This is a genomic window from Streptomyces sp. NPDC002057 (assembly GCF_040296665.1).
Classification (GTDB): Bacteria; Actinomycetota; Actinomycetes; order Streptomycetales; family Streptomycetaceae; genus Streptomyces.
In genome coordinates this window covers 1-56,835 of the sequence record NZ_JBEOXR010000058.1, presented here as the reverse complement: position 1 = coordinate 56,835, position 56,835 = coordinate 1, and the positions used below count along the sequence as shown (strand labels likewise).

The 56,835-nt window shown below is 73.0% G+C and carries 52 protein-coding genes, 1 tRNA gene and 1 riboswitch (1 of these 54 only partly in view); of the genes, 33 read left to right on the top strand and 20 right to left on the bottom strand.

Features of this window, described 5'->3' with window-relative positions:
* Positions 1–146, bottom strand: partial view of a VOC family protein gene (locus ABT129_RS32225; RefSeq protein WP_351908685.1) — the 5' end (the start) only. It extends 289 nt beyond the left edge of the window; the window shows 146 of its 435 coding nt (coding positions 1–146); it begins with the start codon at positions 144–146; its stop codon lies beyond the left edge, outside the window.
* Positions 147–277: 131 nt separating this feature from the next.
* Between ABT129_RS32225 and ABT129_RS32220 the strand changes: the two genes are divergently transcribed.
* Both ABT129_RS32220 and ABT129_RS32215 read left to right on the top strand, forming a co-directional pair.
* On the top strand, positions 278–892 hold the full coding sequence (locus ABT129_RS32220) for a TetR/AcrR family transcriptional regulator (protein ID WP_351908683.1): 615 nt from the start codon (positions 278–280) through the stop codon (positions 890–892).
* 33 nt (positions 893–925) lie between these two features.
* Positions 926–1,435: a GNAT family N-acetyltransferase gene (locus ABT129_RS32215; protein WP_351908681.1), complete on the top strand. Its 510-nt coding sequence runs from the start codon at positions 926–928 to the stop codon at positions 1,433–1,435.
* Here ABT129_RS32215 and ABT129_RS32210 read toward each other — a convergent pair.
* The gene (locus ABT129_RS32210; protein WP_351908679.1) at positions 1,343–3,856 is read right to left on the bottom strand and encodes a YfhO family protein; all 2,514 of its coding nucleotides are present in this window, start codon (positions 3,854–3,856) and stop codon (positions 1,343–1,345) included. The genes ABT129_RS32215 and ABT129_RS32210 overlap by 93 nt on opposite strands.
* Before the next feature lie 125 nt (positions 3,857–3,981).
* On the opposite strand from ABT129_RS32210, the gene ABT129_RS32205 reads away from it, so the two are divergent.
* The 3 genes from ABT129_RS32205 to ABT129_RS32195 all read left to right on the top strand — a co-directional run bounded on the left by ABT129_RS32205 (position 3,982) and on the right by ABT129_RS32195 (position 6,744).
* On the top strand, positions 3,982–5,034 hold the full coding sequence (locus tag ABT129_RS32205; RefSeq protein ID WP_351908677.1) for a glycosyltransferase family 2 protein: 1,053 nt from the start codon (positions 3,982–3,984) through the stop codon (positions 5,032–5,034).
* A gap of 80 nt (positions 5,035–5,114) precedes the next feature.
* On the top strand, positions 5,115–5,759 hold the full coding sequence (locus tag ABT129_RS32200; RefSeq protein ID WP_351908675.1) for a SurA N-terminal domain-containing protein: 645 nt from the start codon (positions 5,115–5,117) through the stop codon (positions 5,757–5,759).
* 19 nt (positions 5,760–5,778) lie between these two features.
* Entirely contained in the window at positions 5,779–6,744 is a 966-nt protein-coding gene (locus tag ABT129_RS32195) for a nucleoside triphosphate pyrophosphohydrolase (RefSeq protein WP_351908673.1), read from the top strand.
* A gap of 12 nt (positions 6,745–6,756) precedes the next feature.
* Here ABT129_RS32195 and ABT129_RS32190 read toward each other — a convergent pair whose 3' ends face one another.
* Positions 6,757–7,956, bottom strand: coding sequence for a globin domain-containing protein (locus ABT129_RS32190; RefSeq protein WP_351908671.1), 1,200 nt, complete (start codon positions 7,954–7,956; stop codon positions 6,757–6,759).
* 109 nt (positions 7,957–8,065) lie between these two features.
* Here ABT129_RS32190 and ABT129_RS32185 point away from each other — a divergent pair, with 109 nt between their 5' ends.
* From ABT129_RS32185 to ABT129_RS32145, 9 genes are all read left to right on the top strand, one after another.
* Complete coding sequence (locus tag ABT129_RS32185; RefSeq protein ID WP_351908669.1) at positions 8,066–9,349, top strand: cytochrome P450 family protein; 1,284 nt, start codon at positions 8,066–8,068, stop codon at positions 9,347–9,349.
* Between the two features lie 134 nt (positions 9,350–9,483).
* Positions 9,484–10,581, top strand: a complete 1,098-nt coding sequence (locus ABT129_RS32180; protein WP_351908667.1) for a transglycosylase family protein — start codon at positions 9,484–9,486, stop codon at positions 10,579–10,581.
* Positions 10,582–10,839: 258 nt separating this feature from the next.
* Positions 10,840–11,014: riboswitch (cyclic di-AMP (ydaO/yuaA leader) on the top strand.
* Positions 11,015–11,017: 3 nt separating this feature from the next.
* Entirely contained in the window at positions 11,018–11,743 is a 726-nt protein-coding gene (locus ABT129_RS32175) for a transglycosylase family protein (protein ID WP_351908665.1), read from the top strand.
* 311 nt (positions 11,744–12,054) lie between these two features.
* Positions 12,055–13,341, top strand: a complete 1,287-nt coding sequence (gene eno / locus ABT129_RS32170) for a phosphopyruvate hydratase (protein WP_351908663.1) — start codon at positions 12,055–12,057, stop codon at positions 13,339–13,341.
* 90 nt (positions 13,342–13,431) lie between these two features.
* A complete protein-coding gene (locus tag ABT129_RS32165; protein WP_351908661.1) occupies positions 13,432–13,902 on the top strand; it encodes an FtsB family cell division protein in 471 nt (156 codons plus the stop codon).
* A 36-nt stretch (positions 13,903–13,938) separates the two neighbouring features.
* Entirely contained in the window at positions 13,939–14,478 is a 540-nt protein-coding gene (locus tag ABT129_RS32160; RefSeq protein ID WP_351908659.1) for a DUF501 domain-containing protein, read from the top strand.
* Positions 14,475–15,389, top strand: a complete 915-nt coding sequence (locus ABT129_RS32155) for a Ppx/GppA phosphatase family protein (RefSeq protein WP_351908657.1) — start codon at positions 14,475–14,477, stop codon at positions 15,387–15,389. The genes ABT129_RS32160 and ABT129_RS32155 overlap by 4 nt, the downstream gene beginning before the upstream one ends.
* A gap of 369 nt (positions 15,390–15,758) precedes the next feature.
* Complete coding sequence (locus ABT129_RS32150; protein ID WP_351908655.1) at positions 15,759–17,138, top strand: NAD(P)/FAD-dependent oxidoreductase; 1,380 nt, start codon at positions 15,759–15,761, stop codon at positions 17,136–17,138.
* A gap of 180 nt (positions 17,139–17,318) precedes the next feature.
* Positions 17,319–18,629: a class I SAM-dependent methyltransferase gene (locus ABT129_RS32145; RefSeq protein WP_351908653.1), complete on the top strand. Its 1,311-nt coding sequence runs from the start codon at positions 17,319–17,321 to the stop codon at positions 18,627–18,629.
* Between the two features lie 59 nt (positions 18,630–18,688).
* Here ABT129_RS32145 and ABT129_RS32140 read toward each other — a convergent pair whose 3' ends face one another.
* Both ABT129_RS32140 and ABT129_RS32135 read right to left on the bottom strand, forming a co-directional pair.
* Complete coding sequence (locus ABT129_RS32140) at positions 18,689–21,220, bottom strand: ABC transporter permease (RefSeq protein ID WP_351908651.1); 2,532 nt, start codon at positions 21,218–21,220, stop codon at positions 18,689–18,691.
* 59 nt (positions 21,221–21,279) lie between these two features.
* Positions 21,280–22,050 carry an ABC transporter ATP-binding protein gene (locus tag ABT129_RS32135; RefSeq protein ID WP_351908649.1) on the bottom strand — a complete coding sequence of 257 codons (771 nt, stop codon included), beginning with the start codon at positions 22,048–22,050 and terminating at the stop codon, positions 21,280–21,282.
* 374 nt (positions 22,051–22,424) lie between these two features.
* Here ABT129_RS32135 and ABT129_RS32130 point away from each other — a divergent pair.
* The 3 genes from ABT129_RS32130 (at position 22,425) to ABT129_RS32120 (ending at position 24,131) form a co-directional block, all read left to right on the top strand.
* Positions 22,425–22,509, top strand: a tRNA-Leu gene (locus ABT129_RS32130).
* Positions 22,510–22,697: 188 nt separating this feature from the next.
* Positions 22,698–23,600 (top strand): Bax inhibitor-1/YccA family protein, encoded by a 903-nt coding sequence (locus ABT129_RS32125; RefSeq protein WP_351908647.1) that lies wholly within the window; start codon positions 22,698–22,700, stop codon positions 23,598–23,600.
* Between the two features lie 201 nt (positions 23,601–23,801).
* Positions 23,802–24,131 (top strand): hypothetical protein, encoded by a 330-nt coding sequence (locus tag ABT129_RS32120; protein WP_351908645.1) that lies wholly within the window; start codon positions 23,802–23,804, stop codon positions 24,129–24,131.
* Positions 24,132–24,147: 16 nt separating this feature from the next.
* On the opposite strand, the gene ABT129_RS32115 is transcribed toward ABT129_RS32120, so the two are convergent.
* From ABT129_RS32115 to ABT129_RS32105, 3 genes are all read right to left on the bottom strand, one after another.
* A complete protein-coding gene (locus ABT129_RS32115; RefSeq protein WP_351908643.1) occupies positions 24,148–25,002 on the bottom strand; it encodes a hypothetical protein in 855 nt (284 codons plus the stop codon).
* A gap of 297 nt (positions 25,003–25,299) precedes the next feature.
* The gene (locus ABT129_RS32110; RefSeq protein ID WP_351908641.1) at positions 25,300–26,520 is read right to left on the bottom strand and encodes an acetyl-CoA C-acetyltransferase; all 1,221 of its coding nucleotides are present in this window, start codon (positions 26,518–26,520) and stop codon (positions 25,300–25,302) included.
* 111 nt (positions 26,521–26,631) lie between these two features.
* A complete protein-coding gene (locus tag ABT129_RS32105; protein WP_351908639.1) occupies positions 26,632–27,669 on the bottom strand; it encodes an SGNH/GDSL hydrolase family protein in 1,038 nt (345 codons plus the stop codon).
* 104 nt (positions 27,670–27,773) lie between these two features.
* On the opposite strand from ABT129_RS32105, the gene ABT129_RS32100 reads away from it, so the two are divergent.
* Together ABT129_RS32100 and ABT129_RS32095 are read left to right on the top strand one after the other, a co-directional pair.
* Complete coding sequence (locus ABT129_RS32100) at positions 27,774–29,162, top strand: cystathionine beta-synthase (RefSeq protein ID WP_351908637.1); 1,389 nt, start codon at positions 27,774–27,776, stop codon at positions 29,160–29,162.
* A gap of 446 nt (positions 29,163–29,608) precedes the next feature.
* Positions 29,609–30,454, top strand: coding sequence for a MurR/RpiR family transcriptional regulator (locus tag ABT129_RS32095; RefSeq protein WP_351908635.1), 846 nt, complete (start codon positions 29,609–29,611; stop codon positions 30,452–30,454).
* Positions 30,455–30,517: 63 nt separating this feature from the next.
* Here the strand turns inward: ABT129_RS32095 and ABT129_RS32090 are convergent, their stop codons facing one another.
* From ABT129_RS32090 to ABT129_RS32065, 6 genes are all read right to left on the bottom strand, one after another.
* Complete coding sequence (locus ABT129_RS32090) at positions 30,518–30,889, bottom strand: hypothetical protein (RefSeq protein ID WP_351908633.1); 372 nt, start codon at positions 30,887–30,889, stop codon at positions 30,518–30,520.
* 40 nt (positions 30,890–30,929) lie between these two features.
* Positions 30,930–31,322 (bottom strand): roadblock/LC7 domain-containing protein, encoded by a 393-nt coding sequence (locus tag ABT129_RS32085; RefSeq protein WP_351908631.1) that lies wholly within the window; start codon positions 31,320–31,322, stop codon positions 30,930–30,932.
* Between the two features lie 41 nt (positions 31,323–31,363).
* On the bottom strand, positions 31,364–32,131 hold the full coding sequence (locus tag ABT129_RS32080; protein ID WP_351908629.1) for a transcriptional regulator: 768 nt from the start codon (positions 32,129–32,131) through the stop codon (positions 31,364–31,366).
* Positions 32,128–32,526: a roadblock/LC7 domain-containing protein gene (locus tag ABT129_RS32075; RefSeq protein WP_351908627.1), complete on the bottom strand. Its 399-nt coding sequence runs from the start codon at positions 32,524–32,526 to the stop codon at positions 32,128–32,130. Before ABT129_RS32075 ends, ABT129_RS32080 begins: the two co-directional genes overlap by 4 nt.
* A 251-nt stretch (positions 32,527–32,777) precedes the next feature.
* Positions 32,778–33,257 carry an SRPBCC family protein gene (locus ABT129_RS32070; RefSeq protein WP_351908625.1) on the bottom strand — a complete coding sequence of 160 codons (480 nt, stop codon included), beginning with the start codon at positions 33,255–33,257 and terminating at the stop codon, positions 32,778–32,780.
* A gap of 98 nt (positions 33,258–33,355) precedes the next feature.
* Positions 33,356–34,687 carry a type III PLP-dependent enzyme domain-containing protein gene (locus ABT129_RS32065; protein WP_351908623.1) on the bottom strand — a complete coding sequence of 444 codons (1,332 nt, stop codon included), beginning with the start codon at positions 34,685–34,687 and terminating at the stop codon, positions 33,356–33,358.
* A gap of 95 nt (positions 34,688–34,782) precedes the next feature.
* Between ABT129_RS32065 and hutU the strand changes: the two genes are divergently transcribed.
* From hutU to ABT129_RS32040, 5 genes are all read left to right on the top strand, one after another.
* Positions 34,783–36,459: a urocanate hydratase gene (gene hutU / locus ABT129_RS32060; RefSeq protein ID WP_351908621.1), complete on the top strand. Its 1,677-nt coding sequence runs from the start codon at positions 34,783–34,785 to the stop codon at positions 36,457–36,459.
* A gap of 17 nt (positions 36,460–36,476) precedes the next feature.
* Positions 36,477–37,673, top strand: coding sequence for an allantoate amidohydrolase (locus ABT129_RS32055; protein WP_351908696.1), 1,197 nt, complete (start codon positions 36,477–36,479; stop codon positions 37,671–37,673).
* A complete protein-coding gene (locus ABT129_RS32050) occupies positions 37,664–39,004 on the top strand; it encodes a formimidoylglutamate deiminase (protein WP_351908619.1) in 1,341 nt (446 codons plus the stop codon). The genes ABT129_RS32055 and ABT129_RS32050 overlap by 10 nt, the downstream gene beginning before the upstream one ends.
* A 17-nt stretch (positions 39,005–39,021) precedes the next feature.
* On the top strand, positions 39,022–40,269 hold the full coding sequence (gene hutI, locus ABT129_RS32045; protein WP_351908617.1) for an imidazolonepropionase: 1,248 nt from the start codon (positions 39,022–39,024) through the stop codon (positions 40,267–40,269).
* Between the two features lie 80 nt (positions 40,270–40,349).
* Positions 40,350–41,135, top strand: coding sequence for a hypothetical protein (locus ABT129_RS32040; protein WP_351908615.1), 786 nt, complete (start codon positions 40,350–40,352; stop codon positions 41,133–41,135).
* Here the strand turns inward: ABT129_RS32040 and ABT129_RS32035 are convergent.
* The 3 genes from ABT129_RS32035 to ABT129_RS32025 all read right to left on the bottom strand — a co-directional run bounded on the left by ABT129_RS32035 (position 41,132) and on the right by ABT129_RS32025 (position 42,629).
* Entirely contained in the window at positions 41,132–41,482 is a 351-nt protein-coding gene (locus tag ABT129_RS32035) for a VOC family protein (protein WP_351908613.1), read from the bottom strand. The genes ABT129_RS32040 and ABT129_RS32035 overlap by 4 nt on opposite strands.
* A complete protein-coding gene (locus tag ABT129_RS32030) occupies positions 41,479–41,862 on the bottom strand; it encodes a hypothetical protein (protein ID WP_351908611.1) in 384 nt (127 codons plus the stop codon). The genes ABT129_RS32035 and ABT129_RS32030 overlap by 4 nt, the downstream gene beginning before the upstream one ends.
* Positions 41,863–41,957: 95 nt before the next feature.
* A complete protein-coding gene (locus tag ABT129_RS32025) occupies positions 41,958–42,629 on the bottom strand; it encodes a phosphotransferase (RefSeq protein ID WP_351908609.1) in 672 nt (223 codons plus the stop codon).
* Between the two features lie 169 nt (positions 42,630–42,798).
* Between ABT129_RS32025 and ABT129_RS32020 the strand changes: the two genes are divergently transcribed.
* From ABT129_RS32020 to ABT129_RS31995, 6 genes are all read left to right on the top strand, one after another.
* Positions 42,799–43,875, top strand: coding sequence for a GNAT family N-acetyltransferase (locus ABT129_RS32020; RefSeq protein ID WP_351908694.1), 1,077 nt, complete (start codon positions 42,799–42,801; stop codon positions 43,873–43,875).
* A gap of 342 nt (positions 43,876–44,217) precedes the next feature.
* Positions 44,218–45,648 (top strand): glycosyltransferase family 2 protein, encoded by a 1,431-nt coding sequence (locus ABT129_RS32015; RefSeq protein WP_351908607.1) that lies wholly within the window; start codon positions 44,218–44,220, stop codon positions 45,646–45,648.
* 83 nt (positions 45,649–45,731) lie between these two features.
* Entirely contained in the window at positions 45,732–46,508 is a 777-nt protein-coding gene (locus ABT129_RS32010) for a polysaccharide deacetylase family protein (RefSeq protein ID WP_502981972.1), read from the top strand.
* Positions 46,509–46,623: 115 nt separating this feature from the next.
* Positions 46,624–48,516 carry a hypothetical protein gene (locus ABT129_RS32005; RefSeq protein ID WP_351908605.1) on the top strand — a complete coding sequence of 631 codons (1,893 nt, stop codon included), beginning with the start codon at positions 46,624–46,626 and terminating at the stop codon, positions 48,514–48,516.
* A 111-nt stretch (positions 48,517–48,627) separates the two neighbouring features.
* Positions 48,628–49,062: a hypothetical protein gene (locus tag ABT129_RS32000; protein WP_351908603.1), complete on the top strand. Its 435-nt coding sequence runs from the start codon at positions 48,628–48,630 to the stop codon at positions 49,060–49,062.
* Entirely contained in the window at positions 49,059–50,120 is a 1,062-nt protein-coding gene (locus ABT129_RS31995) for a glycosyl hydrolase (RefSeq protein WP_351908601.1), read from the top strand. Before ABT129_RS32000 ends, ABT129_RS31995 begins: the two co-directional genes overlap by 4 nt.
* Before the next feature lie 15 nt (positions 50,121–50,135).
* Here the strand turns inward: ABT129_RS31995 and ABT129_RS31990 are convergent, their stop codons facing one another.
* The 3 genes from ABT129_RS31990 to ABT129_RS31980 form a co-directional block, all read right to left on the bottom strand.
* Positions 50,136–52,445, bottom strand: coding sequence for a lipopolysaccharide biosynthesis protein (locus tag ABT129_RS31990; protein ID WP_351908599.1), 2,310 nt, complete (start codon positions 52,443–52,445; stop codon positions 50,136–50,138).
* Positions 52,442–53,647, bottom strand: coding sequence for a DegT/DnrJ/EryC1/StrS family aminotransferase (locus ABT129_RS31985; protein WP_351908597.1), 1,206 nt, complete (start codon positions 53,645–53,647; stop codon positions 52,442–52,444). Before ABT129_RS31985 ends, ABT129_RS31990 begins: the two co-directional genes overlap by 4 nt.
* A gap of 157 nt (positions 53,648–53,804) precedes the next feature.
* Positions 53,805–54,722 carry an RNA polymerase sigma factor SigF gene (locus tag ABT129_RS31980; protein WP_351908595.1) on the bottom strand — a complete coding sequence of 306 codons (918 nt, stop codon included), beginning with the start codon at positions 54,720–54,722 and terminating at the stop codon, positions 53,805–53,807.
* 221 nt (positions 54,723–54,943) lie between these two features.
* Here ABT129_RS31980 and ABT129_RS31975 point away from each other — a divergent pair, with 221 nt between their 5' ends.
* The 3 genes from ABT129_RS31975 to ABT129_RS31965 all read left to right on the top strand — a co-directional run bounded on the left by ABT129_RS31975 (position 54,944) and on the right by ABT129_RS31965 (position 56,768).
* Complete coding sequence (locus ABT129_RS31975; protein WP_351908593.1) at positions 54,944–55,312, top strand: STAS domain-containing protein; 369 nt, start codon at positions 54,944–54,946, stop codon at positions 55,310–55,312.
* An 88-nt stretch (positions 55,313–55,400) separates the two neighbouring features.
* Positions 55,401–55,820 (top strand): ATP-binding protein, encoded by a 420-nt coding sequence (locus ABT129_RS31970; RefSeq protein WP_351908591.1) that lies wholly within the window; start codon positions 55,401–55,403, stop codon positions 55,818–55,820.
* 267 nt (positions 55,821–56,087) lie between these two features.
* On the top strand, positions 56,088–56,768 hold the full coding sequence (locus ABT129_RS31965; protein WP_351908690.1) for a peptidase: 681 nt from the start codon (positions 56,088–56,090) through the stop codon (positions 56,766–56,768).
* The last annotated feature ends 67 nt before the right edge of the window (positions 56,769–56,835 follow it).

Sequence of the window (56,835 nt, the reverse complement as noted above, 5' to 3'; positions counted from 1 at the left end):
TGGGGCGCGTCGGGGCGGTGCAGGCTCACGTACCAGTCGGACTCGAAGGTCGTGGCGAAGCCGAGGTGGCGGGTGTAGAAGTCCCGGGCGGCGGCGATGTCGCCGGTGCAGATCACGGGGTAGAAGCCGGTGAGTTCGCTGGTCATGGCATGACTCCTCGTCGTCGGCGGCGCGGTCCCGTGCGGGTGGGGGTGGCGTCCGCCCGATTTCACATACCGAGGGTATGTGAGCTGTACGGCTAGCATACCTCGGGTATGCGAAACGGGAAGGGCGGTGCGTGACGGTGGCGGACGAACGGGCGGCGGGCGGCCGGGCGGAGCAGCGGGCCGCGACCCGGCGGGCGCTCCTCGCGGAGGGGCGGCGACGGTTCGCCGAGGACGGCTACCACGCGGTGGTCCTCGCGGAGGTGGCCCGGGCCGTGGGAGTCACCAAGGGCGCGGCCTACCACCACTTCGACAGCAAGGCCGGGCTCTTCCGGGCCGTCGTCGCCGAGGTCCAGGGGGAGTTGGGCGAGCGGGTCGCGGCGGCGGCGGAGCGGGAGACCGACCCCTGGGAGCAGCTGCGCGCCGGATGCCGGGCCTTCCTGGCGGCCGGCGCCGACCCCGCCGTACGGCGGATCGTGCTGGTCGACGCGCCGACGGTGCTGGGGTGGGAGGAGTGGCGGGCCCTGGACGAGGCGTCCTCGGCCCGGCACCTGACGGAGGCCCTGGAAGGCCTGATGGGGACGGGAACCATCGCCCCCCAGCCGGTCGAACCGCTGACGCGCCTGCTGTCCGGCGCGATGAACGAGGCCGCGCTGTGGCTGGCGAGGAGCGGTACGCCGGAGGCCCTGGAGCTGACGGTGCGCGCGCTGGACGGACTGCTGGCGGGCATCCGGCGCGCGGGGACCTGAAGGGGAGACGGCGGGGCGTGCGAGCATGCCCCCGTGTGTGAACCGGATGCCGTACGGACCCCCCGCCTCGACCTCGTGCCGCTCGCCGTCGCGCACGCCGACGAGATGGCCGGGATCCTCGCCGACCCGGCCCTGCACTCCTTCATCGGCGGCGCCCCGCTCACCCCGCCCGAACTCCGGTCGCGGTACGAGCGGTTGACCGCCGGCTCGCCCGACCCGGGGACGGTCTGGTGCAACTGGGTCGTACGGCTCCGGGCCGAGGACCGGCTCGCCGGCACCGTCCAGGCGACGGTCACCGACGGCGGCCGGGTGGCGGAGGTCGCCTGGGTGATCGGCACGGAGTGGCAGGGGCGCGGGCTGGCACGTGAGGCGGCCGGGGCCTTGGTCGCCCTGCTGGCCGAGCGAGGCGTACGGACGGTCGTGGCCCACGTCCACCCCGCCCACACGGCCTCACGGTCGGTGGCCCGCGCGGCCGGGCTCACCCCCACGGACCGGGTGCGGGACGGCGAGATCCGCTGGGAGGGGACGCTCCCCGGCCGGTGAGACGGGCCCGGCCCCGTCCCGGCGGCTCCGGGCGCCGAGCCAGGCGCACAGGATCAGGGCCACAGCCCCCGCCGCGCCGGCCGCGAGCCCCGCCCGGAGGCCCGGTGGGGTGAAGGCGCAGGAGATCTCGGTCCGGCCGTCCTCGACCGGGACCGCGAGCAGGCCGCCGTACGACTCCGGATCCGCCCCCGGATCCGCCGTGTTCGCGCACCGCCAGCCCGCGATCCCCGGGGCCGCCACCACCGCCGTGCCCCGGGTGCCGGGCGGGAGCGTGGCCGTCAGGCCCGTGGACGTGACCTCGATCGACGTGGCCGCGCGGGCGCGGAGGGCCGTCACCGCCGCCCGGAGGCGCTCCCGGTCCAGGCAGGCCACCTCGCCGGAACCGGAGCCGGTGCCGGAGCCGGAGCCGAAGCCAGGGCCGGTGCCGGTCCCGGTGCCCGGCCCGGCGGCCGACCCGGAGCCGGACCCCGGCGCGCCCTCCGGCAGCCGGACCCTCGCCCCCGGCTCCGACTGCACGCCCAGCGACACCATCGCCGCCCGCCGCTTCGGCTGCCCGCCCAGGAGGTGGGTCTCGTGCGGGCCCAGACGGGCCGTGCCCGTCGCGTCCGGGGCCCAGAGGAAGACCTCCGTACCGACGCGGCACGCCCCGTCCGCCCCGGGAGCCTCGTACACCCGCGCGCCGAGGAGGAGTTCCTGGTTGCGGAAGGGGGACGGGCCGTACACCGGGGCCGTGCCCGGCGGGCGCACCGTCACGAGCGGCAGCGACTCCGCGCGGACCACCCGGCCGTCCCGCCACCGCGCCCCCACCCCGAACAGCGCGTCCGTCACCGGGTTGTCCAGGCTCAGCAGGTTCCGGCCCCGCGAGGTCCAGCCGCCGCCGAGCGCGGTCAGCGTCCGCGTCAGGACCGCCGGGGTGTGGCTGCTGTAGTAGGCGGCGCCCTGACCGCCGAGGAGCAGCGGATCGTTGCCCGCGACCCGGGGCAGACCGGGGTCCGTGCGGTACTCCGGCCAGCCGTCGGCCGCCGCGAGCGCCGCCGCCCGCCGCTCCTGCTCCGCGCCCCACGGCGGGTAGTCGTCGAGCCGGACGAGCCGCTCCCGGTCCGCGTACGCCGTCGTCGCCGCCGCCTGGCCGAGGAGGGTGCCGCCGACCAGGAGCGCGGCGAGCACCCCGTACCGCCCCCGCCGGGGCAGGAGCAGCGCGCCCGTCACCGCCGCCAGGCCCGCGCCCGTGAGGAGCAGCGCCCAGGGGGTGAGGAAGGGGCTCGCGAGGGCCCCGGCCGTCAGCGCCAGGACGACCGCCGTTCCGCCGAGCAGCGCCCCGCGGCCCGGGGGGCCGTGGGCGAAGCCGGTCCAGGCGGCCAGGACGAGGACGCCGGAGAGGACGAAGGTCTGCCGGTACGGGCTGCCGTTCGGCGTCGCGAACGCGTGCCACAGCAGGTGCGTCGGCCCCCACTGCATCGAGGCCGCGACCGCCACGCAGAGGCCCGCCCACAGCCACCGCTCCCGTCCGGGGACGTCCCGGCGGAAGAGCAGCGCGCCCACGAGCAGTGGCACCGCCGTGCAGACGAAGGCCGCCGGGGTAGCGAAGCTGTACGTCACCGGGAGCAGCCGGGCCAGGACGTCCGTGGCGGGCGCCGGGTCGAACTCCCTGACCAGGCCCGGGTGGGCGTGGCGCGAGCCGAGGTAGACGGGGACGAGGACCGGGGCCGCGAGGGCGATCCCGACGCCGGTGGTCACGGCCGCCCGCAGCACCGCGCGCGGGCGCGGGGAGTCCGTCACCGCCAGCCGGACGAGGAGGACGAGGGCCGCGCCCAGGGTCGCCATGTACGCCGTGTAGAAGTTGGCGACCCAGCAGACCGCCACCGCCAGCGGCCCGAGGAGCGGGCGCCGGCCCTCCCGTACCCACTCGCCCACCAGGCAGAGCAGCGGGAAGGCGATCAGGCCGTCCAGCCACATCGGGTTGTACGTGCCCTCCGCGAGCGACCAGCCGCAGAGCGCGTACGAGGCGCCCAGGACCGAGGCCCACCACCAGGCGCCGGGACCGAGGCGGCGCAGCAGGAAGGTCATGGCCGCCGCCGCGACCGCCGTCTTCAGGACGGTGATCGCGTACACGGCGTACTCGATGTCCCCGCGCGGGAAGAGGGCGACCAGCGGGGCGAAGGGGCTCGACAGGTAGGTGCCGTAGTCGGGGAGGAAGCCGGTGCCCCAGCCCGCCCGCCAGTCGAGGAGGAGACCGCCGTCGGCCCGGCCGCGCAGCAGGTCCCACAGGTGCGCGTGGAACGGCACGAACTGGTTCGCGAGGTCGTTGACGGCCCGGTGGCGCGGCCCGAAGGGGAAGACCCGGGCGACGGCGTCCCCGCCGCAGACGGCGACCGCGGTGAGGAGGGCGGCGAGGAGGGGGGAGCGGTGTGCGTTCTGCATGACGGGTCGAATATGCCGCGCCCGGGAGGGGAAATGCGGGCCCGGCGACCCCGTTCACACAATGGTCGTCTCAAGGCCATCCGGGTGGACCGGCCGGGTCACCGCGCTCCGTTGTCGTGGACGGCGTGCTGCTCTCGATCGTCGTCCCGTGCTTCAACGAGGAGGACGTCCTCGCCCGTTTCCACGACCACGTGACCGAAGAACTGGCCAAGCTGGACGGCGAGTTCGAGATCGTCTACGTGGACGACGGAAGCCGGGACGGGACGCTCCCGCTCCTCCAGGAGCTCGCCGCGCGCGACTCCCGCCACGTCCGTTACGTCTCCTTCAGCCGCAACTTCGGCAAGGAGGCGGCGATGCTGGCCGGCCTCCGCAACGCCGCCGGCGACGCCGTCGTGATCATGGACGCCGACCTCCAGCATCCGCCCGAGCTGGTGCACCGCATGGTCGCGCTGCACGCCGAGGGGTACGACCAGGTCGTCGCCCGCCGGACCCGCGAGGGCGACCGCGTCACCCGGACCCTCACCGCCCGCCTCTACTACCGGGCGATCAACCGGTTCGTGGACGTCGAGCTCGTCGACGGCGTCGGGGACTTCCGCCTCCTCTCCCGCCGTACCGTCGACGCGGTCCTCGGCCTCGGCGAGTACAACCGTTTCTCCAAGGGCCTCTTCTCCTGGGTCGGCTTCCGCACCACGACGTTCTCCTACGAGAACGCCGTCCGCGAGCAGGGCCGCTCCAAGTGGACCTTCGGCAAGCTCCTCAACTACGGCCTCGACGGACTCCTCTCCTTCAACAACAAGCCGCTGCGGGCCGCCGTCCACCTCGGCTTCCTCCTCGTCCTCGTCGCCCTCGGCTACGCGGCCTGGATCGTCGGCGACGCCCTGGTCAACGGCGTCGACACCCCCGGATACGTCACCCTCCTCGTCGCCGTCACCGCCCTCGCCGGCGTGCAGATGGTGATGGTCGGACTGATCGGCGAGTACGTCGGGCGCATCTACTACGAGGTCAAGCGGCGCCCCCACTACCTGGTGAAGGAGACCCACGAGGGGACGTACGAGGGGACACGCGGAGGGACGCGCGCGGAGATGCGCGAGGGGCTGGAGAGGCCCGAGACAGGCGTGCTGCGGGCCGACACCCGGCGTGCGGGTGAGTCGTTGTGGGAAACAGTCGCACCGAAGTAGTGGCTCCGGCCCCGGCGACTCCCTACCATCGATCACCGCAAGGTCGTTCAACTGACGCACGACCAGCCCGGGAGGCTCCTTTGCACCGCCGCACTGCGCTCACCGTCTCCGCCGCGCTCCTCGCCGCGGCCCCGCTGCTCACCGCCTGCGGCAGTGACGCCCACCCAGGAGCGGCGGCCGTCGTCGGCGGCGAACGGATCGACGTCTCCAGCCTGCAGGCACAGGTCGAGGACGTCCGCGCCGCACAGGGGCGCTCCCCGCAGGCCGCCCAGCTCGTCCAGGCCACCGGCGACCTCCCCCGTCGCAAGCTCAACGTCATGATCTTCGACCGGGTCGTCGACAAGGTCGCCGCGGAGAACGGCGTCACCGTCTCCCGCGCCGAGCTCCAGCAGACCAGGACCGCCTTCGTCCGCGAGAGCGGCGGCGAGGACCGGCTCGCCACCGCCCTCCTCCAGGAGCAGGGCGTGGCCCCCGGCCAGATCGACGACGTCGTCCGCCGCAACGTCCTCATGAACAAGATCGCCGAGAAGCTGGGCGTCACGGACACCCCCGAGGGCCAGAAGAAGCTGACCGAGGTCTTCTCCGCCGCCTCCAAGGACCTCGCCATCGACGTGAACCCCCGCTACGGCTCCTGGGACGACGCCCAGGTCCGGCTCGGCGACACCACCGCGCCCTGGCTGCGGCAGATCACCCGGGACCCCGCCGCCGTCCCGGCCGGTGCCTGACGCGAGGTAGGTTCGAGGGGTGACATCTGAGAGCCCCGGCCGCATCGTCCTGCTCACCGCCAGCCACCGCGTGGCGCCCGGACTGCTGTCCTGGCCCGCCTGGCAGGCGCTGCACGGCGCGGACCGGGTGCTCTGCCCCGACGAGCACCACCCCCAACTGCCGTACCTGACCGAGGCCGGGGTCGCCGTCGAGCACCTCCGGCCCACCGCGGAGGAGCTCGTCGAGGCCTGCGCCGGGGGCCGGACCGTCCTGCTGCTCCCCTCCGGCGAGGGCGACCGCGCGCTGACCGACGGCCTCGCGCGGCTCGCCGGCTCGGGCCGCCTCACGATGCCCGACCTGGAGCTGCTGCCCGGCTCGTACGACCTGCCCGGCGCCCGGCTCCTCGACCTCGTGCAGATCATGGACCGCATCCGGCGCGAGTGCCCGTGGTCCTCGCGGCAGACCCACCGGGCGCTCGTGAAGTACGGCGTCGAGGAGGCGTACGAACTCGTCGAGGCGATCGAGGACGGTGACCGGGACGCGCTCCGCGAGGAGCTCGGTGACGTCCTGCTGCAGGTCGTCTTCCACGCCCGGATCGCCGAGGAGGACCCGGAGGAGCCGTTCTCCGTGGACGACGTCGCGGGGGCCCTCGTCGAGAAGCTGATCCACCGCCACCCGCACGTCTTCGGGGACGCGACCGCCGAGACGCCCGAAGAGGTCAAGGCGCACTGGTCGCGGACGAAGGCGATCGAGAAGCAGCGGGAGTCCGTCACCGACGGCGTGCCGCTCGGACAGCCGGGTCTCGCGCTCGCCGCGAAGCTGGGCGGCCGGGTCCGTGCGGAGGGGCTCGCCGTGCCCCTGCCGGCCGGTGAGGGCATCGGGTACGAGCTGCTCGGCCTCGCCGTGCGGGCGGAGGCGGAGGGTGTGGACCCGGAGGCGGCGCTGCGCGCGGCGGCCCGGACGTACCGGGACGCGATCCGCTCGGCGGAGGGCGTGAAGGTCTGACGGGGGGCGTGGTCACCGCTCGCGCGGTGCGCGGGCCCCGGGGTTGTGCCAGAGCGGGGCGGGCGGGCCCAGGAGGCGTTCGGCCGCGGTGTTCGGGCGGACGGTGAACCGGCCCACGGGCTGCAGGGTGTCGTGGAGGATCCGGTCCGGATCGGTGCCGAGCTCCACCAGCGCCTCGGTGACCTCCGTCAGGAAGCCGGGCGGCCCGGCGAGGTAGACGTCGTGCGAGGCCCAGTGGACACAGGCCCGCAGCGCCTGGAGGAGCCGCTCGGTCGCCTGGTCCCTGCGGTGCCCGGGCGCGGACGTGATGTAGGTGACGCTCAGGCCCGGGATCCGTTTCCGCAGCTCCTCGGCGTCCCGCCGCCCGTACAGGTACTCCTTCGCGCGCGCCACGACGAACAGCCGGCCCGTCAGCTCCGGCTCGGTCTCCGCCGCCTCCGCGAGGAGGGCCCGCACCGGCGCCCATCCGGTGCCCGCGCATATATAGGTGCGGAGTCCGCCCGGCTCCGTGCGCGCGGTGAGGGCGCCGCCGGGGGCGCTGAGCCGCAGGGTCTCGCCGGGTCCCGTCTCCTCGACGAGCGCCGTGCTCATCGCCCCGCCCCGGATCCGGCTCACGTGCAGCTCGACCGTGCCGTCCGGGCGGGGCGCGTCGGCGAGGGAGTAGGTGCGCCAGACGCGGGGGACGCGCAGCGAGCTGACGCTGACGTACTGGCCGGGGAGGAAGGGGAAGGGCTGCCGGGGCCGCAGGGTGAGGACGGCCAGGTCCTCGCCGAACCTCTCGTGGCGGACGACGTCCGCGTCCCACCAGGCCGGCTCCCCGGCCCCGGAGGCCTCCTCGGCGCCCGCCAGCATCAGATCGGTGACGTGCCCGTACGCCTCGGTCCAGGCCTTCTCCGCCTCCAGGTTCCAGGCGGAGCCGGAGGCGTACGCGAAGGCGGCGATCAGGCTCGCCCCCACGGCCGCGTAGAGCGCGGGGGAGGCGAGGAACTTGCGGTGGTCGCGGCCCAGCTGCCCCAGGTAGACGGCGAGCCCCGGATCCTCCAGATGGGTCACCACGTGCGTGAGCGCGGCGAAGAGCCGGTCCCGCTGGGGCCGCATGTCCTCGGGGAACAGCTCGCGCACGGCCGGGTTGTGCCAGAAGAGATGCGAGTAGAAGAAGGTGACGGCGTGTTCGGCCCGCCTCTCGACGACCGCGAACGTGCTTCTGAGCATCTGAGGATCCACCGGCAAGAATCTAGGGCACCACCCCCCTCCGTGATCACAGGATCTCCACACACCTCACCTTCGAAGTGGTCTCCGGGCCGCCCTGTACGGTCGGGGGGTGAGCACAGCCCCCGGCACCGGCCCCGCCCCGGACCCCTCCCCTTCGCCCGCTCCCACCCTCTTCACCTGGGAGTTCGCCACCGATCCGTACCCCGCGTACGCGTGGCTGCGGGAGCACGCGCCGGTGCACCGGACGACGCTGCCGAGCGGGGTCGAGGCCTGGCTCGTGACCCGGTACGCGGACGCCCGGCAGGCCCTCGCCGACCAACGGCTCTCCAAGAACCCGGCGCACCACGACGAGTCCCCGCACGCCAGGGGCAAGACGGGCATTCCGGGCGAGCGCAAGGCCGAGCTGATGACCCATCTGCTCAACATCGACCCGCCCGACCACACCCGCCTGCGGCGGCTCGTGTCGAAGGCCTTCACCCCGCGCCGGGTCGCCGAGTTCACCCCGCGCGTGCAGGAGCTCACCGACCGGCTCATCGACGCGTTCGTGGAGAAGGGGAGCGCCGACCTCATCCACGAGTTCGCCTTCCCGCTGCCCATCTACGCCATCTGCGACCTGCTCGGCGTCCCCGAGGAGGACCAGGACGACTTCCGCGACTGGGCCGGGATGATGATCCGGCACGGCGGGGGGCCGCGCGGCGGGGTCGCCCGGTCGGTCAAGAAGATGCGCGGCTACCTCGCCGAGCTGATCCACCGCAAGCGCGAGGAACCCGGGGACGACCTCATCTCGGGGCTCATCAAGGCCTCCGACCACGGTGAGCACCTCACCGAGAACGAGGCCGCCGCCATGGCCTTCATCCTGCTCTTCGCGGGCTTCGAGACGACCGTCAACCTCATCGGCAACGGCATGTACCAGCTGCTCCGCCACCCCGGCCAGCGCGAGCTGCTGCAGGGCTCGATCGCGGCGGGGGAGACCGGGCTCCTGGAGACCGGGATCGAGGAGCTGCTGCGGTACGACGGGCCCGTGGAGATGGCCACCTGGCGGTACGCCACGCAGTCGTTGACCGTCGGCGGGCAGGAGATCCCGGCGGGGGACCCGGTGCTCGTGGTGCTCGCCGCCGCCGACCGGGACCCGGAGCGGTTCGACGGGCCGGACACCCTCGACCTCGCGCGGCGCGACAACCAGCACCTCGGGTACGGGCACGGCATCCACTACTGCCTGGGCGCACCGCTCGCCCGCCTGGAGGGACAGACCGCGCTCGCCACCCTGCTGACTCGCCTCCCGGACCTGCGACTTGCCGCCGATCCGGCCGAACTGCGCTGGCGCGGCGGGCTCATCATGCGGGGATTGCGCACGCTTCCGGTGGAGTTCTCCCCTTCCGTACGGGTCCACTGAACTGACGTGGCGTCAGAAATGTGATCTTCACGTGATCGCGGGTCCATCGACTTGTGATGAGTGTTCGAATGCGGCTACGTTTCGCCGCAGTCTCAGCCGTCACGAGTCACATCCGTCACGCGAAAGGCGCATCTATGCGTTCCGGGAACGGACGACACCGTCGCCCCCGTCAGGCCCCCGCCATCGTCGTCGCCGCGGGCGTGACCGGATCCGCCATGGCGCTGCCTCTGCTCGCCACCGGATCCGCGTCCGCCGCCGACGCCGCCACCTGGGACCGGGTCGCCGAGTGCGAGTCCGGCGGCCAGTGGAGTGCCAACTTCGGCAACGGCATGTACGGCGGCCTCCAGTTCACCCAGGACAGCTGGGAGCGCAACGGCGGCCTCGCCTACGCCCCCAGCCCCGACCTGGCCAGCCGCGGCCAGCAGATCGCCGTGGCCGAGAAGGCCCTCGCCAAGGGCAGCACCGAGTGGGCCACCTGCGCGCCGATCGCCGGCCTGAAGAACGACGGGAAGGCCACCGGGGTGAACCCGGGCCCCACGTCCGTCCCGACGACCCCGGCCGCCGTCCCGGAGTCGAGCTGGAACACGGGGCTCCCGGAGGCCTCCACGGGCTCCAAGGGCTCCACGGAGGCCGGCGAGGCCGCCGAGGCCCCGCGGAAGACCACCGGGCCGGTCTCCCCGACCGCACCCGTCTCGCCCACGGCGCCCGCCACGTCCGCCCCGCCGACCGCGCCCGTCACGCCGACCGCGCCGGTGAGCCCCACCGCTCCGACGGACTCGGCCGACCCCTCCGCGCCGACCGCCCCCACCACCCCGGGTACGCCCGATACGTCCGTTACGCCCGGTACGCCGGAAGGTGACGAGACGTCGGCCACGCCCGGCACCGGCAAGCACCGGGGTGACGCGGCTCCGGATGAAACCGACAAGAAGGACAGTGTCACCGAATCCGGTAGACATGCCTCGGGCAAGGACAAGTTGGCGGAAGAGCCCGAGGCGACCCCCGTGACCGACGAAGCGACGAACAAGGACGCAACGGACAGTCAGGGCACTTCGGACGCGTACACCGTGCGGCCGGGCGACAGCCTGTCCGACATTGCACAGGAGAACGAACTCCCCGGAGGCTGGACCGCCCTCTACGACGCCAACCGGCGGACCGTGGGCGTCGATCCGGACCTCATCCTGCCTGGTCAGAGCCTCGACCTGACGAACGGTTCGCCCGCGCCGGCGGTGTGATTCGGGGTCAAATGTCCGGTTCTGGGCAAGTGAGACATGGGTCTCTTCGCCCCAACTGGCGTGTCACGTCCGCGAAGTTTGCTTTCGTCACCTCTCACCTGCGCAAACACCCCCCGCCGGAAGGCAAGGAGGGGCGATATTTCCGCAATACGCCTCTTTGAACTTCCGGTGGGTCTGTGTCTACGGTCGTCACCGCTCGCCACCGCGGGCCCCGTCGACCGAAACGCCGAATCCTGCCGTCGGCCGATGGGAACAGTCGTCGCGTAAGCGCCGAAGGCAGGAGTGGGGGACCCAAGGTAAGTGCCGGTCCCGGCCGTTGAGACAGACGGCCGACGATCGGCTTGGGGTGAAGCCGCGTGCTAGGACACGCGGCCGGGCAACTCTTCCGGCCCGAACCCGACAGCTCACCTCACAGGCGTCGGTGAGGAGAATCTCCATGCTGTTTTCCGGTAAGGGCAAACACCGCCGTCCCTCCAAGGCCACCCAGGTCGTCACGCTCGTCGGCGTCACCGGTGTCGCCGTCGCCGCCCCGCTGATGACCGCGGGCACCGCCTCGGCCGCCACGGCCTCCGAGTGGGACCGCGTCGCCCAGTGCGAGTCCGGCGGCAACTGGTCCATCAACACGGGCAACGGCTACTACGGCGGCCTGCAGTTCTCGGCCTCCACCTGGGCCGCGTACGGCGGCACCGCCTACGCCTCGACCGCCAACCAGGCGTCGAAGTCCCAGCAGATCGCCATCGCCGAGAAGGTCCTCGCGGGCCAGGGCAAGGGCGCGTGGCCGAGCTGCGGCGTGGGCCTCTCCGGTGCCTCGTACGACGGCGGCGCCGCCGAGAGCACCCCGAAGCAGGACACCCAGCAGCCGCAGCAGGAGCGGAAGGCCGAGCAGCCGACCACCCGCAGCGAGCAGCGTCAGGCCCCGAAGAAGGCGACGCAGCAGCAGGCCGCGCCGAAGGCCGCCGCCAAGAAGACCGTCACCACGCCGACCGGCGAGACGGTCAAGAAGGGTGACGGCGAGTACAAGGTCGCCACCGGCGACACCCTCAGCAAGATCGCTCAGGCGCAGGGCGTCAAGGGCGGCTGGGCCAAGCTCTTCGAGCTGAACAAGGACGTCGTCGAGAACGCCGACCTGATCTACCCGGGCCAGCAGCTCCACCTGAAGTGAGCCCGGCGGTCCGTGTGAGTCCGGCGGCTCACGCGGCCCCCACGACCCTCCCGCGGTGACCACCCCGACCCGGCGCGCCCTTCCCCCGTGCGCGCCGGGCCGGGGTTCCCCCGTTTCGGGAGGACCTGACGGTTACCGCCCAGTAGATTCGGGGCCCTTCGTCCCCAGATGCATGCCCTTGGGTCCTTTTTCGTCCCAGGGGGCGGGCGCCCGGCTGGCCGGAGCCCCCGAGCCGGTTAGGCTCTTGTCGCAAGGCCGAGCGACCCTGCACCGGTCATGCGTCACATCCAGCGTCACATCCCAAAAAGGAGATGCTCGTGCCGTCCATCGACGTCGTCGTAGCCCGGGAAATCCTGGACTCCCGAGGCAACCCCACGGTCGAGGTCGAGGTCGGCCTCGACGACGGCAGCACCGGCCGTGCTGCTGTTCCGTCCGGCGCCTCCACCGGTGCGTTCGAGGCCATCGAGCTTCGCGACGGTGACCCGAACCGCTACCAGGGCAAGGGTGTCGAGAAGGCCGTCCTCGCCGTCATCGAGCAGATCGGCCCGGAGCTCGTCGGCTACGACGCCACCGAGCAGCGCCTGATCGACCAGGCCATGTTCGACCTGGACGCCACCGAGAACAAGGGCTCCCTCGGCGCCAACGCCATCCTCGGCGTCTCGCTCGCCGTCGCGCACGCCGCCTCCGAGGCCTCGGACCTGCCGCTCTTCCGCTACCTCGGCGGCCCGAACGCGCACCTGCTGCCCGTTCCGATGATGAACATCCTCAACGGTGGGTCGCACGCCGACTCCAACGTGGACATCCAGGAGTTCATGATCGCCCCGATCGGCGCGGAGTCCTTCTCCGAGGCCCTTCGCTGGGGTGCCGAGATCTACCACACGCTCAAGGGCGTGCTGAAGCGCAAGGGCCTCTCCACCGGCCTCGGCGACGAGGGCGGCTTCGCCCCGAACCTGGAGTCGAACCGCGCCGCCCTCGACCTCATCCTCGAGGCCATCAAGGAGGCCGGCTACGCGCCGGGCACCGACGTCGCGCTCGCGCTCGACGTGGCGGCGTCCGAGTTCTACAAGGACGGCAAGTACGAGTTCGAGGGCAAGTCCCGCTCGGCCGCCGAGATGACCGAGTACTACGAGGAGCTCGTCTCCGCGTACCCGATGGTCTCCATCGAGGACCCGCTGTACGAGGACGACTGGGCCGGCTGGAAGGTCCTCACCGACAAGCTGGGCGCCAAGGTCCAGATCGTCGGCGACGACCTCTTCGTCACCAACCCGGAGCGCCTCGCCCGCGGCATCGAGGAGGGCACCGCGAACGCCCTCCTGGTCAAGGTCAACCAGATCGGCTCGCTGACCGAGACCCTCGACGCCGTCGAGCTGGCCCAGCGCAACGGCTTCAAGTGCATGATGTCCCACCGCTCCGGCGAGACCGAGGACGTCACCATCGCCGACCTCGCGGTCGCGGTGAACTGCGGTCAGATCAAGACCGGCGCCCCGGCCCGCTCGGACCGCGTCGCCAAGTACAACCAGCTGCTGCGCATCGAGGAGATCCTCGACGACGCCGCGGTCTACGCCGGCCGCAGCGCCTTCCCGCGCTTCAAGGGCTGACAGCGTCGCACCCGGTAGTTCCGTCCGTCCCCGCACTCGGTCCCGTACCGTGTGCGGGGACGTCCGCGTGAACAGGGGAGGCGACACGACATGGCCGCGAAGGACCGGGACCGGTTCTCGACCGCGACCCGGATCAGGCTGCTCGGAGAGCAGACCGCCGCCCGTGTCTACCGCTCCCAGACCCGCCGCCAGGCCCGCCGCTCCCGGCTCACCGGCCGCGCGGCCTTCCTCGCCCTGATCGTCTGCTCCCTCGTCGTGGCGCTCGCCTATCCCATGCGCAGCTACGTCTCCCAGCAGGGCGAGATCGCCGAGCAGGAGCGCAAGGCCGCCGACGCCGCCCGGCGGGTCGAGGAGCTCAAGGACGAGAAGGCCCGCCTCCAGGACCCGGCCTACGTCCGCCGCCTCGCCCGCGAGCACCTGCACTACCTGCTCCCCGGCGAGACCGGGTTCACGGTGAACGACCCCGACGCGGAGCAACGGCCCCGCGCCGACCAGGGCGCGGCGGACCGCCCCTGGTACGACAACCTCTGGGACGGCGTCGACCACGCCGACCGCCCCTGACCCTCGTACGCGACACGACACACGATCAAGGCAGACATGCACACGCCTCCTCCGCAGACCGAACGCACCGAGCCGACCGGGACGGACATCGCCGCCTTCGAGCTCCAGCTCGGCCGGCCGCCCCGCGGCCTGCGCGCCATCGCGCACCGCTGCCCGTGCGGCAACCCGGACGTCGTCGAGACCGCGCCCCGGCTCCCCGACGGCACCCCGTTCCCGACCACGTACTACCTGACCTGCCCCCGGGCGGCCTCGGCCATCGGGACCCTGGAGGCCAACGGGGTCATGAAGGAGATGCAGGCCCGGCTCGCCACCGACCCGGAGCTCGCCGCCGCCTACCGGGCCGCGCACGAGGACTACCTCGCGCGCCGGGACGCCATCGAGGTCCTGGAGGGCTTCCCGAGCGCCGGCGGCATGCCGGACCGGGTCAAGTGCCTGCACGTCCTGGTCGGTCACTCCCTGGTCGCCGGTCCGGGCGTGAACCCGTTCGGCGACGAGGCCCTCGCGATGCTGCCCGAGTGGTGGGCGAAGGGCGCCTGCGTGACGCCGTGCGCGGACAAGGACGAGGAGACGAAGTGACCCGGGTCGCCGGAATCGACTGCGGTACGAACTCCATCCGCCTCCTCGTCGCCGACGTGCACCCGGAGACGGGCGAGCTGGTCGAGCTGGACCGGCGGATGACGATCGTCCGCCTCGGGCAGGGCGTCGACCGGACGGGCCGGCTCGCGCCCGAGGCGCTGGAGCGGACCTTCGCCGCCTGCCGCGAGTACGCCGGGGTCATCGAGGAGCTGGGCGCCGAGAGGCTCCGCTTCGTCGCCACCTCCGCCTCCCGCGACGCCGAGAACCGCGACGACTTCGTGAACGGGGTCGTGGAGATCCTCGGCGTCGAGCCCGAGGTGATCACCGGCGACCAGGAGGCCGCGTTCTCCTTCACCGGCGCCACCGGCGAACTGCACGGCCCGGAGACCTATCTCGTCGTGGACATCGGCGGCGGCTCCACCGAGTTCGTCACCGGCAACCAGCACGTCGAGGCCGCCCGCTCCGTCGACATCGGCTGCGTCCGGCTCACCGAGCGGCACGTCAGGAACGACCCGCCGACCGCCGAGGAGGCCGACGCGATCCGCGCCGACGTCCGGGCCGCGCTCGACCTGGCCGCCGAGACCGTGCCGATCGACACCGCCGGGACCCTCGTCGGGCTCGCCGGCTCGGTCACCACGGTCGCCGCGATCGCCCTCGGACTCCCGGAGTACGACTCCGAGAAGATCCACCACGCCCGGATCTCCGCGGCCCAGGTCGCCGAGGTCACCGACCGGCTGCTCGCCTCGACCCACGCCGAGCGGGCCGCGATCCCGGTCATCCACCCCGGCCGGGTCGACGTGATCATCGCCGGAGCGATCGTCCTCAGGGAGATCGTCGAGCGGGTCGGAGCCCACGAGGTCGTCGTCAGCGAGCACGACATCCTCGATGGGATCGCCCTATCCGTGGCATAGCGGGCACCTATCGAGCCCTCCGGCGACGTGCCGTCGGGAAAGTTCGTGAAGTTCTTCACAAGGAAAAGGGCCCCGATGGCGCCCGAGGGGGGTCATTGGGCCCTTCGAGGGGCGCCCCGGGGCCCTTTCGCAGGCACGGGGGCTGATTCGCTCGATGTTTCCATCGTGTGAACGCCCCCCGTGGTTCAGCGTTAACGGAGGCTCTCCGGTCCAGTTCACAAGGGGTGAACAACGTTCGCCCCCGCACCCCGGTTCCTTTGCAGCACCATGACATGGATCACGTGGGCGGCGGAGTGTAGCAGAGGTACCCGGAGACCTTGTGAAGGGGCGCACGAGCACCCCCCTCGGACGGGGTGGATACTCGATGGCATGAGCACCACGGAGCGTCCCAGGATCCTCGTAGTAGGCGGCGGGTACGTAGGCCTGTACGCAGCTCGGCGCATCCTCAAGAAGATGCGCTACGCGGAGGCGACCGTCACGGTCGTCGACCCGCGGTCGTACATGACCTACCAGCCCTTCCTCCCCGAAGCCGCCGCCGGCAGCATCTCGCCGCGCCACGTCGTCGTCCCGCTGCGACGCGTCGTCCGCGGAGCCGAGGTGCTCACCGGCCGGGTCACCACCATCGACCAGGACCGCAAGGTCGCCACGATCGCGCCGCTCGTCGGCGAGGCGTACGAGCTGCCTTTCGACTACCTCGTCATCGCGATGGGCGCCGTCTCCCGTACCTTCCCGATCCCCGGCCTCGCCGAGCAGGGCATCGGCATGAAGGGCATCGAGGAGGCCATCGGCCTGCGCAACCACGTCCTCGAGCAGCTCGACAAGGCCGACTCGACCACCGACGAGGAGGTCCGCCGCAAGGCGCTGACCTTCGTCTTCGTGGGCGGCGGCTTCGCCGGCGCGGAGACCATCGGTGAGGTCGAGGACCTGGCCCGCGACGCCTCGAAGTACTACCAGAACGTGTCCCGCGAGGACATGCGCTTCGTCCTCGTCGACGCGGCGGACAAGATCCTTCCCGAGGTCGGCCCCAAGCTCGGCCAGTACGGCAAGGAGCACCTGGAGAGCCGCGGGATCGAGATCTACCTCGAGACCTCCATGGACTCCTGCGTCGACGGCCACGTCGTGCTGAAGAACGGCCTCGAGGTCGACTCCAACACGATCGTGTGGACCGCCGGCGTGAAGCCGAACCCGGCGCTCTCCCGCTTCGGTCTGCCGCTCGGCCCCCGCGGCCACGTGGACTGCAACGAGAAGCTCCAGATCAACGGCCTCGACTACGCCTGGGCCGCGGGCGACAACGCCCAGGTCCCGGACATGGTCGGCCGCAAGGCGGGCAACCCGAACGCCTGGTGCCCGCCGAACGCCCAGCACGCCCTGCGCCAGGCCAAGGTCCTCGGCGACAACGTGGTGGCCGGCATGCGCGGCTTCCCGCAGAAGGAGTACAGCCACGCCAACAAGGGCGCCGTGGCCGGACTCGGTCTGCACAAGGGCGTCGCGATGATCGTCATGGGCAAGGTGAAGATCAAGCTCAAGGGCCGTCTCGCCTGGTACATGCACCGTGGCTACCACGGCATGGCGATGCCGACCTGGAACCGCAAGATCCGCGTCTTCGCCGACTGGACCCTCGCGATGTTCCTCAAGCGTGAGGTCGTCTCCCTGGGTGCCATGGAGACGCCGCGCGAGGAGTTCTACGAGGCGGCCAAGCCCGCCCCGGCGCCGGCCGCCCCGGCGCAGGAGAAGGCCAAGGCCTCCTAGCGCACCCGCAGTCCCGCAGTACACGCAAGGCCGTAAAAGGGCCGTCCGCCATCCGTGGTGCGGACGGCCCTTCGCGTGTTTTGCCGACTGATTGCGCTGCGGCGGGACTGGAATCGCCTACGGACGGTGTTCCCTTGGTGACGAGCATTTCTGGGGCACGAGATCACGGAGGTGTGCACCATGGCCGACGCCGCGTCGCGGCTGACGACCCTCGCCGAGGAACTCCTCGGAGGACCGCTCCCGGTCCGTCTGCGGGCCTGGGACGGCAGCGAGGCCGGTCCCACCGGAGGCCCCGTCCTGGTCGTCCGCGACCGCCGCGCCCTGCGGAGGATGATCTGGAAGCCCGGTGAACTGGGCATGGCCCGTGCCTGGGTGGCCGGGGAACTCGACGTCGAGGGAGACCTGTACGCGCTCCTGGACGGGCTCTCGGGCATCCTCTGGGACCGCGCCGAGGACACCAGGGGCCTGCTCGCCTCCGCGCGCGACCCCCGGCTGCGCGCCGCCGCCGGCGCCCTGCTGCGGCTCGCCGGACCGCTGCCGCCGCCGCAGCCCCCGGCCGAGGAGATGCGCGGCCGCAGCGGCGGCCGGCACACCCGCCGCCGCGACCGGCAGGCGATCAGTCACCACTACGACGTGGGCAACGACTTCTACGAGCTGGTCCTCGGCCCGTCGATGGTCTACTCGTGCGCGTACTGGGCCTCCGACGGCCCCGACGCCACCCTGGAGGACGCCCAGCGCGACAAGCTGGACCTCATCGCCCGCAAGCTGAACCTCGCGGAGGGCGACCGGCTCCTCGACGTGGGCTGCGGCTGGGGCTCCATGGCCCTCCACGCGGCCCGCGCGTACGGGGCCAGGGTCGTCGGCATCACCCTCTCCCGCGAGCAGGCCGCGTACGCCCGCAAGCGGATCGCCGAGGAGGGCCTGACCGACCGGATCGAGATCCGCGTCCAGGACTACCGGGACGTCACGGACGGCCCGTACGACGCGATCTCCTCGATCGGCATGGCCGAGCACGTGGGCGCCGTCCGGTACCGGGAGTACGCCGACACCCTGTACGGGCTCCTCAAGCCCGGCGGACGGCTGCTCAACCACCAGATCTCCCGGCGCCCCGAGCCCGACGAGGAGGCGTACGAGGTCGACGACTTCATCGACGCGTACGTCTTCCCCGACGGCGAACTCGCCCCCATGGGCCGCACGCTGAGCACCCTGGAGGACGCCGGCTTCGAGGTCCGGGACGTCGAGGCGATCCGCGAGCACTACGCGCTCACCCTGCGCCGCTGGGTGGCGAACCTGGAGCGGGAGTGGGACCGGGCGGTCCGGCTCACCTCACCCGGCCGGGCCCGGATCTGGCGGCTCTACATGGCGGCCTCCGCCGTCTCCTTCGAGCGCAACCGGATCGGCGTGAACCAGTTCCTGGCCGTGAAGACCCCGGTGTCGGGGAGGAGCGGGACGGCGCTGCGACCGCGCGTGTGGGACGAGAAGACCGGCTGACGGTACGCCGAAGGGCCGGCCTCCCGGGTGGGAGGCCGGCCCTTCGTGGCGTCGGGGGACTACTCGGCCTTGATGGCGGAGAGCATGTTCAGCCTCGCCGCGCTCCGGGCCGGCCACAGGGAGGCGAGGACGCCGACCAGGGCGGCCAGGACCAGGAAGATCCCGATCCGGTCCCAGGGCAGGACCAGGGCGTAGCCCGGCAGGCTGCTCTTGAAGGTCTCGCCGATCGCCCAGCCGAGGAAGGAGCCGAGGCCGATGCCGACGACCGCGCCGAACACCGAGATGACCACGGCCTCCAGACGGACCATCCGCTTCACCCGGCGCCGGTCGAGACCGATCGCCCGCAGCATGCCGATCTCCTGCTGGCGCTCGAAGACCGACATGGCGAGGGTGTTGACGACGCCGAGGACCGCGATGATCAGGGCCATGGCGAGCAGACCGTAGACGATGTTCAGGAGCATGTTGATCTGGCCGCCGAAGAGGTCACGGATGTCCTTCTGGTCCATCACCGTGATCGCCGGGTTGTCGCCCATGGCCTTCGACAGGGCCTTCTCGTGTGCGGCGCTCGGGCCGCCCGCCGTCGAGACGAAGATCTGCTGGATGCCCGCCTGGTCGTCGTGCGCGCTGATCAGCTCGGTGTCGATCAGGACCGGCGAGACGAACTCGCTGCCCTTGTAGACCGCGCCGACGGTCAGCTTGCCCTTCTGCTTGTCGAGCCACTCGACGGGGACGGTGTCGCCGACCTTCAGGCCGCGCTTGGCGGCGGTCTTGTCGTCGACGGCGATCTTGCCCTGGCCGAGGGAGGCCATCGAGCCGTTCACGACGTCGAGCTTGAGAACCTTCTCGATGTCGCCGGGGGTGACGCCGGAGGCCGAGACGAACGAGCCCTTGAGTTCGAGGGCGCCGTTCTGCTGCGGCGAGACAGCCGTGACGCCCGGGGCCTTCTCCAGGGCCGTGAGGGCCTCCTGGCTGAGGCTGGTGCCGCTGGCCATCGAGACCATGTAGTCGGCCTTGATCTGGTCGGTCGTCATCTTGTCCAGGGCCGAGCCGACCGTGGCGCCGAGCACCGAGAGACCGGTGACCAGGGTCAGACCGATGGCGAGCGCGGAGGCGGTGGCGCCGGTGCGGCGCGGGTTGCGGACCGCGTTCAGGCCGGCGAGCTTGCCGGAGACTCCGAAGAGGTTCACGAAGACCGGGCGGATCACGGCGATCACGGGCCGGGAGAGGAACGGGATCAGCACGATCACGCCGATGAGGGTGAGGAAGGCGCCGCCCGCGATCAGCATGCGGCCGTCGTCGCCGCCCTGGCCCGCGCCGAGCACGATCAGGACCGCACCGAGCGCGGTGAGCGCCGCACCGATGGAGTTCCGGACCACGAGCGACTTGGTGCTCGCGGTGGCGTGGACGCTGCTCATGGCGGCGACCGGCGGGATCTTCGCGGCCCGGCGGCCGGGCAGCCAGGCGGCGAACATCGTGATCAGGACGCCGACGAGGAAGGCGGTGAGGACCGGGGTGGTGCCGAGGACGAGGTCACCGGCCGGGATCTTCATGTCGAAGGCGCTCATCGCCGAGCGGAGCGAGACGGCCAGACCGATGCCGAGCACATAGCCGACGGCCGAGGCGACCAGGCCGACCAGACCGGCCTCGGCGAGGACGGAGCGGGTGATCTGCTTGCGCGAGGCCCCGACGGCGCGCATCAGCGCCAGTTCCTTGGTGCGCTGCGCGACCAGCATGGTGAAGGTGTTGGAGATCAGGAAGATCCCGACGAAGAGCGCGATGCCCGCGAAGCCGAGGAGCACCTGGTTGAGCGCGCCGAGGCCGGACTCGATGTCCTTGGCCTGCTGCGCGGCGAGGTCGGTGCCGGTCTGCGCGGTGGCGGACTTGGGGACGACCGTCAGGACCTGGTCGCGGAGCTTCTCGGCGTCGGCGCCGGGGGTGGCGGTGACGGTCAGGTTCTGGAAGTAGCCGGGCTTCAGGTAGAGCTTCTGGGCGACGGCGGTGTCGAAGACGACCAGGCTGCCGCCGGCGTTGACGGCGCCGTCCTCGGTGGTGAAGACGCCGGAGAGCTCGTACTGCTTCACCGGTCCGTTGGTGGCGACGCGGACGGTGTCGCCGACCTTGTAGCCGCCCTTGTCGGCGGTGTCCTTGTCGAGCGCGATCTGGCCGGCGGAGGCCGGGCCGTTCCCGGAGGCGAAGGCGTACGCGCGGTCCTTGCCGTCCTTGCCGGGGGCGAAGTTGGTGCCCTTGTTGGACCAGCCGACGCCGATCAGCTTGCCGTCCTTGTCGGGAACACCGGCGAAGCCGTCGACGCGGGGGGAGACGGAGGCGACCCCGTCGAGCGCCGCGACCTTGTCGACGACCTGCTGGGAGAGACCGGGGGTCTTCCGGGCCTCCTCGGCGGACGGGTACATCTCGACGGCGACGGCGACGTCGTCGTAGCTCTTCGCCGACTGGTTGCGGAAGGCGCTGGAGAGGGTGTCGGTGAAGACGAGGGTGCCGGAGACGAAGGCCACGCCGAGCATCACGGCGAGGACGGTCATCAGCAGTCTCGCCTTGTGCGCGAGGACGTTGCGCAGGGCGGTACGGAACATGGGTGTGTCCTGGAGGAGGAGGGACGGCGGTCGGGTCGGGGCTGCGCTGCTTGAGCGGGTCAGCTCGTACGGCCCTTGGCGTCGAAGGCCTTCATGCGGTCGAGCACGCCGTCCGCCGTCGGGTGCAGCATCTCGTCGACGATCCGGCCGTCGGCGAGGAAGATCACGCGGTCCGCGTAGGAGGCGGCCGCCGGGTCGTGGGTGACCATGACGACGGTCTGGCCCAGCTCGCGGACCGAGTTGCGGAGGAAGCCGAGGACCTCGGCGCCGGAGCGGGAGTCCAGGTTTCCGGTCGGCTCGTCACCGAAGATGATCTCGGGGCGGGAGGCGAGGGCGCGGGCCACGGCCACGCGCTGCTGCTGGCCGCCGGAGAGCTCGGTGGGACGGTGGCTGAGCCGGGCGGAGAGGCCGAGCATGTCGATGACCTGCTGGACCCACTGCTTGTCGGGCTTGCGGCCGGCGATGTCCATCGGCAGCGTGATGTTCTCCAGGGCCGTCAGGGTCGGCAGCAGGTTGAAGGCCTGGAAGATGAAGCCGATCTTGTCCCGGCGGAGCTGGGTGAGCTGCTTGTCCTTCAGGGTGGAGAGCTCCGTCTCGCCGATCCGGACCGAGCCGGAGGAGAAGGAGTCCAGGCCGGCGACGCAGTGCATGAGCGTCGACTTGCCGGAGCCGGAGGGGCCCATGATCGCGGTGAACTCGCCCTGGCGGAAGTCCACGGTGACGTGGTCGAGCGCGACCACCTGGGTCTCGCCGTGGCCGTAGACCTTCGAGAGGTCCGAGGCGCGGGCGGCCACCGCGGTGGCGCGGGACACGGTGGGGGTGGTGGTCACGAGGGACTCCTGTCACTGCGGGGCTTCTGCGGGAACCCCTCCATCGTGTCGAGCGTTCTCGCCCGGGACGTCCGCCCACGTGCCCGTTCCCGGGGCAGTCTCGAGTCGGACCGGGGGCCCCGACTCTCCTCCTTTGGTATGACGGCGCCCCTGAGGGACGGCTTCGCGCCGACGTGACAGACGTGCGACGACTTTTCGTCATTCCAGGGGGTACGGCTTTGCGCCTGCGACCCCTGTCACAGTTCGGCGAAAAGGCCCCCACCTGCACTGACGCACCCTCAGACGTCAATAAAATAAGACAACATCGGGCCGATGTTCCGCTGAACGGGGGAAGCGTCCCGATAGGCTCATGTGCCAACGCGGAGCTTCGCGACGCCCGGATGGTGGAATGCAGACACGGCGAGCTTAAACCTCGCTGGCCTTCGGGCCGTACCGGTTCGAGTCCGGTTCCGGGCACCACGGTTTCGCCGGTGCGGCAGCCGCCTCCGCGGCCACGGGCCGCACTCCTCGGGTGACCCCCGCCGACGGGGCGCGACGATCGGGACGTCGCGGGAAAAGATCCTCCCCGAGCACTAGAGAGTTTCTTTTGCCTACGCATTACTCTTGACGCGAGGCCGCGCACGTGCGGCACGCCATGGAGGAGTGAGATGAGGAGCAGCAACCCGGTCTTCTCGCGACGGGGGTTCAGCCGCGACAACGGCACCGCGGGCTTCAACGGCCAGCAGTCGCAGGCCGGGGGCCCCGCCGTCGGAGCGAACCCGTACGCCACCGGCAACCCGTACGCCGAGGGCACGACGAACCCGTACGCGACGAACCCGTACGCCCCGCAGGACACGGAGCTCGGCGCCCCGCAGCAGGCCCGCGGCAACGTGATGACCATCGACGACGTCGTGAGCCGTACGGCCATGACGCTCGGCACGGTCGTCCTCACCGCCGTCCTGTCCTGGTTCCTGCTGCCGGTCGACTCGGCCAACCTGGGCAAGTCCTACGGCATCGCCATCGGCGCCGCCCTGGTCGCCTTCGTCCTGGCGATGGTGCAGTCCTTCAAGCGCAAGCCGTCCCCCGCGCTGATCCTGAGCTACGCGGCCTTCGAGGGCGTCTTCCTCGGCGTGATCTCGGCCGCCGTCTCGACGTACATCGCCGACGGCGTGGTCATGCAGGCGGTCCTGGGCACCATGGCGGTCTTCGCCGGTGTCCTGATCGCCTACAAGATGGGCTGGATCCGCGTCAACCGCCGTTTCTACGGCTTCGTGATGGCCGCCGCCATGGGCTTCATGCTGCTCATGGTGGTCAACCTGCTCTTCGCCGTCTTCGCCGGCGGTGACGGCCTCGGCTTCCGCAGCGGCGGCCTCGGCATCCTCTTCGGCGTCATCGGCGTCATCCTGGGCGCCTGCTTCCTCGCCCTCGACTTCAAGCAGGTCGAGGACGGCGTGAACTACGGCGCGCCGCGCGAGGAGGCCTGGCTGGCCGCCTTCGGTCTCACCATGACCCTGGTGTGGATCTACCTGGAGATGCTGCGTCTGCTGTCGATCCTGCAGGGCGACGACTGACGTACCGAGACTCGGGGGAAGGGCCCGTCCGGCTTCGCGCCGGGCGGGCCCTTCCGTGTCCCCGGGCCTTCGCGCCGGGCGCGGAGCGGCCTCCGGGCCGTCCGTCGCGGGGGGTGCACCCGCGCGGGACCGTGCTCGCGTCACCGTGCCCGGGGGAGCACCCGTTGGCTAGGGGCCCCGGGCGGCGCGTAGGGTCACCGGGTGCGCGATACGAGTGAACTGACCGCCGCCGTCGAACGCCTCGCCGACCGGCTGCGGGCCGCCCCTCAGAGCCGTCTCCAGCGCGGTGCGGCGGCCGAGGGGCTCGCCCTCGCCCGCGAGCTCGCCCGGCGCGCCCAGCGCGCCGAGGACCCGGAACGGGAGCCGAGGACCATGCCGGACGCGGGCGTCTTCACCGTGGCCGATCAGCTGCTCGTCGCCGGCACGGATTTGGCCGAAATCCTACGAACGGCCCCGGCCGACTCCCGCGAGGGGGAACTGGCAGAGGCCGTGAGGCTGGTACGTGACGCGGCGGAGCGCTCGGGTCTCTAGCCCGCGCGGGAAGGGCTCAGAGGGACGCGATGACGCGGTCCGCCAGGATGTAGACGTTCTCCTCGTCGGACTCGCCGTACGAGAAGGTCAGGGCGAAGGCTCCCGAGACGCCCGAGCCGCCGAGCAGCACCGGCGTGCGGCCGCCGCGCAGGGCCTCCGCGAGGCGCTCCGCGGTCTCGCGGTGCCCGGGGGTCATACAGAGCGTCGTGCCGTCCGCGAAGACGTACACGTCGAGCGTGCCGAGCGGGCCCGGGCGCACGTCGGTCAGCGCCGTGCGGGTGTCCGCCAGCTCCTCCAGGCGGGCCACCGTCCGCTCGTGGTCGGTGACGACGGGCGTCTGCACCGGCACGAAGTCCGGGTGCGAGGGGTGGCGGCGGCGGGCCGCGGCCAGCTCCACGGAGTCCTCGGGGTACTCGGGGTACTCGTCGAAGGCTTCGACCGGGTCCAGCGCGTCGAACGCGTCGGCACCGTCGAGCGCGGCCGCCTCCGCCTCCATGGCCTCCAGGGCCATCGCCTCCAGGCCCACGAAGTCGGCCTGGCGCGGGACGAAGAAGGAGCCGTCGTCGACCGGGCCGCCGAGACCGCCGAGCAGGGACGGGGCGTCGGCCGCGTCCCGGGCCTCCTGCGCGGCCCAGAAGGCCCGTGCCTCGGCGAGCTCGCGCTCGCGCTCCTCGGCCAGCGCCTCCGCGACCGCGGCCCGTATCTCGGCGGCGGGCGTGGCGGTGCGGGCCGCGGGGACCGTGACGCCGTGCCCGGCCGCCAGTTCGCTCCGCAGGGCGGTGACCTGCTTGCGGAGACCGTGGACGGCGTGCAGGGCGGCAGCGCCCACGGCCGTGGCAGCGGCCGTGGTCAGCAGCAGGGCAAGAGGCATGGCGCTCACTGACGTACTCCCGATTCCGAGTCGATCCCCCGACTTCCTACATCAGCTTGTCCTGGGCCGGGGCCCGCTGTCAGTGCATTACGTCACGAATTGGACAGGTATTTCTGCCGGGTGTTTAGTCCCGAAACGGCTCTGACCTGGGAAAACGAACTCCCCCGGGATAAAGGTCACATCCTGGGGGAGATTCGGTCACGGCTCGGACGCGGGGCGGTTGACGCCCGGGTCGCCAGGAGAACGGGTGTTCACACGAACACCCTCCGCTATCAGCTCAGCCGCTCGCCTTCTCGCTCAGCTCAGCCGCTCGATGACCATGGCCATGCCCTGGCCGCCGCCGACGCACATGGTCTCCAGGCCGAACTGCTTGTCGTGGAACTGGAGGCTGTTGATCAGCGTGCCGGTGATCCGGGCGCCGGTCATGCCGAAGGGGTGGCCGACGGCGATGGCGCCACCGTTGACGTTCACCTTGTCCAGGTCCAGACCCAGGTCCTGGTAGGACGGGATGACCTGGGCGGCGAAGGCCTCGTTGATCTCGGCCAGGTCGATGTCGCCGATGGTCAGGCCGGCGCGCTTGAGGGCCTGCTTCGACGCCTCGACCGGGCCGAGGCCCATGATCTCGGGGGAGAGGCCGGAGACGCCGGTGGAGACGATGCGGGCGAGCGGGGTCAGACCGAGCTCGCGGGCCTTCGTGTCCGACATGATCACGAGCGCGGCGGCGCCGTCGTTGAGCGGGCAGCAGTTGGCGGCCGTGACCAGGCCGTCGGGGCGGAAGACCGGCTTGAGGCCCTGCACGCCCTCCAGGGTGACGCCGGCGCGCGGGCCGTCGTCCGAGGAGACGACGGTGCCGTCCGGCAGCGTCACCGGGGTGATCTCGCGCTCCCAGAAGCCGTTCTTGATGGCCTGCTCGGCGAGGTTCTGCGACCGTACGCCGAACTCGTCCATCTCCTGGCGGCTGATGCCCTTGAGGCGGGCCAGGTTCTCGGCGGTCTGGCCCATGGCGATGTACGCGTCCGGGACGATCCCGTCCTCGCGCGGGTCGTGCCACGCGGAGCCCTCGGAGGCGGCGACCTCGGCGGTGCGGGCCTCGGCGTCGGCGAAGAACGGGTTGTGCGTGTCGGGCAGCGAGTCCGAGTTGCCCTTGACGAAGCGGGACACCATCTCGACACCGGCCGAGATGAAGACGTCGCCCTCGCCCGCCTTGATCGCGTGCAGCGCCATGCGGGAGGTCTGCAGCGAGGAGGAGCAGTAGCGGGTGACCGTGCAGCCCGGCAGGTGGTCCATGCCCATCTGCACGGCGACGATGCGGCCCAGGTTGTTGCCCTGCTCGCCGCCCGGCAGACCGCAGCCCAGCATCAGGTCGTCGATGTCGCGCGGGTCGAGCTCCGGCACCTTGGCCAGGGCGGCCTGGACGATGGTGGCGGTGAGGTCGTCCGGCCGCAGGTCCTTGAGGGAGCCCTTGAAGGCCCGGCCGATGGGCGAACGGGCGGTCGAGACGATCACGGCTTCGGGCATCACGGCTCCATGAGGGTGCGGAGTGGGCGGACTGAAAGGGAAGTTACCCGTACGTACCGCAGGGGTCACCGCCCTGACGGTGTGACGGTGGCCTCTTTTCTAAGCGGACGCTCAGTTGGTGGCGGGGTCGACCGGGGCCGCGGCCGCCGCCGGCCCCTCGGCCGCCCCCTCCGACCCGCCCTCCGCGGGCACCGGCAGACGCCGCCTGCGACGGTGCTTGAGCAGGGCCCAGGGCGCCCGGGCGCCCGTCACCTCGGTGCCCGCCTCCTTCACCGCCTCCGCCGCCGCCTTCGCCACCGGCAGCATGTTCTCCCGCCGCGTCGGCTCCAGGCGGTCGGTCTCCGGCCACACGCCGAGCACCGCGCACAGCGTCGGGAGCATGGCCATCGCCGCCGTCGCGTACCCCTCCGCCGACGGGTGGAAGTTGTCCACCCCGAACATCTCGCGCGGGTTCTCCGCGAACTCCGGGCCGAGGAGGTCGCCGACCGACACCGTCCGGCCGCCCTGCTCCACCACCACGATCGTCTGCGCCGCCGCGAGCTGCCGGGAGGCCCGCCGGGCCAGCCAGCGCAGCGGCTGGTAGACCGGCTCGATGGTCCCCAGGTCCGGGCAGGTCCCGACCACCACCTCCGCCCCGGCCGTCCGCAGCCGCCGCACCGCCGACGCCAGGAGCCGCACCGACTCCGTCGGCGGCATGCGGTGCGTCACGTCGTTCGCGCCGATCATGATCACGCAGACGTCCGGCGGCCCCAGGGGCTGGGCGAGCAGCAGCGACACCTGGCGCTCCAGGTCGTCCGAGCGCGCCCCCGACAGGGCCACGTTCCGCAGGACCACCGGCCGCTCCGCCACCGCCGCGAGCCCGGAGGCGAGCAGCGCGCCCGGTGTCTGGCCGGAGCGGCGCACCCCCTGGCCCGCCGCCGTGGAATCACCCAGAAGGGCCAGCCGCAGCGGGTCGTCCGCACCGAACGCGCGGCCGTACAGACCGTCCGCCCCCGGCGGCAGCGGAGCCGCCCCGCCGCCCACCGTCCGCTTCGCGATCTGCATCTCGGCGAGCAGGACACCCACCGCCGCCACTCCGAGCAGTCCGATGCTCCCGCCGCCGTACGCCGCACCCGCGGCGATCCGCCGTGCCACCCTCGCCCTCGACATGGGGGCCGTCACCTCCTTCAAGCCGTTCAGGGTCTAACTGCCCCGTAACCCGCTCCGACTACGCATACGCTGGCCACACCATTACGGAGACCCCGGAGATTACGGTGCAATTCCACGACTCGATGATCAGCCTCGTCGGCAACACCCCGCTGGTGAAGCTCAACAACGTCACAGCGGGCATTCAGGCGACCGTCCTGGCCAAGGTCGAGTACTTCAACCCCGGAGGCTCGGTCAAGGACCGGATCGCCCTGCGGATGATCGAGGCGGCCGAGCAGAGCGGCGAGCTCAAGCCCGGCGGCACCATCGTCGAGCCCACGTCCGGCAACACCGGCGTCGGCCTGGCGATCGTGGCCCAGCGGAAGGGCTACAAGTGCATCTTCGTCTGCCCCGACAAGGTGTCCCTCGACAAGATCAACGTACTGCGGGCGTACGGCGCCGAGGTCGTCGTCTGCCCCACCGCGGTCGACCCTGAGCACCCGGACTCGTACTACAACGTCTCGGACCGCCTCGTCCGCGAGACGCCCGGTGCCTGGAAGCCCGACCAGTACTCCAACCCGAACAACCCGCGCTCCCACTACGAGACCACCGGTCCCGAGCTCTGGGAGCAGACGGAGGGGAAGATCACCCACTTCGTGGCGGGCGTCGGCACCGGCGGCACCATCTCCGGCACGGGCAACTACCTCAAGGAGGTCAGCGACGGCTCCGTGAAGGTGGTCGGCGCCGACCCGGAGGGCTCGGTCTACTCCGGCGGCTCCGGGCGCCCGTACCTCGTCGAGGGCGTCGGTGAGGACTTCTGGCCGACCGCGTACGACCGGAACGTCACGGACCGGATCGTCGCCGTGTCCGACAAGGACTCGTTCCAGATGACCCGCCGCCTCGCCAAGGAGGAGGGCCTCCTCGTCGGCGGCTCCTGCGGCATGGCCGTCGTCGCGGCCCTGGAGGTCGCCAAGGAGCTCGGACCCGACGACGTCGTCGTCGTCCTGCTGCCGGACTCCGGCCGCGGCTACATGTCCAAGATCTTCAACGACGAGTGGATGGCCGACTACGGCTTCCTGGAGGACACCTCCTCCGCCACCGTCGCGGACGTCCTGCGCCACAAGGAGGGCGTCATGCCCTCCCTCGTCCACATGCACCCGGACGAGACGGTCGGCCAGGCGATCGAGGTGCTCCGCGAGTACGGCGTCTCCCAGATGCCCATCGTGAAGCCCGGGGCCGGCCACCCCGACGTGATGGCCGCCGAGGTCGTCGGCTCGGTCGTCGAGCGCGAGCTCCTCGACGCGCTCTTCACCCAGCGGGCCTCCCTGGAGGACCCGCTGGAGCGCCACATGAGCGCGCCGCTGCCGCAGGTCGGCTCCGGCGAGCCGGTCGCCGACCTGATGTCCGTCCTCGGCGAGTCCGCCGACGCGGCGATCGTCCTGGTCGAGGGCAAGCCGACCGGTGTCGTGAGCCGCCAGGACCTGCTGGCCTTCCTGGCCAACGGCGGCGCGAGGTAGGACCGCGAACCCGCCCGCGCGGGCCGCGCGGGCGGGCGGCGGGCCGGGTCGCGCGGGCGCGTTCGCGCAATCGGTACGAGCGCGACACGTTCGCGCAGCACCGGCTTAACACGCGTCCGGCACATTGGTGGTTGTCGGCGTCACGGACCTCCGGAGCGGCTCCCGGACCTCCTGACGACGCCACGGACGCGGCGACCGGCCCTGACCCGGGCCCGTGTCCTCGCGGGGACCGCCGTCGTCCCGCCCCCCGGTGAAACGGGGGTGCGGCGGTCCCCGCGCAGACCGTCTCGTGGCGTCACGACGCCACGACGACATCGGGCCCCCCGCCTCGGCGGGGGGCCCGATGTCGTCGTGGAGCGGTGTCCGGGACTGGTCCTCGCCGCCCCTGCCTGCATATCCTTATGCACACCTGTGTGTGGATGAATAGGCGAGAGGGGGCGGGTGGCATGGGCGACAGCGCGGCCGGCCGGCTGCAGGCGCTCTTCGAGGGGCACCGGCTGACCCCGACCCAGCGACGCATCGCGCACTCCATGGTGCGGCGCGCCGCGGACGTGCCGTTCCTGTCCAGCGTCGAGCTCGCCGACCTCGCCGGGGTCAGTCAGCCCTCCGTCACCCGCTTCGCCGTCGCCCTCGGCTTCGACGGCTACCCGGCGCTCCGCCGCCACCTGCGCGAGGTCACGCCCCCCGAGCCCGACGCGGGCGAGGGCGAGGGCGAGGCGCTCAACGAGTACCAGCAGGCCGTGCTGGCCGAGATCGAGAACCTCCGGCACCTCGCCGGAGTGCTCGCCGACCCCGCGCCCGTCGAGCGGGCCGGCCGGCTGCTCGCGCGCTCCCGCCCGCTGCCCGTGCTGGGACTGCGGGCCGCCTCCTCGCAGGCGCGCGGCTTCGCCTACTTCGCCGCCAAGGTGCACCCCGACGTCCGGCTCCTCGACGAGGCCGGCTCGATGCTCACGGACCGCGTCGACGCGGTCGTACGGGCCGGGGCCTCGGCCCTGCTCTGCTTCGCGCTGCCCCGGCACCCGCGGGAGGTCGTCGAGGCCCTGGAGTACGCGCGGGCGGTCGGGCTCACGGTCGTGACCGTCGCCGAGTCGGCGTTCGCGCCCGTCGCCGCCCACAGCGACCTGCTCATCCCGGCCGCCGTCGGCACCGGGCTCGCCTTCGACACCGCCTGCGCGCCGATGATGCTCGGCCGGGTCCTGCTCGAGGCCATGGCGGACGAACTCCCGGACGCGCAGGCGCGTCTGGAGGAGTTCGACGCGAAGGCGGCGGCGCGAGGCCTCTTCGTCGAGTAGGGAGCCCGCCCGTCGAGCGGGGCTCCGGCGGGCGGCCCCTCCGCCGCGCGGGGGAGCGGGAGGTCAGATCTCCAGCTCGGCCTCGATCTTCTTCAGCTGGTGGCGGGCCATCGCCAGGTTCGCGCGGGTCTTGTCCAGGGCCAGGTAGAGGAAGAGGCCGTTGGTGCCGCGTCCCCTGAGCAGCCGGATCAGGTGGTAGTGCTTGCCGAGGGTGATCAGGATGTCCTCGATGTCGTCGTCGAGCCCCAGCATCTCCATCGCCCGGACCTTGGCCCGGACGACGTCGGTGTTGCCGGCCGCGGCCACGTTGAGGTCGAGCTCCTTGCCGCCGCCGATCGTGCCGAGCGCCATGCCGCTGGTGTAGTCGACGAGGGCCGCGCCGATGGCGCCGTCGATGGTGGTGGCTTCCTTGAGGGCGGTCTCGGTGTTCGCCATGGTGTCGTACTTCCTTTTCGGGTGAGCTGTTCGGACGGGTTCAGTTCAGGTCTCTGCGTTCCAGCGCTCCGTCGACGAGTTCGCCTATCCGGACGCTGGACCTGCGGGCCTCCAGGTGGAGTCGCCCTACGTTGATCCGGGGTTCCGCGAGCAGGGTGAGGACGGCCGAGCCGCCCGCCGCGTACGTCGCCACGTAGCCGCTCTCGCCCCGCACGAGCAGTTCGCGGAAGCGCCCCTGGCCGGTGGAGTCCGTCAGCCGCTGGCCGACGCCGAGCGCCGCCGCCGTCAGCGCGGCCACGCTCTCCGCCTCGCCGTCCACGGTGTCGTGGGCGAGGACGAGCCCGTCGGCGCTGGCCGCCAGGGCTCCGGTGAGCTGGGGCAGCCGGGCCCGTAGCCGTCTGAGCTCGCCGAGGACCTCGGCTTCTGCCGTCATGAGCTGTTTCCTTTCGGCGCGCAGGCGCAGGGCACGCCTCATCACAGGTGTGCCTCCAGGGCGTCACGGAGCCGGCGCAGCAGGGCGATGTCGGGATCGGCCACCGGCAGGGCCGGTAAGGGGGGTGGCGGTGGCGCGGGGGCGGGATCCAGCGGCGTCTCGACGAGTCCGGCGGCGGCGAGCCGCCGGACGTCGAGGAGGGTGTGGAAGGCGGGCCTGCCGAGCAGTCGGGCCAGTTCCGCCGGGGTCCGCTCGCCGTCCGCCGCGGCGAGCAGCGCCCGCTGGCGCACCCCCACGGTCTGGCCGGGGGCGGCGGGGCGCGGCACGACCGGGGCGGTGTCCACGGAGGCGTACGGCCAGACGGCGTCGAGGAGTTCGCGGCGGCGTACCGTCTCGCGCTCGACGGCCTCGGCGGAGACCGGCCGCACCGTCCCGAACCAGTGCCCCACCCCGTACCGGAAGCGGGTGGGTCCGCTGGTGGGGGAGAGGGCGAAGAAGGCCGCGTCGAAGACGGCGCCGAGGTGGCAGATCTCCAGCTCGCCGTCGTGGAGCCGGCCGCTGTCGACGAGGAAGCGGCCGACGGCGCGGTGGGCCCCGGCCCGGTCGACGGCCTCGTCCCAGCCCTCGCGGGGGAGGCGGCCGCCGGTGGTCAGGAGGACGTCGACGCCGGGGGAGGCGGGGCTCTCGGCGTGCACGACCCGGCCGTCGACGAGGTAGAGCGTGCCGTGGTCGCGCAGCAGGGCTCCGGTGGCCTTCTCGGCGGCGAGCCGGACCAGCATGGGGGAGACGGGGGCGGCGACGGCGCTCATCCGAGGACCAGCCTCTCGGCGAGGTCGCGGAGCCGTATGCGGGCCAGGGCGAGGTTGCCGGTGGCGCGGTCGAGCCAGAGATGGAGGAAGACGCTGCTGTCGAAGGAGGTCTCGACGAAGCGGATGACGTGGTAGCCGGCACGGGTGGTGACGATGAGGTCCTCGACGGGTGGTGCCCCGGGTTCTCCGGGGGTGTCGCCGGCCGCGACGAAGGTGTCGAACTCGGCTGCCGAGCGGGCGAGTTCGGCGGTCTCGGCGGCCGTCGTCTCGTGGTCGCCGACCGGTGAGTCACCCGCCGTCCCGAGGGCGAGCCCACTGGTCCAGTCGACCAGGGAGGCCCCGCGAGCGCCCGGCAGGGCCATGGCCTCCAGAAGGCACTCGTCGATTCCGGGCACGCGGATTCCCCTCCCGATGCGGCGTGCGAACGTGCGTCAGTGACCGCGACGTTACTGAACGCAGCGCTCCTCGGGAGCCGTTCTGGCATTTTCCATCGGAACATGCCAGCGTCTGACGGAATTTGGCCTGTCGAGCGTCGTGGTCCTCTGTCAGGTCGACCACCGGGCCGTCCGCGCGGCCGGGCGGAAGACCCGTTCGTCGGCCCGTCCGCGCGGGAGGTCGACCACCGGCCCGTCCGCGCGGCCGGGCTTCAGGCCCTGGACTCCACGGCCTTCGCGATGTCGTTCAGGTCCTTCGTGAGGGCCTTGGCGACGGCCTTCGCGCCGAAGCGGGTCATCAGCCGGCCGAGGAGGCCCGGCTTCCGGCCGTGGGCGGGCCGCGCGGAGAACGTCATCCGCAGGGTGGTGGACCCCGTTCCGTCGGGCGCCAGGGTGAGCTCGGAGACGTAGTGCATGCCGTGCGAGTCGGCGACCGTGACGTACCGGTCGGGCGGCTCGCACTCCGTCACCGTCATCTCCTCGGTGGCCTCCTTGCCGAGCATCCGCCGCGTCTCGCGCCAGCGGGTGCCCACGCCGAAGCCGCCCTCGGTGAGCACCTCGACCTTCTCGACGCCCGAGAGGACGCGGGGCATGTCCCGCAGGTCGGTGATCGACTCCCAGACCCGTCCGGGGGAGGCGTCGACCCGGCGCTCGACGACGACGGATGTGGTGTCCGTACCGGTTCCAGTCATGGCTTCATCGAAGCGGGACGCCGGGACCCGCGCTACCGGACGGACCACCCGGACGCCTCCGTTCCACCCCTGCCGCGGGGCCTCCGGGCCCCTCGGCCTCATGCCCGTCGGACGAGCGCGTCCGCCTGCGCTCCGCCCGACTCCGCCACGATCTCCGCGACCGTCTGGGGCTTCCGTACGGTCGTGAAGGCCACCGCCCCGTCCTCGGACACCGTGAAGCCGTGGACGCCCGGCCGGGGCAGGCTGTTGTACGCGTAGTGGTGGGCGAAGTAGTACGCCCCGGTGTCCGGGACGGCCACCACGTCGCCCTGGCGCAGCGGCGGCAGCGCGCGGCCCGTGGCGAGCAGGTCCCCGGCGAAGCAGGCGGGCCCCGCCACGTCCTGGACGGTGGTCTCCCCGGTGCGGGGGCGGCCCTCGGAGTCGTACGCGAGGATCCGCAGCGGCCAGGAGTCGGGGGCGTAGACCGTACGGGTGGCCAGCTGCACGCCCGCGTGGGTGACGGCGATCGGGCGGCCCCCGGAGGTCTTCGTGTACTCCACCCGGGCGAGGACCGTGCCGTGTTTGGCGAGGAGCGAGCGGCCGAACTCGGTCACCAGGCCGTAGCGGCCGTCGAAGAGGCCGGGGACGGTGTCGGCGAGCAGCCGGGCGTAGTCGGCGTACGTCGGCGTCTCCTCGTCGGAGGCGAAGTTCACCGGGAGCCCGCCGCCGATGTCGAGGGTGTCGATCTGCTGCCGCCCGGCCGTTCGGTTGATCTCCTCGGCGAGCGCGTACGCCTCCCCGACGCCTTCGGCCATCAGGGCGAGCGGCACGCCCTGGGAGCCGGTGTGGGTGTGCAGCCGGGTCAGCCAGGGGCGCTCCAGGAAGGCCTGGACGACGGCCTTGCGGGCGCCCTCGTCGCGCAGCGCCACGCCGAACTTGGAGGTGGCGGTCGCGGTCGAGAGGGCGCCGATGGAACCCGCTCCGACCTGCGGGTTCACCCGGAGTCCGAGGGATGAGGCGGTGGGCGCGGAGGCGACGAGCGCGTCGAGCCTGGCCAGCTCCTGGAGGTTGTCGGCGTTGACGGCGACGCCGAGCGCGAGGGCCTGGCGCAGCTCGGCCGGGGTCTTGGCGGGGGAGTCGAGCACGGTCCGGGCGGAGGGGATCCCGGCGGCGCGGGCGAGGGCCAGCTCGCCGGGGCTGGCGACCTCGACGCCGAGTCCGGCCTCGTGGAGCAGCCGCAGGACGGGGACGAGCGGGGTGGCCTTGACGGCGAAGGCGTGGAGCACGGGGGCGTCGGTGACGGCGGCGAACGCGCTGGTCAGGGCGGCGGCGGAGGCGCGGATGCCGGCGGTGTCGAGGAGGGCGACGACGGGTTCGGCGGGGGAGAGGAGTCCTTGATCGACGGAGGCTCGGACGGCGAGATCGCGACGGGAGGAGGCCATGCGGTCCATCCCATCACCGGGACGGGTGGCGCCGCAGCGGTTGACTACAACTATTCATGCCGCCAGGATGTGAATATCTGAACGACATCCGAGGAGGCACCCCCATGTCAGGACCCCGCCCCGTACGTGCGGCCCGCGGTACGGAACTGAGCGCCCTGGGATGGCAGCAGGAGGCCGCCCTCCGGATGCTCCAGAACAACCTCGACCCCGAGGTCGCCGAGCACCCCGACAAGCTCGTCGTCTACGGCGGCACCGGCAAGGCCGCCCGCGACTGGCGCTCCTTCGACGCCATGGTCCGCACCCTGCGCACCCTCAAGCAGGACGAGACGATGCTCGTCCAGTCGGGCCGCCCCGTCGGCGTCATGCGGACCCACGAGTGGGCCCCGCGCGTCCTCCTCGCCAACTCCAACCTGGTCGGCGACTGGGCCAACTGGGAGGAGTTCCGGCGCCTGGAGCACCTCGGCCTCACCATGTACGGCCAGATGACCGCCGGGTCCTGGATCTACATCGGCACCCAGGGCATCCTCCAGGGCACCTACGAGACCTTCGCCGCCGTCGCCGCCAAGAGGTTCGGCGGCACCCTCGCCGGCACGATCACCCTCACCGCCGGCCTCGGCGGCATGGGCGGCGCCCAGCCCCTCGCCGTGACGATGAACGACGGCGTCGCCATCTGCGTCGACGTCGACCCGCGCGCCATCGAGCGCCGCATCGAGCACCGCTACCTGGACGTGCGGGCCGACGACCTCGCCCACGCGCTCCGGCTCGCCACCGAGGCCCGCGACGCCCGCCGCCCGCTCTCCATCGGCCTCCTCGGCAACGCCGCCGAACTGCTCCCGCGGATGCTCGCCGAGGGCGCCCCGATCGACATCGTGACGGACCAGACCTCCGCCCACGACCCGCTCGCCTACCTCCCGATCGGCGTCGCCTTCGACGACATGGCCGACGCGGCGGCGAAGGACCCGGCCGGGTTCACGACCCGCGCCCGCGAGTCGATGGCCCAGCACGTCGAGGCCATGGTCGGCTTCATGGACGCGGGCGCCGAGGTCTTCGACTACGGCAACTCGATCCGCGGCGAGGCCCAGCTCGCCGGCTACGACCGCGCGTTCGCCTTCCCCGGCTTCGTCCCGGCCTACATCCGCCCCCTGTTCTGCGAGGGCAAGGGCCCGTTCCGCTGGGCCGCCCTCTCCGGCGAGGCCTCCGACATCCACAAGACGGACAAGGCGCTCCTGGAGCTCTTCCCGGAGAACGAGTCCCTCCACCGCTGGATCAAGATGGCCGGCGAGCGCGTCCACTTCCAGGGCCTGCCCGCCCGCATCTGCTGGCTCGGCCAGGGCGAGCGCGACAAGGCCGGCGACATGTTCAACGACATGGTCGGCGACGGCACCCTCGCCGCGCCCCTCGCCATCGGCCGCGACCACCTCGACTGCGGCTCGGTCGCCTCCCCGTACCGCGAGACCGAGGCCATGCTCGACGGCTCCGACGCCATCGCCGACTGGCCCCTCCTCAACGCCATGGTGAACGTCGCCTCCGGCGCCTCCTGGGTCTCCATCCACCACGGCGGCGGCGTCGGCATGGGCCGCTCCATCCACGCCGGCCAGGTCTCGGTGGCGGACGGCACCGCCCTCGCGGGCGAGAAGATCCGCCGCGTGCTCACCAACGACCCCGGCATGGGCGTCATCCGCCACGTCGACGCGGGCTACGACATCGCCGAGCGCGTCGCCGACGAGAAGGGCGTCCGCGTCCCGATGCGCGAGGGCGACGACACCGAGGCCTCGGCGTGAGCGCGAGCTTCCACGCCATGTGGCGGTCGCTGCGGCCCCTCGGCCGCAGCGCCGCCTCCGGCGGCTACCGGCGCTACGCCTGGACCGAGGCCGACGCCGACTGCCGCCTCTGGTTCCGGATGCAGGCCGAGGCCCGCCGCCTGGACGTCGAGACCGACCGCAACGGCAACCAGTGGGCCTGGCTCGGCGACCCGACGGCCGGCGACGCCGTCGTCACCGGCTCCCACCTGGACTCCGTCCCCGACGGCGGAGCCTTCGACGGCCCCCTCGGCGTCGTCTCCTCCTTCGCCGCGCTCGACGAACTCCGCTCCCGCGGCGTCTCGTTCAAGCGCCCCCTCGCCATCGTCAACTTCGGCGACGAGGAAGGCGCCCGCTTCGGCCTCGCCTGCGTCGGCTCCCGCCTCGCCGGGGGCAGGCTGACGAAGGAGCAGGCGTACGAGCTCCGCGACGCCTCCGGGACCAGCCTCCCGCAGGCCATGGAGGCCGCCGGGTACGACCCCGAGACCATCGGGCCCGACCCCGAACGGCTCGCCCGCATCGGCGCCTTCGTCGAACTCCACGTCGAGCAGGGCCGCGCCCTCGACCTGTCCGGCGACTCCGTCGGCATCGCCTCCGCCATCTGGCCGCACGGCCGCTGGCGGTACGACTTCGCCGGCGAGGCCAACCACGCCGGCACCACCCGGCTCGTCGACCGCCGCGACCCGATGCTCACCTACGCGGAGACGGTCCTCGCCGCCCGCCGCGAGGCCGAGCTCGCGGGCGCCGTCGCCACCTTCGGCAAGATCGCCGTCGAACCGAACGGCGTCAACGCCATCCCGTCCCTCGTCCGCGGCTGGCTCGACGCGCGCGCCGCCGACCAGGGCTCCCTGGACCAGGTCGTCACCGGCATCGAGGCGGAGGCCCGCGGCTACGCCGACCGCCACGGCGTCGACCTCACCGTCGTCCAGGAGTCCTTCACCCCGGTCGTGGACTTCTCGCACGCCCTGCGCGACGAGCTCTCCCGGATCCTGGGCACCTCGGGGAAGGTGCCGGTCCTCGGCACCGGCGCGGGACACGACGCGGGCATCCTGTCCGAATCGATCCCGACCGCCATGCTGTTCGTACGGAACCCCACCGGCGTCTCGCACTCCCCGGCCGAGTTCGCGGCCGAGGACGACTGCGTCGCCGGGGTCCTCGCACTCGCCGACGTACTGGAGGAGCTGGCGTGCCGCTGACGACGTACTGGCTGGAACACGCCTGGCTCGACACCCATGTCGAGCCGGGCGTGGCCCTGGACGTGGACTCCGACGGCCGGATCTCGGCCGTACGCACGGGGGTCGAGGCGCCCCCGCGGGGTGCCGTCGCCCTCCGCGGCCTCACGCTCCCCGGCCTCGCGAACACCCACTCGCACGCCTTCCACCGCGCCCTGCGCGGCACCGTCCAGGTCGGCTCCGGCACCTTCTGGACCTGGCGCGAGGTCATGTACAACGTCGCCCAGCGCCTCACCCCCGACAGCTACTTCGCCCTGGCCCGCGCCGTGTACGCGGAGATGGCGCTCGCGGGCATCACCGCCGTCGGCGAGTTCCACTACCTCCACCACGCGCCCGGCGGCACCCCCTACGACGACCCCAACGCCATGGGCGAGGCGCTGATCGCGGCCGCGGGCGAGGCCGGCATCCGCATCACCCTCCTCGACACCGCGTACCTCTCCTCCGGCTTCGGCGCCGCCCCCGACCACCACCAACTCCGCTTCACCGATGGCACCGCCGACCGGTGGGCCGAGCGGGTGTCGGCCCTCAAGGAACGCGAGGGCGTCCGCGTCGGGGCGGCGATCCACTCGGTACGGGCCGTCCCCGCCGACCAGCTCGCCACGGTGGCCGGCTGGGCCCAGGACAGGGACGCCCCCCTCCACGTCCACCTCTCGGAGCAGACCGCCGAGAACGACGCCTGCCTCGCCGCCCACGGCCGCACCCCGACCCAGCTCCTCGCCGACCACGGCGTCCTCGGCGCCCGGACGACCGGCGTCCACAACACCCACATGACGGACACGGACATCGCGCTCATCGGCTCGACGTCCACCGGCACCTGCATGTGCCCGACGACCGAACGGGACCTCGCCGACGGCATCGGCCCCGCCGTCGCCCTCCAGCGCGCCGGCTCCCCGCTCTCCCTCGGCAGCGACAGCCACGCCGTCATCGACCTCTTCGAAGAGGCCCGGGCCATGGAGCTCGACGAGCGCCTGCGCACCCGCACCCGCGGCCACTGGACGGCGGCGGCGCTGCTCCGCGCGGCCACCGCGGACGGCCACGCCGCCCTCGGCCGCCCCGACGCGGGCGTCCTGGAGACCGGCGCCCCCGCCGACTTCACGACGATCGCGCTCGACTCGGTCAGGACAGCGGGACCGGTACCGCGTCTGGCAGCGGAGACCGCGGTATTCGCGGCGTCGGCCGCGGACGTCCGGCACACGATCGTGGGCGGACGCCATGTCGTACGGGACGGGATCCACGCGTCCGTGCCGGACGCCGCCCAGGCCCTCGCGGACTCGATCGCCGCCCTGCGCGGCTGAAGGAGACACCTCCCACCATGAACACCGGCCCCGAGGCGATGAACAACCCGGCGGCGACCTCCGCCCCCACGAGCGCGAACAGCGCCGTGGCGACGGCCGCCACCGCCATCGTCAACATCGCCAGTCTCGTCACCAACGACCCCTCCCTCGGTGATGGAACCCCCCTCGGCCTGATCCAGGACGCGGCCGTCGTCATCGACGGCGACCGCGTCGTCTGGGTCGGTGAATCCAGCAAAGCACCGGCCACTGACAACCGGGTCGACGCCGGCGGCCGGGCCGTGATCCCCGGCTTCGTGGACTCCCACTCGCACCTCGTCTTCGCGGGCGACCGCACGGCCGAGTTCAACGCCCGCATGTCCGGCCAGCCGTACAAGGCGGGCGGCATCCGCACCACGGTCGCGGCGACGCGCGCGGCGACCGACGCGGAGCTGTCGGCGAACGTGGCCCGCTACCTGCGCGAGGCCCTCGCCCAGGGCACCACCACCTTCGAGACCAAGTCCGGCTACGGCCTCACCGTCGAGGACGAGGCCCGCGCCCTGCGCATCGCCGCCGGACACACCGACGAGGTCACCTACCTCGGCGCGCACATCGTCTCCCCGGAGTACGCCGACGACCCGGCCGGGTACGTGGAACTCGTCACCGGCGAGATGCTCGACGCCTGCGCCCCGTACGCCCGCTGGGTGGACGTCTTCTGCGAGAAGGGCGCCTTCGACGGCGACCAGGCCCGCGCGATCCTCACCGCGGGCAGGGCGAAGGGCCTCCACCCCCGGGTGCACGCCAACCAGCTCACGTACGGCCCCGGCGTCCAGCTCGCGGTGGAGCTGGACGCGGCGAGCGCGGACCACTGCACCCACCTGACCGACGCGGACGTCGACGCGCTCGCGAGCGGCTCGACGGTCGCCACGCTCCTCCCCGGCGCCGAGTTCTCCACCCGCGCCCAGTGGCCCAACGCCCGCCGCCTCCTGGACGCGGGCGTCACGGTGGCCCTGTCGACGGACTGCAACCCGGGCTCCTCCTTCACCTCCTCCGTCCCGTTCTGCGTCGCGCTCGCCGTACGGGACATGGGGATGACCCCGGACGAGGCGGTGTGGTCGGCCACCGCCGGCGGTGCGGCGGCCCTGCGCCGCACGGACGTGGGCCGCCTGACGCCCGGCGCCCGCGCCGACCTCACCGTGCTGGACGCCCCGTCCCACGTGCACCTGGCGTACCGCCCGGGCGTCCCCCTGGTGACGCAGGTGTGGCGGGCGGGCGTGCGCGCGGTCTGAGCACGGACGGGGAAACGGGGTACGGCGGCTGAGTAGGCGTACTCATGTGGGGTGCGGCCGCCCGGGAACAGACTTCGATCATGACTTCCACGCGTTCGACGTCCCTGAAGAGCAAGCGGTTCGGCGTAGCCCTGGCGGCCCTCTGCGCGCTGGCCCTCACGGCCTGCGGTACGGAGGTGGCGGGCGGCGGCGCTGCGGTGGGAGCGGCCACCGCCGCGCCGCCGACGCGGACGGCCGAACCGACCCCGACCCCGACTCCGACGCCGACCCCGACGCCCACGGCGCCGAGGCCGGAGCCCATGGACGACCCGAGCCGCACGGCCGAGGAGCACGCGGCCGAGCTGGCGTTCATGGGGCTCATGATCGAGGTCGCCGCACCGTGCCGGGAGAGCCGCCCCGATTCGCCGCCGAGCGTGGAGCCGGAGGCGACCGCGCCGGCCGGACCCCTGAACCCGCCGCCCGGCGCGGACAAGGAAGGCGTCCCCGTCCCTCTGGAGGACCCGGCCCACCCCGCCGACAGCCCCTGGGACTTCGACCGCGTGCGGCAGGAAGTCGAGTTGGGCGACGTGGAGCGGTGCGCCGCCCCCCTCCACGGCCGGCGCGTCGCGAAGGCCCTGGACGGCACCGGGAACCCGACCCCGGCGCACGTCGAGAAGGCCCTCGCCCGGGCCGGCTACGACGTCGGCTACCGCGTCCTCGGTCTGCGGGAGGTCGACGGGAAGGTCGGGTTCACCCTCGACCTGCGGGGCGGCGAGCTGTGCCTCGACGGCACCTACGACGGAGCCCGCACGACCTTCGAGGCGTACGGAGCCCACCCCGGCGTGTACTGCACGGACGTGAAGCGCCGCGCCCAGGACCCGTCCTAGGAGCGGTGGCTCAGCACGTTGACCACCCGGCCGTCCGGGTCGCGGACGAAGAAGCGGCGGACGCCCCAGGGCTCGTCGGTCAGGGGATGGACGATCTCCGCCCCGGAGGCGCGGACCGTCGCGTAGGCGGCGTCCACGTCGTCGACCTCCACGCTGAGGTCGGGCGTGACCGGGGCGGTCAGGTCGTGGGTCATGAGACTGACCTGAGCGGTCGGCGCCGAGGGCGGGGCGAGCGTCGCGATCCAGCCGTGGTCCATGACCACCTCGAACCCCAGCAGGCCGTAGAAGTCGCGGTTCTCCTCGGGGGAGTCGGTACGGAGGTTGGGCACGGCGCGGCGGACGGTCATGCCCCGCACCCTAGACCGGCGCTTCGGCGGAACTCGTGGACGACCCGGATCTCGCCGACGATGTGCGCGTTGAACTCGTCCAGCTCCTCGGCCGGCACCCACAGTTCGAGGATCGTCCGGCCGCCGGCCTGCCGGACCGGGTACCTGCGGAGGAACTCCGTCTCGACCTCGAAGCGGGTGACGAAGCCGGCGCCGCTGTGCTTCACGTTCCAGTCCCGGGCGATCCTGATCGCGTACTCCTCGTCGAGGACCGGGTAGAAGATCGGCTGCTCCGGCAGCCGGGGCGGCCAGGCGCGGTGGCCGAGCCGCCGCACGAGCTCCAGCTCGTCCGGGCCGGTGGGGCGCCAGAGGGTGGTCGTCGTCGGTCGTCGGCCGGTCACGGGGGTTCGCTCGCTCTCCAGGTGGGGGCCGACCGCGGGCGCGGTCCGCCGGGAGCCCGACCGTACCGACGGGCCGGTGGCCGCGGCCACCGGTTTCAGCGGGCCGCGGGGGTCCCGTCCGCCACCGGCGCCAGCTCCCTCACCAACGCCTCCGCCGCGCCCAGCACCGCCCGCTCCTCCGCCGTCAGGCACGGGATCGCCGCGCGGCGGGTCCGCGCCCGCCCCAGGTGCGGGAGGACCGGGGCGGTCGTGGCCGCGAGGAGCGCGGTCAGGCCCGCGCGGGCGCCCGGGGCGTACGGCGCCGGGGAGACCGCGACCTCCGCGAGCATCAGGGCCGACATCGCGTGGTCCAGGCCCGCCGGGTGGCCCTCCTCCGCCGTCTGCCAGTCGATGACGACGGGGCCCCGGTCCGTCAGGACCACGTTGCCGGGGTGCAGGTCCAGGTGGGCCGGCGGCGTTCCCGGCAGGGCGTGCAGCCTCGCCAGGAGCCCCGCGACCAGCGCGCCCGCCGGCTCCGGCTCCACCGTGCCGGAGAGCAGCGCGTCCAGGAGCGACGGGCCCGTGAGACGCTCCATCACCAGGTCGGGACCCTCCGCGCGCAGGACCGCCGGGACCGGATAGCCCTGGCGCGCGAGCCGCGTCATGAGCTCCGCCTCGCGGGTCGCGTCGTCGCCGTCCCGGTACCGGCGCAGAACCCACGCCCCGTCGCCGGGCAGCGCGTACACGTCCGCCGTCCTGCCCCGCCCGATGATCTCCAACTCGTCCACCCCACGGCCCCCTTGATCACCAGTACTCTCCCACCGTGTCCGCTCCTTCACGGGTTGGTCACGGAAAGACCGAGTATCCCTGTCTCTGCGGGTTCCGGACGGGTACCGTCCTGTCCTGGCAGGACTCAGGGGGGAAGACCGGGGGGTCGGCAGGGTGAGCGCTGTCCGCATGCGGGTCGTGAGGCCGGGGGAGCTGACCGCGCGGGAGGTCGAGGCGTGGCGCGAGCTGCGGGCCAAGACCGGCGCGCCCGCGAATCCGTTCATGGAGCCCGAGTTCGCCCGGGCCGTCGCGGCCGTGCGGCCCCGTTCGCGCGTCGCGGTGTGGTGGGAGGGGGAGGAGCCGGTCGGCTTCTTCCCGTACGAGAAGGGCCCGCTGGGCCAGGGCCGGGCCATCGGCTTCGGCGTCTCCGACAGCCAGGGCGCCGTCCTGCGGTCCGGACTGCGGCCGAGCGCGCGCGCCCTGCTGCGCCACTGCGGGCTCGCGGGCTGGAAGTTCGACAACCTGGAGGACGGGCAGCCCGTCTTCGAGGGCGCGGCCGTCGAGTCCTTCGCCTCGCCCGTGATCGACGTCGGCGAGGGGTACGCGGCCTACGAGGCCCTGCTGCGCGTCCAGTCGCCCAAGTTCCTGAGGACCACCCTCGCCAAGGAGCGCCGGCTCGGCCGGCAGGCCGGCGGCGAGGTGCGTTTCGTCTTCGACGAGCGCGACCCGGCGGCCCTGCGCACGCTCATGGAGTGGAAGTCCGCCCAGTACCGCAGGACCGGCCGCCGGGACCGATTCTCGAAGGACTGGATCACCACCCTGGTCCGCCGCCTCCACGAGCTCCGCGCGCCCGGCTGCTCCGGTGTCCTCTCCGTGCTCTACGTGGGGGAGCGGCCCGTCGCCGCGCACTTCGGACTGCGGTCGGCGACCGTGCTGTCCTGCTGGTTCCCCGCGTACGACCCCGAGTTCGCCAAGTTCTCGCCCGGGCTCGTCCTCCATCTCCGGATGGCCGAGGCGGCGGCCGCCGCCGGGATCGGGATGCTCGACCTGGGGCGCGGGGACGCCGAGTACAAGGACGCCCTGAAGACCGGGGAGCTGACGGTGTACGAGGGGGCCGTCGTCCGCCCGGGTGTCCGGGCCGCGCTGCACTGGCTGGGCCGTGAGCCCTCCCGTCGCTTCCACCGTTTCGTGCGCGGCCGTCCGGCGCTCGCGGCCCGGGGCCGTACCGTCCTCAACCGCGTCGCGGCCCTGAGGGGCTCCCGTTAGCCGCGCCGGGGGGCCGGTGCGGGCCCCCTTCGCCGCCCTGGCCGCCCTCGTCGGCGGGTGGGCGACCAGGTCGCCCGCCGTCCGGTCCCGGGCGGCGGCGGTCGCGTCCGTCAACCGGCCGCGGGTACCCGTGGAGCCCGCCGCCCGCCCCCGGGCGGTCGCGGTCGCGTCCGTCAACCGGCCGCAGGCGCCCGTGGAGCCGCCCGCCCGCCGCCAGGTGGGAGCGGCCGCCCCGGCCGCCAACCGGCCGCAGGCGCCGACGGCGTCCGCCGCCCGCCCCCGGGCGGTCCCCTCCGCCCCTTCCGTCCCCTCCGCCCCCGTACCTCCGTGGAGCACCCCTCGATGAGCCTCCCCGCCCCCCGGCCCATCTCCGTCGCCGAGCTCGATCTCGACGCGCCCGACGGGCCCGTCCTCGGCTTCCGGCCCGCGCCCGGCGGGCCGCCCGTCGTGCCCGGTGACGTCTACGCGCTCGTACGGCTCCGGGGCCGGCCCGCCGCCACCGTCGTGGGTGCCTACGCCGAGGGCGAGGACCCCGCCGAGGTGCTGGCCGCCCTCGCCCGGCCGCGGCTCGCGGAGGCCGGGACGCCCCGCACCGCCGCCGAACGCCTCGCCGCGGACCGCACCGCCGCGGAGCGCGCCGAAGCCGAGCGCCTCGCTGCCGACCGCACCGCCGCCGAGCGCGCCGAAGCCGAACGCCTCACCCCCGAACACACCGCCGCCGCCGACCGCCCCGCCTCCGGCCGGCCGGAGGACCGCGCGGGGGCCCGCCCCGCCCCGCCCCGCGCCTCCGTCGTCGTCGCGACCCGTGAGCGGCCCGAGCAGCTCGCCCGCGCCCTCGACTCGCTCCTCGCCCAGGACCACCCGGACTTCGAGCTCGTCGTCGTCGACAACGCGCCCGTCACCGACGACACCCACGCGCTCGTCACCCGGAAGTACACCGACCGCGTCCGGTACGTCCGGGAGGACACCCCCGGTCTCGCCACCGCCCACAACACCGGCCTCGCCGCCGCCGGGGGAGCCGTCGTCGCCTTCACCGACGACGACGTGATCGCCGACCCGCACTGGCTGACCGCGCTCACCGCGCCCTTCGCCGCCGACCCCGGCCTCGGCTGCGTCACCGGACTGATCCTGCCCGCCCGGCTGCGCACCCCCGCCCAGATCCTCCTGGAGTCGCACGGCGGCTTCGCCAAGGGCTTCGCGCCCCGGGTGTACGACCCGGCGCTGCCGCCCGCCGACGAGCCGCTCTTCCCGTTCACCGCGGGCAGCTTCGGCTCCGGCGCCAACATGGCCTTCCGGACCGAGGCCCTCCGCGCGGCCGGCGGCTTCGACCCGGCGACCGGCACCGGGACCGCGGCGAGGGGCGGCGACGACCTGTACGCCTTCGTCGCCGTCCTCTCCGCCGGCTTCCGGCTCCGCTACACCGCCGAGGCCCTCGTCTGGCACCACCACCGCGACACCTGGCAGGACCTGCGGAACCAGGCGTACGGCTACGGCGCCGGCCTCACCGCGTACCTCACCGCCACCCTGGTCCGCCGCCCCCGCCTGCTGCCCGCGCTCCTCGCCCGCCTTCCGCGCGGCCTCGCCCACGCCCGGACCATGACCGCCCGGCGCGGCGAGTCCCACGAGGGCGGCGCCGTCCCCGGCGAGCACGGCACCCACCACCATCCCTGGCCTCGCAGCCTCTCCCGACTGGAGCGACGCGGCATGCTCTACGGCCCGATCGGATACGCGAAGGCCCGCGCGCGGGCGCGGCGCGGGAGGGCGGCCCGATGACGAACCCGCCCGGCCCCTCCCGGACGTCCCTCCGCCCGCGGACCCCCGGCCGTTCCCGGGTACCCGTCCGCACCCGGATACCCGTGCTCCTCTACCACGCCGTGATGGAGGACCCGCCGGAGTGGATCGCCGAATTCACCGTCTCGCCGAAGGAGTTCGCCTCCCAGCTGGACGCGATCGTCGCCAGCGGCCGTACCGCGATCACGGTCGGCACCCTCGTCGCGCACCTCGCGGCCGGCACCCCGCTGCCGCCCCGGCCCGTCGTCCTCACCTTCGACGACGGCTTCGCCGACCTCGTCGGGCCGACCGCCGAGGCGCTCGCCTCCCGCGACCTGCCGTCCACCGCGTACCTCACCACGGGCGCCATCACCCCCGGCCGGCCCTGTCTGCTGCCGCCCGCGCCGATGATGACCCTCGCCCAGACGCCGCGCCTGGAGCAGTACGGGATGGAGGTCGGCGGCCACACCGTCACCCACCCGCAGCTCGACACCCTCGCGCCGAGCGCCCTGCGGCGCGAACTGCGCGATTCGAAGGTGGCCCTGGAGGACGTCCTCGGGCACGAGGTGCGGCACCTCGCCTACCCGCACGGCTACAACAGTCCGGCCGTCCGGCGGGCCGCCGCGGCCGCCGGGTACACCTCGGCGGTCGCCGTCCGGCACGCGCTCAGCTCCGAGAAGGACGAGGTCTTCCGCATCGCGCGGCTCATCCTGCGCCGGAGCCACACCGTCGCCGACGTGGAGCAGTGGATGGAGGGGCACGGGGCGAAGGCCGCGCCCTACCCGGACTCGCTGCCCACCATCGGCTGGCGGATGTACCGCAGGACCCGCACCCTGCTCAAGGGGCCCGGGTTCGCGGGCTGAGAGCCCCCGCGATGATGGACAACTCCGGCGACCGATCCGGGTGTTGAATGTGTGAACAAAACCGGAGTACCTTCCTGTACTTCGCCGAAAGGGGCAGTTCGTGGGGGGAGAGGCCGTGCAGCATGACGTGCCCGCACCGGTGGCCGACAGCGAGGTCGGGGCGGGGCGCGAGGTCAAGGAGCCCGCGCCCGCGCGCGCCCCGAGCGCGGCCCGTCTCACCTCCGCGCTCCGCTCCCCGGACGCGCTCAACCTGGCACCGCTGCTCGTCGCGGCCGCGCTCTGGTTCTGGGCCCTGCCCCGGATCGACTTCCGGAACATCGCGGAGTTCGGCCTCCTCGACCGCTTCCCCCTCACCTTCTACGCCTCTCTCACCGTCCTGACCTGCGGCTTCGTCCTCACCCTGCGCCGGGCCGGCACCGCGCCGCTCTGGCCCGCCACCTACTGCGCGGCCATGCTGTTCGCCCTCAAGGCGCCGCCCGCGATCCTCTACGACAACGTGCGCTACGCCTGGGCGTCCAAGCACGACGCGATCATCAGCAGGCTGCTCGACCAGGGCACCGTCCACCCCGGGACCGAGCTCTCCGGCGGGATGTCCGCCTACGACCAGTGGCCCGGCTTCTTCTCCCTCGACGCGGCCCTCGTCCGCGCCTTCGGCGTCGACGCCGCCGCCTCCTTCATCAACTGGGCCCCGGTCGCGCTCGGTCTGCTCACCGTCCCGGTCCTGATACTCGTCTACCGCACGTTCAGCGACGACTGGCGGCTCGTGTGGACCGGCGTGTGGATTTTCCAGCTGGCGAACTGGGTGGGCCAGGACTACCTGTCGCCGCAGGGCTTCTCGTACCTGCTCTACCTCACCGTCTTCGCCGTCGTCGTCCGGCACTTCGTGCTCCCCGGCTCCGCCGGGACGCTGCGCGACCGGAGCATGCTCGATCCGGCGGCCCCGGCCGTGCCGCCGCCCACCACCACCCGCCAGCGGGCGATCGCCGTCCTGATCCTGCTGCCGGTCATCGCGACCATCAACGCCAGCCACCAGCTGACCCCGATCATGCTGTGCGCGACGCTCTTCGCCCTCTGCCTCACCCGCCGCTACCGCAACATCGGGCTCCTCGTCACCACCGGCCTCGTCGCCCTCGCCTGGAACCTCACCATGGGCCGGGAGCTCTTCCTCGACACCCTCGGCACCCTGAAGGAGAAGGCCGGCGACCTGCTCGGCAACTCCCGCCCCGGCTTCGCGGGCGACCCCACGGGCCCCGGACCCGAGCTCGTCGGCAGCGCCAACATCCTGATGGTCCTCGCGCTCGGCGGCCTCGCCTGCGCCGCCGTGGTCCTGCGCCGCAAGCTCGTCCGCAGCGCCCTGCCGCTGGTGCTCGCCGCCGCGGCGCCGCTGCCGATGTTCGCCGTCAACGACTACGGCGGCGAGATGATCTTCCGGGTCTACCTCTTCGGACTGCCCGGCTCCGCCTTCTTCGCCGCCGCCGCGCTCGTCCCCGCCGCCGGGGCCACCAGCCGCGCCGCCGTGATCGCCCGCCGCGCGACCGCCGTCGCCCTCCCCGTCACCCTCGTCGCCATGCTCGCGGGCTTCCTGCCCTCGTACTACGGCAAGGAGGGCATGCACTACGCCCCGCCCGGCGAGACCGCGCTCACCCGCCGCGCCTTCGACCGGGCACCCGAGGGCTCCCTGATCCTCGCCGCGACCGGTGCCTTCCCCGACGCGTACTACCGCTACGACCGGTACGAGCGCTGGTTCTTCACCGAGCAGGAGGTCGACGAGAACCTCCGCATGCTGAAGGACCCGGCCGGCTACCTCGCCGGCGGCATCCCGGCGGACCGCCCCGCGTACGTGATCCTCACCCGCACCCAGGGCGAGGCCGTCATCGGCGAGGGCTACCTCCCGGAGGGCGGCTTCGACACCCTCCGGGGCGCGCTGGAGAAGTCCCCGCTCTTCCAGGTCGTCGAGGAGAACACGTACGGCGTCGTCCTCCGCTACCGGCCCACCACCGGCGGCTGACCGGCCCACCACCGGCGGTGGTCGCCACCCGCCGATCCCGCCGAGCGCCCGTCGCCACCGCCCGCCGCGGCCCACCCGCCGCAGACCACACGCCCGAGGAGTAGGTACGCCATGGCCCACCCACGCCTGACCCCGCGAGTCCAGCGCAGAGCCGCCCTCGCGGCCTCCGGATGGGTCGCCCTCGCCGCGACCGCCTTCCCCGGCGGCTCCCCGTTCCGCTGGATCCCCGTCCTCGCCTTCGTCGTCCTCGCGCCGGGCCTCGCCCTGCTCCTCCCGCAGCCGATGGGCCTGCGCCCCGGCGCCCGACTGGAGGCCCTGGCGCTCGCCGCGCCCGTCAGCCTCTCCGTGGCCACCCTCGTCGCGACCACCCTGTTCCTGACGAAGGCGTTCTCCCTCACCGTCTTCCTGGTCGTCCTCGCCGTCTTCGTGAGCGGCGCCGCCCTGCTGCCCGGGGTGCCGCTGCCGGCCGCCACGCGCGGCGCCGTCGAGCGTGAGGGCGCCCGGCCCTCCCTGCTGCGCAGACGAAGGACCGGTGGGGGCGGATGACCGGCCGCCACTCCGGGGGCGGCCCCTGGACCCGCCTCGCCCTCGCCCTCGCCGCCGTCGGGGCGCTGACCGCCGGGATAGGGGTCTGGTCGACCCTCGCCGAGGGCGACGACCGCTGCACCCCCGACGCCACCCTCGTCGCCCCGTGCGGGGCCTGGTGGGGCGCGTACATCCCGTACGACGAGGACAGTTCGCTCACCCGGCCCGTGTACGCCTTCGAGAAGAAGATCGGCCGCAAGCTCGACCTCGTCTACACGTACCACGACATGTCCGGGAGCAAGGCCGACGGCGAACTGCTCACCCCCGACGAGCGCGAACTCGGCCGCGAGCGACTGCTCATGCTGGCCTGGGAGTCCACGGTGTGGACCGAGAAGCACCACGCCAACTGGACCGAGAAACAGCTCGGCTGGAAGAACATCGCCGCCGGGAGGTACGACACCTCCGTCATCGACCCGCAGGCCCTGCGCGTCAAGGAGTACGGCAAGCGGGTCTTCTTCTCCTTCGACCAGGAGGCCGACTTCCGCATCCCGGAGGGCGCCGGCACCCCGGAGGAGTACGTCGCCGCCTACCGCCACGTCCGCGAGCGCTTCGAGAAACTGGGCGTCACCAACGTGGTGTGGGTGTGGACGGTCTCCGGCTACCTCGGCAACGCCGACCTGATGAAGAGGCTCTACCCCGGCGACTCGTACGTCGACTGGATCGGCATGGACCAGTACAACTACTACCTCTGCCACAAGTCGCCGAACTGGCTCGACTTCGACAAGAGCCAGCGCCCCAGCTACGACTGGATGCGGAAGAACATCTCCGCCGACAAGCCGATCATGCTCTCCGAGTTCTCCACCGCCCCCGACCCGAAGAAGCCGGAACGGCAGCGCGACTGGTACACCGCGATCCCGAAGGTGGCGCCGACCCTGCCGAAGGCGAAGGCGTACGTGCACTGGAACCGCGCGGTCCCCGGCCCCGGCTGCGACCTGACCATCGACTCCGGTCCCGGCCTCGACGGCTACCGGACCGCGGGCCAGGACCCGTACTTCCGGCAGGACGTGCCGAACCGCTGACCCGCCCGGCGCGGCTCAGGGCCTTCCGCGGCCCGACGTCAGGCCGCGGAAGGCGCACACCGCCATCGTCCCCCCGGACAGGCCCAGGAAGAGCGGCAGCGGGGCGGTGGCGAAGGCCTGCTGCCCCGCCCACCCCGCCCAGACCAGCACCCACACCACACCGGCCGTGACCCGCGCGCCCACCCCGACCACCCGCAGCAGCACGGCCGCGAGCAGCAGACACAGCGCCTGGAGCGCCACGGGCGCCACGGCCCGCTCCACCCCTTCGCCCAGGAGCGCGGCGCCGGGACCGGCCGCCTCGGCCGGCCGCAGGCCCAGCAACGGCGGCGCGGTGTGCAGCGCGAGGAAGGTGGCGAGCACCACCGTCCCGGCGAACGCGGGCCGGAAGACGCGGAGTCCGACGGCGGCGCCCTGGAGGGCGACGAGCAGCAGCCCGGCGAGGAGCGTGACCGGTGGCAGCGCGGCGAGCAGACCGGTCCCGGAGAGCCGGGCCACGTCCAGCTCGCCGGAGTGGGCGAGCGGGAACCAGAAGAGCCCGGCCGCCAGGCCGAGCAGCAGCCACAGCCAGGTCACCCACCGGTCCGCGCCGTCCGCCCCGTCCGTCGCCCCCGGCCGCGCGGCCGACACCGCCGGGGTCGTGGCGGACGCGGGTGCCGGCCGGCCCGAGGGGCCGTCCCCCGGCTCCCTGGGCACGAAGACCGGGATGCCGAACGCCGGCGTCATCGATTCGTGCGCCCCGCGCAGATAGGCGCTCTCCCGCGCCCAGTTGGTGCCGTACCCGTCCTCCGCGCGCGGCTTCGCCCGCTCGGTCTCGCGGGGCCGCTCCACCGGCGCGCGCCCCTTGAGCGCGGCCCGCAGACCCGGCGCCGACACCGCCGCCATCAGCGTCATCGAGGCGAGGACGGCGAATCCGGCGCCCGAGATCCCGACGGGCCCGAGGAGCAGGGCCGCGCTGCCGAGGACCAGGACGCACATCGCGCCCTGGAGGACGGCGAGCACGCCCGTACGCCCCTGGACGCGCAGCACGCCGATGTACAGCTCCACCGCGACCCGGGGGAGCGCGGCGGCGGCGAGCAGCCGGAGCACGGTCGTGCCGTGCTCGGCGTAGTCCGGGCCGAACGGCGCGAGGATCAGCGGCGCGAGCACGACGAGGACGAGGACGACCGGGACGAGCAGCAGCGCCATGCGGCGCAGCGCGCCCCTGACCCCCTCGGCGAGGGACTCGGGGCTGTGGGAGGCGTGGGCGGTGAGCGAGGAGGCCATGTTGATGGCCATGAACTCCATCGTGCCGCCGACGGTGTAGGCCGTGTAGAAGAAGGCGTTGTGGGCGGCGTCGAAGCGGACGGCGACCATCACCGGCAGCAGGTTGATCATGGCGAGGCTGAAGAGCGCGCCGACGGAGTCGCCGGCCATGAACCGGCCGATCTCGCGCAGGCTGGGCGGTTCGCGGTCCCGGTCGGCGCGGGCCTGGCGGGGGATGAGCCGCCGGAAGACGAGCCAGGCGAGCGGGATGACCGAGAGGGCGATCGCCGCCGACCAGGAGACGAAGACGCCGAGCACCGGCAGGGCGGCGGCGAGCAGCACGAGCAGGACGAGCTTGCCCAGCGAGAAGACCGCGTTGCCGACGGGGACCCAGATCGCCCGTCTCAGTCCGGTGAGGACGCCGTCCTGGAGGGTGAGCAGCGCCCAGCCGATGCAGGAGGCGGTGAAGAAGATCCCGGCGGACAGGGTGCCGAGCGGGGCGTACGAGGGCCCCCACCAGTCGATGGTGAGCAGGAAGACGCCGCAGGCGACGGCGACCACCACGGTGCTGACCAGGTACATCCGCAGGACGAGCGGCCCGGTGGCGCGGCCTGCCCGGGGCACGTACCGGACGACCGCTCCGATCATGGTGGTGGCGGTGAGGGAGGCGAGCAGGCGCTGGGCGGCGATGGCGGCGGAGCCCTGGCCGACGGCCTCCTCCGAGTAGTAGCGGGCGGCGACCAGCCAGAAGCCGAGGCCGAGGGCGGCGGAGACGCCGGTGGAGAGCATCAGGGCGTAGGCGTTGCGGAACATGGAGTTCTCGCCGGACCCGGAGTCGGAACCGGAGTCGGACCCGGACCCGGAGTCGGAACCCGAGTCGGACCCGGAGTCGGCGGCGTGGCCGGAGTCGGGGCCGGAACCGCGGCCGTCGCCGGAGCCGCCGCTGTCACGGTCCTCGGCGCCGGAGCCCTCGCCGCCGTCCCCGCCGCCGTTCCTCGTCTCCGGGTGCGCGGGCGTCCCGCCGGCCGCGGGGTCCGCCTCCGGACCCCGCTCCTGCCCGCGCAGTCGTACGGTGTCGGTCACCGGGCGCCACCGAGGGCCTCCGAGGGCTGCGCCGGGCGGATGCCGGCGCCGCGCAGGACGGCGAGGACCTCGTCCGCGCGGCGCGGGTCCACGGGCAGGGCGTGGCGGGCGAACCAGGCGGCCGGCTCCGGAGCGGGGGAGAGGTCGGTGAAGACCCCGCCCGCGTAGCTGTCGAGCGGCGGGTCGTAGAGGTAGCCGGTGGTGATCCGGTGCCGGGCGAGGGCGGCGGCGGCCGCGTCCCGGTCCGCGACGAGCAGCGGCACCCGGAAGAGCGGCTGGACCGGCTCGGGGGAGGTCTCCGAGACCCTCGGCGTGCCGTACTCGGCGGCCGACAGCCGGGCGGTGCCGGCCCGGTGGGCGTCGAGGACGCCGTCGAGCCGGGCGAATCTGCGGGTGGTGCGGCGCAGTCTGCCGGAGCCGGGCCGCAGCCGGTAGTCGTGCATGTCGACGCGGACCCAGGAGTGGAAGGGTTCGAGCGCGGGCGCCGCCGGGAGGGCCCGCTCCAGCGCGTCGGCGCGGAGCGGCATCCGTATCTCCTCCCGTTCCTCCAGGCCGAGCAGCCGCACGGCGGCGCGCGCGGCCCCCACCAGACGCAGCCGGCGGGCGGTGGCCTCGGCGTACGGCCTGACCAGGTAGGCGAGTTCGGCGGTGGCGCGGGTCGGGTGCAGCAGCGCGTCCCGGGCGGCGGCGAGTTCCTCGCGCAGCGCCGGATCGGCGAGGGCGAGGAAGCCGCCGGTCTTGGCGGCGGTGTGCTTCGAGAGGCTGAAGACGGACGCCTCGCCGTACGTGCCGACCGGGCGTCCGCCGACGGTGGAGCCGATCGCGTGGGCCGCGTCCTCGATCAGCGGGATGCCGAGCCGGTCGCAGTGCGCCCGGAGCTCCGGTGCCGGGTCGGGGTTGCCGTACAGATTGGTCGTGAGGACGGCGGAGAGCCCCTGCCAGACGGACTCGGGCACGGCGGCCGTGTCGATCGACCCGTCGCGGGGGTCGAGCGGTGCCTGCACGGGGCGGAGCCCGGCGGCGAGGACGACGAAGAAGATGACGTCGTCGTTGACCGGGGACATCAGGACCCGGCCGCCGGGTCTGCACCAGTGGCGCAGCGCGAGATAGAGACCGAAGCGGCACGACGGCACGTAGAGGCACTCCCTGCCCCCGAGCCTGCCGCGCATGCGCTCTTCCAGTTCCGCGTACGCAGAGACCATGTGAAATTCCCCCCTGAACCCCCGGGCCAATGTGGCCCAATCCGGACGGCGCGTCAACAAGGCCCTCCGGTCGTGCGGAAGGGCCCGTCCCGGGTCCGAAGACCGTGAACGGGCCCTTTCCGCAGCCATTTTGTCGGCTCGGGGGAGGTGGTGGAGGTCATTCCTCCAGAGTCAGGCCCCGGCGCAGTTTGGCCAGTGTCCGGCCGAGCAGCCGGGACACGTGCATCTGCGAGATGCCGAGCTCCGTGCCGATCTCCGACTGGGTCATGCCGGAGACGAAGCGGAGGGAGAGGATGTGCCGCTCGCGGGAGGGCAGCGAGGCGATCATCGGCTTGAGGGAGGCGATGTACTCGATGCCGGTCAGGCCGTGGTCCTCGTAGCCCAGCCGGTCGGCGAGCGCGGCCTCGCCGCCCTCCTCCTCGTCGGGCTGCGCGTCGAGCGAGCTCGCGGTGTACGCGTTGCTCGCCGCCATGCCCTCGACGACCTCCTCCGGGGAGATGCCGAGCTCCTCGGCGAGCTCGGCGACGGTCGGGGCGCGGTCGAGGCGCTGGGCGAGCGCGTCACCGGCCCTGGCCAGGTCGAGCCGCAGCTCCTGGAGCCGGCGGGGCACGTGCACCGACCACGAGGTGTCGCGGAAGAACCGCTTGATCTCGCCGATGATCGTGGGCATCGCGAACGTGGGGAACTCGACACCGCGGGCGAGCTCGAAGCGGTCGATGGCCTTGATGAGGCCGATGGTGCCGACCTGGACGATGTCCTCCATCGGTTCGCTGCGCGTGCCGAAGCGGGCGGCGGCGAACCTGACGAGGGCCAGGTTGAGCTCGACGAGGGTGTTACGGACGTACGCGTGGTCGTGGGTGCCCTCTTCGAGCTGTGCGAGGCGGGCGAAGAGCTGCTTCGACAGGGCCCGTGCGTCGACCGGTCCGATGCGGTCGAGGGGCTGGTCGGTGAGCTGGTCGGCGAGCGCGCCCGGAAGTCGGGTGGCATGGCCGGCGGGTTGGGTGGGCAGGTGGTCGAGGGGGACTGCTGCCGACGGCGCGTCGGGGGTACGCGGGGCGTCGAGCCGGGGTGACATGGGTCTCCTTCGTGGTTCTTCCGCTGCGGTTTGCGGCGCCTCCGAAGCCGGTCGTATCGGGTGTTCCCTCCTAGCCCTACCTGGTCGGCACCGGGGCTTGCAAGTGTCGACAATCCGCTTTGTCCTGTTATGGGGTAAGCCATATGTGCGCTGGAGGGTGCTCCGCTTGTAGGGTTCGTGGCACGTCAGTCGGCATCCGCGAGAGCGAAAGAGGCACGGCCATGGACCGCGAGAACATCGGCAGCGCGCCGCCCGCGCGGCTGCGGGTCGAGGTGCGGACCGTGGAGGAGAGTGAACTCCTCGCGCCCGTGGGTGAGCTCGATCACCACACCGCCGAACTGCTCCGCTCCCCGCTGGACGACGCGCTCGACGCGGGCCGGTCACGGCTCGTCGTCGACTGCTCCGGCCTGGAGTTCTGCGACTCGACCGGACTCAACGTGCTCCTCGGCGCACGGCTGCGGGCGGACGCCGCCGGCGGCGGGGTCCATCTGGTGGCGATGCGGCCCGCCGTGGCCCGGGTGTTCCACATCACGGGCGCGGAGGCCGTCTTCACCGTGCACGAGACACTCGCCACAGCCTTTCCCGGCTGAACCCCGCCAGGCCCCGGGTCCCGGCCCGGGGTCACGCACCGCCCGCACGTCCTGCCCCTGTCCCGTCGATCGGTGAGGTGAAGCGCTGATGGACCAAGCTTCCGACGTCCGTATGCTCGCCCTCGGCGAGAGCAGCGGTACGGTGCCGCTCGCCCGCGACTTCACACGCTCGGCGCTGCACGACTGGGGCTGGCTGCCGGCCGCCACCGCCGACCGCAGGGCCGCCGCGGAGGACGTCCTGCTCGTCGTCTCCGAGCTCGTCACCAACGCCTGCCTGCACGCCGAGGGCGCCGAGCGCCTCCGCGTCCTGCGCCTGCCCAAGGTCCTGCGCCTCGAAGTCACCGACCGGGGCGCGGGCGCCCCCGCGCCCCGCACCCCGCACCGCTCCGGCCGCCCCGGCGGCCACGGCATGTTCATCGTGCAGCGGCTCTGCCTCGACTGGGGCATCGAGCGCACCCCCGGCGCCCCGGGCAAGACGGTCTGGGCCGAGCTCGCCTCCCCCGCGTAGAACAGCCGCCACGCGCGCGTAGAACAGCCACCACGCGCGCGTAGAACAGCCAGCACGCCCGCGCGGCCCGCTCGCCGCGCCCCCGCAGCCCCGCTGGCTCCACCCGCTCCGTGGCCCGCTCGCCGCGCACGCGTGGGGCGGTGCCGGGGTCGCCCCAGGACTTTCACCGTCCCTCTTCTTCCCTCCGTAAGGCCTCAGGCGTACCTTGACGCCCAATCTGAAAGACCGTCAGTTACGTTGCGGTGAGGGGTGTTCGGGGTGTCCAAGGTGACCGACCGGAGGAGAACGGCCGCCGCGCTCGCGGCCGCGGTGACGGGCGCGGTCGTCCTGGCCGCCGCCCCGGCCGCCCAGGCGGCCGTCGTCGACGTGAACTACGCCTGCGAGACGAAGATCGGCCCCAAGGGCGCCGTCTCGCCCGTCGACATCAAGGCCGTCAGGAGCGGCAGCGCGTACACGATCACCATGTCGTTCGAGAAGGGGGTCTCCGACAGCCCCGTCGAACTCCCCAAGGGCGTCATGACCCCACGCGCCGAACTCGTCCTCGGCGGCGCCGACTCGGGGACCGTCAAGGTCAAGGGAGCCCCGAACACGGCCGCCATCCCGCCCGACACCCCCATCAGGATCGGCACCCTCACCGGCACGTACACCCCGAAGAAGAACGGCAAGGTCACCTTCACGGCGGGAACGCTCACCGTCCACGCCCTCGGCATGGACGCGGCCGTCTGCACCCCGAAGAACAACCCCGCGCCCTCCCTCTCACTGGAGGTGACCGGGGTCTCCGGCGGCTCCGACACCCCGCCCCCGTCCTCCGGCGGCGAGGCCCCGCCCGCCGAACTGCCCAGGACCGGCCCGCTCGACTCCGCCGTGGCCCTCGGCACCCTCGGCGGCACCGTCCTGCTGACCGGCGCCGCCGGAGTCCTCTGGCTCACGCGGCGCACGGCACGCTGATGCGGGCGGCGGCACGCACCGGGCTCGTGGCCGCCGCGACCGCCCACCACGGCGCCGGGGCGGCGGC

Coding starts and splice junctions, on each gene's coding strand:
- ABT129_RS32015 (WP_351908607.1), top strand. CDS start 44,218: ATGAGCCTCCCCGCCCCCCGGCCCATCTCCGTCGCCGAGCTCGATCTC.
- ABT129_RS32160 (WP_351908659.1), top strand. CDS start 13,939: ATGCACACGCCTCCTCCGCAGACCGAACGCACCGAGCCGACCGGGACG.
- ABT129_RS32125 (WP_351908647.1), top strand. CDS start 22,698: ATGAGGAGCAGCAACCCGGTCTTCTCGCGACGGGGGTTCAGCCGCGAC.
- ABT129_RS32065 (WP_351908623.1), bottom strand. CDS start 34,687: ATGGACCGCATGGCCTCCTCCCGTCGCGATCTCGCCGTCCGAGCCTCC.
- ABT129_RS32165 (WP_351908661.1), top strand. CDS start 13,432: ATGGCCGCGAAGGACCGGGACCGGTTCTCGACCGCGACCCGGATCAGG.
- ABT129_RS31995 (WP_351908601.1), top strand. CDS start 49,059: ATGACCGGCCGCCACTCCGGGGGCGGCCCCTGGACCCGCCTCGCCCTC.
- ABT129_RS32000 (WP_351908603.1), top strand. CDS start 48,628: ATGGCCCACCCACGCCTGACCCCGCGAGTCCAGCGCAGAGCCGCCCTC.
- ABT129_RS32035 (WP_351908613.1), bottom strand. CDS start 41,482: ATGACCGTCCGCCGCGCCGTGCCCAACCTCCGTACCGACTCCCCCGAG.
- ABT129_RS31985 (WP_351908597.1), bottom strand. CDS start 53,647: ATGGTCTCTGCGTACGCGGAACTGGAAGAGCGCATGCGCGGCAGGCTC.
- ABT129_RS32145 (WP_351908653.1), top strand. CDS start 17,319: ATGGCCGACGCCGCGTCGCGGCTGACGACCCTCGCCGAGGAACTCCTC.
- ABT129_RS31980 (WP_351908595.1), bottom strand. CDS start 54,722: ATGTCACCCCGGCTCGACGCCCCGCGTACCCCCGACGCGCCGTCGGCA.
- ABT129_RS32040 (WP_351908615.1), top strand. CDS start 40,350: ATGACTTCCACGCGTTCGACGTCCCTGAAGAGCAAGCGGTTCGGCGTA.
- ABT129_RS32190 (WP_351908671.1), bottom strand. CDS start 7,956: ATGCTCAGAAGCACGTTCGCGGTCGTCGAGAGGCGGGCCGAACACGCC.
- ABT129_RS32090 (WP_351908633.1), bottom strand. CDS start 30,889: ATGGCGAACACCGAGACCGCCCTCAAGGAAGCCACCACCATCGACGGC.
- ABT129_RS32080 (WP_351908629.1), bottom strand. CDS start 32,131: ATGAGCGCCGTCGCCGCCCCCGTCTCCCCCATGCTGGTCCGGCTCGCC.
- ABT129_RS32095 (WP_351908635.1), top strand. CDS start 29,609: ATGGGCGACAGCGCGGCCGGCCGGCTGCAGGCGCTCTTCGAGGGGCAC.
- ABT129_RS32055 (WP_351908696.1), top strand. CDS start 36,477: ATGTGGCGGTCGCTGCGGCCCCTCGGCCGCAGCGCCGCCTCCGGCGGC.
- ABT129_RS32180 (WP_351908667.1), top strand. CDS start 9,484: ATGCGTTCCGGGAACGGACGACACCGTCGCCCCCGTCAGGCCCCCGCC.
- ABT129_RS31970 (WP_351908591.1), top strand. CDS start 55,401: ATGGACCAAGCTTCCGACGTCCGTATGCTCGCCCTCGGCGAGAGCAGC.
- eno (WP_351908663.1), top strand. CDS start 12,055: ATGCTCGTGCCGTCCATCGACGTCGTCGTAGCCCGGGAAATCCTGGAC.
- hutI (WP_351908617.1), top strand. CDS start 39,022: ATGAACACCGGCCCCGAGGCGATGAACAACCCGGCGGCGACCTCCGCC.
- ABT129_RS32115 (WP_351908643.1), bottom strand. CDS start 25,002: ATGCCTCTTGCCCTGCTGCTGACCACGGCCGCTGCCACGGCCGTGGGC.
- ABT129_RS32150 (WP_351908655.1), top strand. CDS start 15,759: ATGAGCACCACGGAGCGTCCCAGGATCCTCGTAGTAGGCGGCGGGTAC.
- ABT129_RS32070 (WP_351908625.1), bottom strand. CDS start 33,257: ATGACTGGAACCGGTACGGACACCACATCCGTCGTCGTCGAGCGCCGG.
- ABT129_RS32140 (WP_351908651.1), bottom strand. CDS start 21,220: ATGTTCCGTACCGCCCTGCGCAACGTCCTCGCGCACAAGGCGAGACTG.
- ABT129_RS32110 (WP_351908641.1), bottom strand. CDS start 26,520: ATGCCCGAAGCCGTGATCGTCTCGACCGCCCGTTCGCCCATCGGCCGG.
- ABT129_RS32210 (WP_351908679.1), bottom strand. CDS start 3,856: ATGCAGAACGCACACCGCTCCCCCCTCCTCGCCGCCCTCCTCACCGCG.
- ABT129_RS32105 (WP_351908639.1), bottom strand. CDS start 27,669: ATGTCGAGGGCGAGGGTGGCACGGCGGATCGCCGCGGGTGCGGCGTAC.
- ABT129_RS31975 (WP_351908593.1), top strand. CDS start 54,944: ATGGACCGCGAGAACATCGGCAGCGCGCCGCCCGCGCGGCTGCGGGTC.
- ABT129_RS32175 (WP_351908665.1), top strand. CDS start 11,018: ATGCTGTTTTCCGGTAAGGGCAAACACCGCCGTCCCTCCAAGGCCACC.
- ABT129_RS32085 (WP_351908631.1), bottom strand. CDS start 31,322: ATGACGGCAGAAGCCGAGGTCCTCGGCGAGCTCAGACGGCTACGGGCC.
- ABT129_RS32020 (WP_351908694.1), top strand. CDS start 42,799: ATGCGGGTCGTGAGGCCGGGGGAGCTGACCGCGCGGGAGGTCGAGGCG.
- hutU (WP_351908621.1), top strand. CDS start 34,783: ATGTCAGGACCCCGCCCCGTACGTGCGGCCCGCGGTACGGAACTGAGC.